Source organism: Kribbella pratensis, assembly GCF_004365355.1.
Lineage (GTDB): Bacteria > Actinomycetota > Actinomycetes > Propionibacteriales > Kribbellaceae > Kribbella.
Genome location: NZ_SODP01000004.1, coordinates 115343 through 169794 on the forward strand (window position 1 = coordinate 115343; position 54452 = coordinate 169794).

Genomic DNA, 54452 nt, shown 5'->3' on the forward strand with positions numbered 1-54452 from the left:
TTCAGCACCGGTCACTTCCGCAGCAATGGTCTGCAGGTGTCGGGGAAAACCTTCAAGCTGTCCTCTGAGGTGAGCGTCCCGTATCACCTGCCGCTTCCGAAGCGATATCGCCGGGCTGACGGCCGTTATGCGTTGACCCCGGAAGGCCGTTTCTACGCGTCGATGGATTTCGGCCACCGTCCTAAGCAGTACCGCACGCTACGCACCGAGATTGCTGTCACCGAGGTTTCGAACGGCTTCGACCTGGTCTTCGATTTCGACGGCGACGAAACGGCGTACGCGATCGAACTGTGCTTCCGTCCTGGTGGGACCCTGGCGGGCGTTGATGCGTTGGATGCCTCGGGCAACTATCAGCTCGTCTCCGGCACGGGCAGCTACACCGTCGGCTCGGACCGGATCGAGTTCGGTCCCGGGAACGGCGCCGCGCGGGTGCCGATGGACCCGGGCGAGCGGTACACGTACCTCGGCGGCAGCCTGACCCCGGACGGTCTGCGCGTCTACCTGACCGGCCGGATTCCCGGGCGTCAGGTACTCCAGTTGCGAGTGTCGTCGTAGTTCGAACAGTTCTTGGACCGGCCGGAGGTGGCGGGCTACTAAAATGTCGGCGTGAGCTTCCACGCCGCTGCCTTCATCGCCACCAGCCTCGACGGCTACATCGCCCGCCCCGACGGCTCCGTCGACTGGCTCACCACCCGAGCCGAACAGGCCGGCGAGACCGGGTACGACGAATTCATGTCCTCGATCGACACCGTCGTACTCGGCCGGAACACCTATCAGCTGGCGCTGACGTACGACGTCTGGCCGTACGACGGCAAGCAGGTGGAGGTCCTCAGCTCGACCCTCGACCCGAACACCGACGACCGCATCCTCGTCCACCGCACCCTGGACGCCCTGGTAGAAACCCTCACCGACCGAGGCGCCCAACGCATCTACACCGACGGCGCCCGAACCATCCAAACCTTCCTGGCCGCCGGCCTCCTCAACGAACTGACCATCACCACAGCCCCCGTCCTCCTAGGCACCGGCATCCCCCTCTTCGGCCCCCTCCCCACCGAAATCCCCCTGACCCACAACGCCACCCGCACCCTCAAGGCCGGCTTCACCCAATCGGACTACACGATCCAGCACTGAAACCGGAGGGACTCAAGCATGGCGGTAACCAACGACACCAAGCATCAGCGGGCGATTGGTGTCGTGCTCGATCAGTTGGGGCAACGAGGGATTTACGTGGCCGTCCGCACAGTCAGAGGTTCATACCGGCTCGACACAGCGGGACAGAGGATCAGGATCCGCGTCTACAGCCGGTTCAGCGGCGAATGGCAGACAGACGACTGGCGGCGAGATGTCAACGACGAGACCTATGACGTCGTCGTGCTCGTCTACTTCACCAACCCGGCGCCGATGTTGTTCATCGTTCCCGGACAGGAATGGCGTGCAGGCCTCGAGGCCCACGCGGTCCGCGACAGCGGACATCAGGCGATCGCCCGGGATCGGGTCGCCCAGTGGCTGTATCGCTGGGATGTCCTCGACTCAGTCTCCAGCTAGAGCACCAAGGCCTTGGCCCATCGGTCGCCCCCATCAGACGGCCCAGGCTCCATCGGCGACTTGTCTGCCTGTGGATAACTGATTGCCTCGGAATCCCTTCAAAATAAGGGATTCTCTGGTTGGAAAACTGTCGGAGGGCATGTCTAGAGTTGTCGGCATGGAGGTCCTCGGCGAACGGCCCGTCTGGTCGATGAGCGACAGCGAGAAGCTGTCCGCTCTCGACGCGGTGGTCGCGGAGAAGGCCCGCCTGGAGACCCTCGAGCTCCACCTCATCGCAGCCATCGACCAGTCCGGCTACGCCACCGAGCTCGGCGCCGGAGACACCGCCCGTCTCCTGACCCAGCGATACCGCACCGACGCGCCTGAGGCCCGTCGCCAGGTCCGCATCGCCACCCACCTGACCAGGTACGCCGCCACCTCTGCCGCCCTCCCCGACCCAGCTGTGCCCTATGCCCACCCAGTGACCGCCCAGCCGGCTCCAACGGCGTGGCACGTCTCGCCGGCGCAGGCAGCCGCGATCGTCTCGGTCCTGAATCAGGTCCCCGCGACGGTGCCGACCGAGAACCTCGAGTTCGCCGAACAGCAACTGATCGACCTGGCCGCAACCCACACACCCGCCGAACTCCGCCAGGCAGGCCGCAGGATCCGCGACATCCTCGACCCCGACGGCCCCGAACCAGACGAGAAAGCGGCGTACGACCGCGAGTCCCTCACCCTGAAGACCGTCGACCGCGGCGTCACCTTCCGCGGCTACCTCGCCAACGAGAACGCCGAACTTCTCCGCACCCTCATCCACGCCCACGCCAAACCCCACAAAACCGTCGACGGCGAGCTCGACCCGCGTCCCCGCGACAAGCGCCAAGCCGACGCCCTCACCGCCGTACTCAACTCGGCTGCAACCGCCCACGCCACTGCGACCGCACACGCCGCCACTACCAGCACCGACGGCGACTTCGTGGCGGGCCACGGACCGAGACCGCACATCAGCATTACCATCGACTACAACGACCTCGCCGCTGCTACGGCGAACGCGACCGGCCACTTGACCTTCGGCGACAACCTGTCCGCGGCGACCGTACGCCGCCTCGCCTGCGACGCGCAGATCCTGCCGATGGTCCTGGGCACCAAGTCACAACCCCTTGACGTCGGCACTACCCAGCGGCTCGTCACCCGCCCGATGCGCCGCGCACTGAACGCTCGCGACAAAGGGTGCGTCGTGTGCGGCGCCCCGCCCATCCAGTGCGAAGCGCACCACATCATCTCCTGGCTCGACGGCGGACCTACCGCCATCACCAACCTCGCCCTGCTCTGCAAGCGCCATCACCTCGACCTCCACTCCGGCCACTGGCACATCCAGATCCTCAACGGCACCGTCCAGGTAACCCGCCCCACCTGGGCAGACCCCACGCCGATCCCACCCAGCAAATACAAACCACCGATCGCGGACATCGTTCACCAACCCCCGGCGCCACCCTTCAACCCGTGGGGCGGGGGAGAACCCGTCACGCCCACAACCCGTCCATCCGACCTCTTAAACCCATTGGGCGATGATGAACCAGCCACGCGACCGACCAGCCCTACCCGGCCCACATCCGCCATCGTCGCAGAACCCATCCCACTCGATCCGTGGAACGACACCGAGCCTGCTGCCTGAACAAGACGTCTGGGTGATCTCACGCGTACGGCGGGCGCCATCGCCAGCATTCGTTGATTCGGTCGAGTTGGGCCTGGAGGCGGCGGGAGTCTCGGCGGGGAAGGTTGTGTACGACGATGTGCAGGATCGCCTGGACCTCGACCATCGGCGGACAGCATTCCCAGATGCCGCACCCCGTGTAGCGCGGGTCGTACAGGCGATGAGCGGGATCACGGACGAACCGCTCCCAGTGCCGGATCGCCTCCAGCACCTGACCAGACTGCAGGCGGGTGTTCTCCAGCCGTGCGATCACCAGCCGACCGTGCGGCGACAGGCCGGGAAGGTCAGCGCACGAAGCTGAGCCGGGCGCCTACGCGGCATCGGCCTTTCTATAGATGTGCACACCTCATAGTGCCACGCTAGTGGTCAGTTGAGAGCGCGGCTTCCTGCTCGCGCGAGGCCTACGACGAGGAGGCTGGAGATTGCCCAGCCGATGAGGGTGGCCGCGTTCACCCAGGCGAGCATCCAGCCTCCGCCCGCGTCTGTGCTTGGGGCCCAGGTGCTGCGTTGTTTCAGGTCGACGATCGGTACGACGGTGTCGACGGCGTACAGCCACGGGTTGAAGCAGCGCACCTTGCCTTTGCCACAAGCGTTCTGCGGCGTCCGACCGGACTCGAGCTGGCTCAGTTCGCCCTGTGGTGTGTAGACGATGCCCGACGGGTCCGCTGCGCGCATCACCCGGTTCGAGTCGGCGGGCAACAACGGGGCAGCAACTGCGACCACCAGCAGAACAAGCGGAATGAGAGCCCGAAGTGGCCGATAGCCGTATCCACGGAACCAGTCATTGACGACTCGATCCCAGCCGCGAACAACACCGAACCTGGCCCATCCGGCCCGCCGCTGCCGCTTGGTCCGCAGATACGCCATGAGCACTTCTTCGGAACCTTCAGAATCGCCGTGGCGCTTGAGGGTTCGTGCAGCTTGTTCCCACGGCCCAGGGTCGCCCGGGTCGCCGCTGTCGGCGGGGTCGCAGTGCCGAAGCCATCGCGTACGGGTCTTCCAACCCCATTCTCCGGAGCCGTGCATGGACGTTTCTGCATACCGCTCGTACGTGAAGCCGGTCAGATAGCTCCGTCGCGAAGGCCAGTCCCGTTCGGGTCGATCCGCCAGGTACGACGTGTGTGCATCGCTGAAGTCGACCGCGCCCTCGATGTTCCAGCCAAGGCCGATGCCGCCGCGGACGGTGCTCGAGATCGCCTCGAAGGCAGACTCTCGTTCGTTGAGTCTGGTCGGTCGCGGATCACCGTCTTCTCGTCGCCGCCACTCGAAGCTACCGTCATCACAGTGCAGCCGGCCTTCGACCTGGGCTCGGTTCAGCATCACAACGCCCACCGATCGAAACCCGCTGCAGAGTCGGATGTTGCCGGCCAGCTGCGCCTGATGAAGATTGATCGAGGCATCGCCAGGACTCAGGATCTGCGCCCGTTCGGCGTCGAACATGCCGCGAATCTCGGCCCCTCGGAAACTCAGTCCGCCGCTTGCACCAGTGGTCGCCGCCGGATAGGAGTCTCCGATCGTGGCGTCGACCAGCCGGACGTCGCCGTGGATCACGGCCGTGACGGCCGTCAGGCAGTAGCGATGCGCCGGTCTGCTCAGTGCTGCCCTTCGCACGTCTAGAGGCCCGGCCACCTCGGCGCCGTCGAGATCGACGCTGCCCTGGATATCAGCCTGGACGGCAGAAACCGTCGTACCTATGTGCGCATGAGTGAGATCCAATGCGACATCGAACCCGTTCTCGATCGAGATGCCATCGATCAGTAGCCCACCGTCGATGGTCGCTCCTGCAAACGTCGCTCCGCCGACCATGGACGTGCCTTCGCTCATGGTGAGCTCCCCACGAATCGTCGCGCCCTGCGCCAGCAAGGCCAGTCGTTGCGCAGGATCCTTGGCGTTGTACAAGTGTCTGCCGACGCCGGGCTCCGGGGCCTCCAGCCTTGCCTTCCGGATGAGAACCCTGCCATTGACCGAGGTGCGGCCCATCTCCAGGCGGCCGCGAATCACGGGCCGATGCCGAGGGCTGTCGGTGATGAACAGGCTGCCTCCGACAGTCGCGTCCGCGAGATCGATGGCTCGTCCGTTGCGAGGTACCAGCTCGCACCCGGCAAGATCCAAGGATCCGCCGAGTTGAGCCCCGATGAGCCTGATCTCGCCCTTGGCGCGGAAGCCCTGGATGAGCCGGATGTCGCCGGTCACCTGACACCTGTCAGCCTGGATCGCACGATCCGCGGTGGTGTCGATCGTGGTGTCGACAGCGATCAAGCGTCCGGCTATTTCGGCCTCCGTCAGCCAGACCGCGGCGGTTCGGCTCAATGACGAGGTGGTCTGGTGCGCCCCGGTGATCAACGTGCGCGACAGTACGAGGTCCCGTTCGACGCGCATCCCGTTGGCGAGGATGCCGGGGACGGACGACCTCAGCGCGTCCCCATCCGGCGACGAAGTACCGACAATCGCCAACGAGTGGACGACACTGCCCTCGAGCAGAACGGGCTCCACGAACTCGCAGTCCTCGAAGTGGATCGGGAAGTCGATCCGGCAAGCACTGAGATCCAGCTGACCGGTAATCCGCGCGTTGCTGATACGAAGCCCGAACCTACTCACCTCGTCGGCTCGGTCAACCACCACTGACCGAATGCCCCTGGCAGCGATGTCCGTCCCATCACAGTCGAGCACTACACCCCGGCGCGCCGCCCCGGACAGCCCCGCCTCTGCAAGCCGACGTCGAGAACTGAGCGGCAAGGCAATCTCCCTCGGACAGACGTTGCTTACAGCTCCGTCCATTCTTCACCAGCGGAGGGTGGAGGGAGCGGGCGTAGCACCCGCTCCAGATCACCTGTGGTTCAGGAGGTGGGCGGCTTCGGCTGCCCAGTAGGTGAGGATGGTGTCGGCGCCGGCTCGGCGGATGGAGGTGAGGGTTTCCAGGATGGCGGCTTCGCGGTTGATCCAGCCGTTGGCGGCGGCGGCTTCGACCATGGCGTATTCGCCGGAGATGTTGTACGCGGCAACGGGGAGGTTCACGTGGTCGCGGACCTGGCGGATGATGTCGAGGTACGCGAGGGCCGGTTTGACCATGACGATGTCGGCGCCTTCGGCGATGTCGAGGTCGACCTCGCGGATGGCGTCGCGGGCGTTGGCGTTGTCCTGCTGGTACGTCTTCCGGTCGCCGGTGAGCGACGAGTCGACCGCCTCGCGGAACGGGCCGAAGAACGCCGACGCGTACTTCACGGCGTACGCGAGGATCACGGTGTCGATGAAGCCGGCCGCATCGAGCGCTTTACGTACGACGCCGACCTGGCCGTCCATCATCCCGGACGGACCGACGACGTGCGCGCCCGCGGAAGCCTGCGCGACGCCCATCTCGGCATAGATCGACAGCGTCGCGTCGTTGTCCACGCGGCCGGAAGAATCGAGTACGCCGCAATGCCCGTGCGACGTGAACTCGTCCAGGCAAAGGTCCGACATCACCAGCAGCGAGTCACCCGCCTCAGCAACAGCATCGGCGATCGCGACATTCAAGATCCCGGCCGGATCCAAGGCGCCAGAGCCAACCTCGTCCTTCACCGAAGGTACGCCGAACAGCATCACCCCGCCGAGACCGAGAGACGCCGCTTCGGCGACCGCCTTCCGGGCCGTGTCCCGGGTGTGCTGTACGACGCCCGGCATCGACCTGATCGGGATCGGCTCCCGGGCGTCCTCCCGGACGAACATCGGCAGGATCAGCTGCCGCGGCTCGATGACGGTCTCCGCGACCAGTCGACGTACCGCCGCCGACGACCGAAGCCGCCGCGGCCTGACCTCCGGGAAACCACCAGGCATGAAACTCAGCTCTTCCGACGAGATCCCGAGCGGCGCTCGGACGGACGGGTGACCGGCTCACCGGCCTCCACCATGGTGTCACGCCGATCCGCACCGAACCGGGCCAGGGCGTCGGCCAGCTCCTCGACCGACGGCGACTCGGCCATCGCGTCGACGCGCAGGCCGTGCTCCTCGGCGGTCTTCAGTGTGGCCGGGCCGATCACCGCGATCACCGTCGACGCGTGCGGCTTGCCGGCGATGCCGACCAGGTTCCGCACGGTCGAGGACGAGGTGAACACGACCGCGTCGAACTTGCCCGACTTGATCGCCTCGCGGGTCGGCGCGGGCGGCGGCGCGGCGCGCACGGTCCGGTACGCCGTGACGTCGTCGACCTCCCAGCCGAGATCGGTGAGCCCGGCAACGAGTGTCTCGGTGGCGATGTCCGCGCGCGGCAGGAAGACCCGGTTGATCGGGTCGAGCACCTCGTCGAACGGCGGCCAGTCCTCGACCAGCCCGGCGGCGCTCTGCTCACCGCTCGGAACCAGGTCGGGACGGATGCCCCAGGCACCGATCGCCTCGGCGGTCTTGTCGCCGACCGCCGCGATCTTCAGCCCGGAGAACGCCCGCGCGTCCAGCCCGTACTCGTCGAACTTCTCCCGGACCGCCTTCACCGCGTTGACCGAGGTGAACGCGACCCACTCGTAGCGTCCCTCGACCAGACCGCGGATCGCCTTGTCCATCTGCTGCGGGTTGCGCGGCGGCTCGACCGAGATGGTCGGGACCTCTTCCGGCATCGCACCGTACCGGCGAAGCCGGTCCATCAGCGGGCCGGCCTGGTCCTTGGTCCGCGGGACCAGGATCCGCCAGCCGAACAGCGGCTTGGTCTCGAACCAGGACAGCGCCTCGCGCTGCTCGACCACGCTGCCGACGACGATGACGGCCTCGCCGGTCACCTTCGCGGCGCGCAGGTCGGTGACGATCGTCTCCAGCGTGCCGACGACGCTCATCTGCGCGGTCGTCGTACCACCGACCGTCGCCGCGACCGGGGTCGAAGCGTCGAAGCCGGCCTCGACGAGCGCGGCAACGGTCTCCTTCAACGTCTCCGTGGCGTTCAGCAGGACCAGCGTCTGCTTCGGCTGCAGCCGGGTCAGGTCGAGCTTGTTCTCGGCCAGGTCGACGACGGTGACCTCGCGGTCGCCCTTCATCGTCAACGGGATCCCGGCGTAGGTCGGGACCGCGCTCACCTCGCTCACACCCGGGACGACGTTGAACCCGATGCCCGCCTTCTTGCAGGCGGCGGCCTCCTCGGCGCCGCTGGAGAAGGTGAACGGGTCGCCGCTCAGCAGGCGTACGACGTTCGCGGCGGTCTTGGCGGTCTTCACCACGAGCCGCGCCCGGGCCGCGATCCGCAGCGCCCGGCTGCCCTCGGCGCCGGAGCCGTCGACGACCTCGACCCCTGCCTTGCAGTAGGTCAGGAACGCGTCGTGTTCGGGGCCCTCGACAACGACCGCGTCGGCGTTGGCGAGCACGTCACGGCCGGCCAGCGTCAGCAGTGCGGGGTCACCGGGGCCGACGCCGACGAATGTCACGTGGCCGAGTGGTCTGGTCTGCTTGACGGTACTGGTCGCAGCCTTCTGAGGTGCCGCGGTGGCCGCTGTCTTCGCGCTCACGTCTGCCTTCGCCCTCGTCGTTTTCCTGCTCGTCTTGTGGGCCGTCTTGTGGGCCGCCGTCGTAGTGCCCTGTGCCGGTGTCATGTTCGCTCCAGCAGTTCGTTCGCCAGCGCCTTGCCGAGAGACACCGGGTCGTCCACCGGCCCGTTCGCGGAGAGCCGGCGTACGCCGTCGTCCTGGCCGAGCGCGCCCCGCAGCCACAGCTCGGGGCCGTCCTCACCCTCGACCACCTCGGCGAGCGCGCCGACCGGAGCCGTGCACCCTGCCTCGAGCGTGGCCAGCAGTTGCCGTTCCGCCGTCACCGCCGCGCGGGTGGCCGGGTCCTCGAGGTGGGCCAGCGCGGCCAGCACCTCGGTGTTGTCCGCCCGGCACTCGATCGCCAGCGCGCCCTGCCCGGGCGCGGGCAGCATCTGGATCGGGTCCAGCGTCTCGGTGACCTCGGACAACCGTCCCAGCCGGGACACCCCGGCGCGCGCGACGATCACCGCGTCGACCTTGCCGTCGGTGACCAGCGAGATCCGGGTGTCCACGTTGCCGCGGACTCCGGTGCACTCGACCCCCAGGCCGAGCGCGTCGATCTGCGCGACGCGACGGGCGGCCCCGGTGCCGATGACCGAGCCGCGCGGCAGCTCGCCGAGCGTCAGACCGTCACGCGCAATGAGTACGTCGCGGGGGTCCTCGCGGAGCGGGATGGCACCGAGCACCAGACCGTCGACCGGCGCGGTCGGCAGGTCCTTCAGCGAGTGCACAGCGATGTCGATCTCGTCAGCCAGCAAGGCGTCGCGCAGTGCGCTGACGAAGATGCCGGTGCCGCCGATCTGCTCGACCGGGGCACGGTTCACGTCGCCGGTGGTCGTGATCAGCACGAGCTCGACCTCGTGGCCGAGCGCCCGCAACTCGTTGGCGACGAGGGTCGACTGCGCGGTCGCGAGCGCGGATCGACGGGTGCCGAGCCGGATCATGCCTGCTCACCTCCAGCGTTGCGGGCGTCCGCGGGCGTCTTGCTGGTGTCCTCGGGAGACTTGACCGCCGTCACCGCGTCCACTGTTGCCTGGTCGAGCGCGAACAGCTCCCGCAGCGCATCGGCGTACGTCGGTCCGCCCGGGTCTCCCCCGAGCTCCTTCACGCGGACCGTCGGGTTGTGCAGCAACTTGTCGACGACGCGGCGGATGGTCCGCGTGACCTCGTGCCGCTGCTGCTCGTCGAGGCCCGGCAGCCGGCGCTCCAGCCGGGCCAGCTCGGAGTCGACCAGCTCGGTCGCCATCGTCCGCAGCGCGACCACGGTCGGCGCGACCGATGCGGCCCGCCGGGTCGCCTCGAACGCACCGGTCTCCTCGCCGACGATCCGCCGTACCTCGTCGATGTCGGCTTCGCTGCCGCCCGCCGTACCGGCGAGGTCGGCGAGAGTCACCAGCGTGACGCCGGGGATCCGCGCCGCCTCGGGCGCGACGTCGCGCGGCAGGGCGACGTCGAGTACGCCGAGCGGCCGCCCGTCCGACGCGTTCCGGATCATCTCCTCGGTCAGTACGACGCCACGCGCGCCGGTGCACGACACGATCAGGTCGGCGTCGCGCAACGCGTCCGGCACGTCGGCCAGGTGGATCGGCGTACCGCCGATGCGATCGGTCAGCGCGACCGCGCGGTCATAGTTGCGGTTGGCAATGGTCACGCTCTTGGCGCCACCGTTGATCAAGGTCTGTGCGGCCAGCGAGGCCATCGAACCGGCGCCGACGATCAGTGCGCGGCGGCCTTCGAAACCACCGACCGCCTCCAGGCCGGCCGAGACGACCGAACGGCCGGCGGAGTCGATGCCAGTCTCGGTCCGGGCCCGCTTGCCGACCCGCAACGCGTGCTGGAACAGGGCATTCAGCTCGGTGCCGATGGTCTCCAGGTCCTGGCCGACGCGCAGCGTCTCCTTCACCTGGCCGAGGATCTGGCTCTCGCCGACGACCATCGAGTCCAGCCCGACCGCGACCTGGAACAGGTGCGCGACCGAGCCCTCCTCGAAGTGCACGTAGAGGTGCTCGGCCAGATCCAGCAGCGGCACGCCGGTGACGTCGGACAGGATCGCGGTGACCTCGTCCATCCCCGCGTGGAACCGGTCGACGGTCGCGTAGACCTCGGTTCGGTTGCACGTGGCAAGGACTGCCGACTCGGCAACGGCCGGGGTGTGCTTGACGGCCAGGGCCAGCTTGGTCGCCGCGTCCGCGTCGAGCGCCACCCGCTCGAGGACGTTGATGTCAGCGGAACGGTGACTGATGCCGACGACCAGGTAACTCATGCGCCGACACCTCCTCCGACACTCGGAAGATCACTGAGACCGTTCATCGCTGGTAGTTCGGGCACCTGGGGGAGCGCCGCCTCTCCGGACTTTCGTTGTTCGTGGTACGCCAGGATCTGCAACTCGATCGAGAGGTCCACCTTGCGGATGTCGACGCCGTCGGGCACGGACAGCACCACGGGCGCGAAGTTCAGGATGCTGGTCACGCCGGCGGCGACCAGCCGGTCGCAGACCTCCTGGGCCGGACCGGCGGGCGTGGTGATCACGCCGATCGAGACCCGGTCGCGCTCGACGATGTCCTCGAGCTCGGCGAAGTCGCGGACCTCCATGTCGCCGATCCGCTCGCCGACCAGCTTCGGGTCGGCGTCCAGCAGGGCCACGATCCGGAAGCCGCGGGTGCCGAAGCCGGAGTAGTTCGCCAGCGCGTGGCCCAGGTTTCCGATCCCGACGATGACCACGGCCCAGTCCTGAGTGACGCCGATCTCGCGGGCGATCTGGTAGCGCAGGTACTCGACGTCGTACCCGACGCCGCGGGTGCCGTAGGAGCCCAGGTAGGACAGGTCCTTGCGGAGCTTGGCGGAGTTCACCCCGGCCGCGGTCGCCAGATCCTCGCTCGACGCGGTCGCGATGCCGTTGTCCGAGAGCGCGGTCAGGGCCCGCAGGTAGACCGGCAAGCGCGCGACAGTCGCCTCGGGGATGCCGCGTTCGGTTCTCGTCGGCGGGCCGGGGCGACGGCTGCTGGCACGCGTCACAATTCTCCTGGGAGCGGTTGGTTCACCGCGGTCTGACGGCCGGCGGCGGTTCTTACTCTAGGAGCTTGTGAACGTGAGAACAAAATCGGCGAGGGTGACCTGCAAGACACCCCCTAGTTTGTCAAGGCCTTCCTGAGCCTCGCGGGGTCCACCCGCCAGAAGTCGTGCTGCTTCCCGTCGACGAAGGTGACCGGGATCTGTTCGCCGTACTGCGTGAACAGCTGGTCATCCTGGGTGATGTCGACCTCGCTCCACTCCACCCCCAGCTCGCCGCAGACCGAGCGGATGATCTCCCGGGCGTCGTCGCACAGGTGACAGCCGGGCTTCCCGTACATCACGACGCGGCTCATCGGCTGCCCTGCCGTAGCCGCCCCTTGGCGACCTTGCCCGTGACCGAGTGCGGGAGTTGATCCACCACCTCGATCTCCACCGGGGACTTGAACCGGGCGAGCCGGCCCTCGGCGTACTCCCGGACCGCCCCGACATCCACCGTGGTGTCTGCCTGCGGTACGACGAATGCCTTGACCGCCTCGCCGGTCTCCTCGGACGGCATCCCGATGACCGCCGCCTCGCTCACGCCGGGAGCAGCGACCAGCACGTCCTCGATCTCACTCGGGAACACGTTGAAGCCGGACACGATGATCAGCTCGCGCAGCCGGTCGACCAGGAACAGGTCGCCGTCCGCGTCCAGGAACCCGACGTCGCCGGTCCGGTACCAGCCCTCCGCATCCGGACCGTCCACACCGTCCGGCCAGTACCCGGAGAACAAGTTGCCGCCGCGGATCAGGATCTCGCCCGGATCGTCGCCCTCGACGTCCTCGCCCTGCTCGTCGGCGATCCGGAGCTCGACGTTCGGCAGCGGGCGGCCGACGGAGCCGGGCTTCGGCTCGGACTCCCCCAGAGTCGTGGTGACACCCGGGGACGCTTCTGTCAGGCCGTACCCCTGGTGCACGAAGTGGCCGCTGACCTGCTCGAAGCGGTCCGCGAGCGTGCGATCGAGCGTGGACGCGCCGGTCAGCACGACCTTGACCGACCTCAGAGCCTCGCGCAGATCGGCTCGCCCCAGGAGGGTGTGCAGCGCCGGCGGTGCGAGCGGCAGCCGCGTCACGCCGTACTTGCCGACCAGGCCGAGGGTCTCCTCGGGGTCCAACCGCTGCTCGACGATCAGCGCCGCACCGGTCGCGACGGCCCAGCCCAGGACGGCGTTCAAGCCGAAGGCGTGGAACATCGGCAGGACCCCGAGAACCACGTCCTCGGGCCCCATCCGGTCCTCCCCGAGCTCGGTGAGGTTCTGCACATTGGCGGAAAGTGCTCGATGGGTGAGCATCGCGGCACGCGGGTCCCCACTGGTTCCGGCCGTGTACAGCAGAACCGCGAGCGCCTCCGGATCGACTGCCAACGGTAACGGAGCGTCACCTTCGAGCTGGCCCGGCACCACTGTCCGGACGCCCTCGATCCGGTCCGCCAGGCCCGGCCCGGCGATCGCCAGCCGAGCTCCTGAGTGCGCCGCGACGGTCGCGATCTCGGGCTTGGTGAGCCCGGTGTTCAGCGGCACTGCGACCAGTCCGGCGCGGAGAATGCCCAGGTAGGACGTGACGAACTCGATGCTGTTGGCAACCAGGAGCAGGACCCGGGCCCCGGGCACGAGGCCGGCCGCGGCAAGTCCCTGAGCGGTCCGGTCGACGGCCTCGTCGACCTGGCTCCAGGTCAGCCGGCGGTCCCCGTCGACCAGCGCGGGACGCTCGCCGTGCCGTTGCGCTGTGTCACGAAGAATGTCCGCGAAATTCACGTTCACCAGGCGAGTCTGTCACGGCCACGGGGGCCACGGACTTTCAACCGGCTTGCCCAGAACGGTTGCAGCAGAGCGTGACCACCGATATACAGGTGACTTCGCGGGCGCGCTTCTGTCGAACCTCACACTGCAGAAACCCGGCCGCGCGGGGAACCTCATGCGCGATGCTCCACCCTCCCCGACAGCAGGCTGCTCCGCGTGCGGACGCAGTCCGCTGGCGCATTCGTGACGACCAGACCGGACGGAAGGCGGCACGCCTCAGGCTGTTGACAGTATGTGTCCGAGCGGCGACGCTCGGTGCGGTTCAGCCACTGTGGCCATTCGCGGATGTGTCAGAAGACGTGTCAGTTGAACGGGGAGAAAACTTGACCACGCCGGAGCCAAGCCCGGACGGGATGAGACGTGCAGAGCTCGTCGATCGCGCCCAGGCCGGGGACGTCGGTGCCTTCGGGGAGCTGTACGACGAGTACTCGCTCACCGTCTATCGCTACATCTACGCGCGGGTGTCCTCGTCGGCACTCGCAGAGGACCTGACCAGCGAGACGTTCGTCCGGGCGCTGCGCGCGCTGGACTCGTTCCGCTGGCAGGGCCGGGACTTCGGCGCCTGGCTGGTGACGATCGCCCGGAACCTGATCACCGACCACTACAAGTCCGGCCGGGTCCGGCTGGAAGTGGTCACCGACGAGATCGAGACCCACGACCGGCAGACCGAGGGTCCGGAGATCGATGTGCTCGCCGCCGCGACCGCCGAGGTACTGCGGGACGCGGTCGCGGGTCTGCCGGACGAGCAGCGCGACTGCCTGACGATGCGGTTCTTCGCCGGCCTGTCGATCGCGGAAACGGCCAAGGCGCTCGAGAAGTCGGAGGGCGCCGTCAAGCAACTGCAACTGAGGGCCGTGAGGCACTTGGCGAAGGTTATCCCCAAGGACTTGAGGTGAGGCGGATGACAACGAATGTCTTTCGTAACCCGTCAGCGAGTTTCCTCGTTCCTCTTCATGAGGACCTGTCGGTGACCCCGACTGGCCATTGAGGAGAACGAACATCATGAGTGACCTACACAGGGCTCGAGCGCGCGCGGAGTCATTCGCGCACGCCGTCGATCACGGGCCCCGTCACTCCGCGCGACTGAGCGAAGACCCCGAGTTGCTGGAAGCTGTGGAGCTGGTCGGACGGCTGAGGACCGCCGGCGCAGTTGCACCGCGACCGGAGTTCAGCGCCGAGTTGCGGCACCGTCTGCTGGAGCAGGCGGCGGCGCGCGCGGCGACCACTGCGACTCCGATGATGGTGCGCAGCGCACCGGACAGCTCGGACGACCCGCCGGGTCGCGAGGACGTTGGCGCGTCCGTGACAGCTATTCGCCGCCGACAGGGCCGGAGGATCCGGCTCGTGGCCAGTACCGCCGCGCTCGTCCTGCTCGGAGGTGGCATCGGTTCTGCCGCCGCCGCCCAGCAGGCCATGCCCGGCGACACCTTGTACGGGATGAAGCGCAGCATCGAGAACGTGTCGACCAATGTGAGCGTCGGGGGACGACTCACGCGGCCGGCGCGACCTCGAGCACGCGATGACCCGACTGTCCGAAGTCCGCCAGCTCGCCGACAACGGCGGCTCGGTGGGCACGATCAACGCGACCCTGGACGACTTCTCGGCGCAGTCCCGCAAGGGCGTGTCCCGATTGGTCGCGTCGTACCAGCAGGACGGCGACGAGAGTTCGATCAGCGCGATCACGGCCTTCATCACCAGCGCCCGCCAGGCTCTTGTGGGGCTCGCGCCCAAACTCCCGCCGGAGTCGCTGAAGTCCGGAGTGGAGGCGCTGGCGACGATCGAGCAGCTGGCGCAGCACACGACGGCGGCCTGCCCGAAGTGCGCGGCGCCGAAGTCGGCCACCACCGGCGGCACCACCACCAGCAAGCCGAACCGGACGACTCCCGGCAACGGTGAGCCGAGTGATCCGGCCAAGCCGGGGACAAGCACCAAGGCGTCCTCGACGATTCCGACACCCGGTGCGTCGACCACGCTCCAGCCGAGCACGTCGCCCACCAAGATCCCGAACACCACGATCGTCGAGGAGTCCACGGAACCGCCTCCGACGGCCCTGAAGACGCCACCGAAGACATCGTCGTCAAACTCGCCGACTGCGACGCCCACCGTGCTGCCTTCGCTGACTCCGACCACGCCGGCCTGGCCGTGGCCGTTCCCGACCGCACCACTGATCGATCTTCCAGGGATCATCAACACTTTGCTCCCGCCCTGGAAGTAGAGCACGACGTAGAGAAGCCCGGCACACCGATGGTGTGCCGGGCTTCTTCGTTGCTCCGGTCGTTGCTCCGGTCAGAAGAAGATGCTGCGGCGTTGCATCAGCAGGGTGTAGAGGGTCTGCTGGATGGTCTCGCGGACCTGGTCGGTGACGTTGAAGACCAGCATCGGGTCGTCGGGGGCGCCGTCGGCGAACTCGTCGGTGCGGATCGGCTCACCGAACTCGATCAGCCACTTGGACGGCAGCGGGATCAGCCCGAGCGGTCCGAGCAGCGGGAAGAACGGCGTGATCGGGATGTACGGGACGCCGAGCAGGCGGGCCAGCGAGGCGATGTTGCCGACCAGCGGATAGATCTCCTCGGCGCCGACGATCGAGCACGGGACGATCGGTACGCCGGTCCGCATCGCGGCGCTGACGAACCCGCCGCGCCCGAAGCGCTGCAGCTTGTACCGCTCGGCGAACGGCTTGCCGAGACCCTTGAATCCTTCCGGCCAGACGCCGACCAGGTTGCCCTGGCGGAGCAGGCGTTCGGCGTCGTCGTTGTTCGCCAGGGTCGCGCCGCCCTTGCGGGACAGCTCGCCGACGAACGGCGTCTGGAACACCAGGTCCGCCGCCAGCGTGCGCAGCGGCCGGCCGGTGTGGTCTGCGACGACGACCTGGGTCACCAGTCCGTCGATCGGCATCGTGCCGGAGTGGTTCGCGACGATCAGCGCGCTACCGTCGGTGGGAATGTTCTCGATGCCGCGCACCTCGACACGGAACCACTTCTCCACCATCGGGCGCAGCATCGGCAGCAGCACCTGGTCGGTCAGGTCGGAGTCGTACCCGAACTCGTCGAGCTCGTAGTCACCGCTCAGCCGCCGGCGCAGGAACGCCAGCCACTCGGCGACCCGGCGCTCGCCGTCCTCGCCGAACAGCTCCCGCACCACCCGCTCCAGCCGGCCGAAGTCCAGCCCGCCGAGATCCAACCCGGACAGGTCAGGCCCGTCGACGTCAGGCAAGGCCCCTGCCGTCTCGCCCACCCGGGGCTCTTGCGCAGCTACCCCCTGTCCGCTCACCGGACCGCCGGCCGCGGTGTCCGAGTCGGTGCGCTTGCCGTCAGGTCCGGATCGGGCGCGGCTGTTCTTCTTCTGACCGCCTCGTCCGGCGAGTGCGCGCGCGGCGGCGGACGGCGTCGTACGGCGTCCGCTCCCGCGGCCGGGCCGGCCGCCGGAGCCGATCGGGATCACATCCGCGTCAGCCACGCAACGCTCCCAGCCCCGCGCCGAGCAGCCCGGCGACCCGCGTCATCGCGCCGACCCCGAGCGAGGACCTGAAGTCGTCGAACGCCTCCGCGGTCGTGTACTTCGGCTCGAACCCGAACTCGGTCCGCATCCGGGTCGTGTCCACGCCGCGTCCGAACGTGAGAAAGGTGATCTGGTCCGGCGAGAAGTCCGCGAGCCGGGCCCGCCGGACGGCAGCGGCCGTGCTGGACGCGGTGAACGACGGCAGCCGCACCGTCGGGCGGCCGAGCCGGCGGATCGCCTGGGACAGCGAGATGATGCCGTCGCCGGCCAGGTTGAAAGTCCCGGGAAGGTCGTTGACGGTCGCGCGCTGGATCGCCTCGACGCCGTCGTCCTCGTGCAGGAACTGCAGGCGGGCGTCGTACCCGAAGACGGTCGGGACCACCGGGAGAGCGAAGTACCGCGTCATCGGGGAATCGGTCTTCGGGCCGATCCAGTTCGCCATCCGGAGCGTGGTGACGCAGACGTCGGGGCGGCGCCGGGCGAACCCGCGCACGTAGCCCTCGACCTCGACCGCGTCCTTGCTCAGCCCGTGGTGATGGATCGCCCGCGGCGCCATCTCCTCGGTGAACATGGCCGGATCGCGCGGACCGGCGCCGTACACGGTCGTCGAGGACTTGACCACCAGCTTGGCCACGCCGGACGCCTTCTGGCAGGCGGCGAGCAGCTGCATGGTGCCGATGACGTTGATCTCCTTCATCGACGAACGGCCGCCGGCACTGCCGGGGGTCGCCACGACGCCCGTGTGGACGACCGTATCCACGCCTTCGGCCGCGATCACCTTGGCGATCACGGGGTTGCGGATATCGGCCCGGACGAACCGGACCCGGCCGAGCTCGGCCCGCGGCGGGACCACGTCGACCCCGAGCACGGTACCGATCGCCGGGTCGTCGGCCAGCCTTCGGGCACAGCGAGCACCGGCGTCCCGCGAGACGCCGGTCACCATCACTACCTGTGCCACGAGCTACCCCCAGCCGGACCGGGCGCGGCGAACAGTACCTGCCGGCTACTTGCCGAGCTTGCGGCGCTGAACCCGCGTCTTCTTCAGCAGCTTGCGGTGCTTCTTCTTCGCCATACGCTTGCGGCGCTTCTTGATTACGGAACCCACGTCTGACCATCCAAACTCAAAGAGAACGTCGGCAAAGCTTACCTGTAGGTCACTCCCGCAACCTAAAGCAGCCTCCTCCACTAAACTTGACGTGACCTGGGGAGGTTGTTGTGAGGGCTCGGTACGACGGTCTGGCGGAGTGGTACGACGAGCGGTTCGTGGTCGACGCGGAGACACATCAGCCGGGGATCCTGGACCTGCTCGGGACCGGTTCAGGCCCCTGTCTGGACATCGGCTGCGGCACCGGGCGGAACTTCGAGACCATCCGGGCCAGCGGCCGCATACCGGTCGGCATCGACTACTCCACGGATCAGTTGCAGCGCGCCCGGACCCGCACCGACGGTCCTCTCGTGCATGGAGACGCCGCCGCGCTTCCGTTCGCCGACACGTCGTTCGACACCGCGATCTCAATGTGGATCTCGACGGACGTGGACGACTTCAACGCGGTCCTGCTCGAGGCGGCGCGAGTGCTGCGCCCGGGCGGGGTGCTGGTCGCGTACGGCGTACACCCCTGCTTCAACGGACCGCATGTCCTCTACGAGGAGGACGGCCGACGGACCGCCTACCCCACGTACCGGCAGTCCGGCTGGCACCACGAGTCCCCATGGTGGAGCGCGGAAGGCATCCGTCGCCGGATCGGAATGCGCCACGTCCCACTGGCCGAGTACCTGAACGCGATCATCACATCCGGCCTGACCGTCGAGCGCTTCGAGGAACCGGCCGGCCCCGACATCCCACACGCCCTGGCCTTCCGCGCCCGCCGCCCGGAGTGATGATGTCGGTGGGGCTTGATGTACTGCACGCATGGTGACTCTGGATCCTTGGACTGAGCTGGATTTCTCCCTGCTCGAGCGGTGCAATACGGCCGAAATGACGGCATACCTGGGCGGCCCGGAGACGTCGGAGAAGCTGCGGGACCGGCACCAGAAGTACGTCGCGAACGACTTTGTCGGCCAGATGTTCGTGATCGTCACCGCGGAGGGTGAGCGGGCCGGGTCGGTCGGGTACTGGGAGCACAGTGAGGGCAGCGAGACCGTCTGGGAAACGGGGTGGGCGATCCTGCCCGAGTTCCAGGGGCGGGGACTCGCGACGGCGGCGGTGAACGAGGTAGCGAAGGTTGCTGCTGCGGCCGGCACGCATCGGACGCTGCACGCCTACCCGGGGGTGGCGAACGGGGCGTCCAATGCGTTGTGCCGGAAGGCTGGATTCACCTTGCTCGGTGAGCGCGACTTCGAGTACCCGAAAGGACACTGGATGCGCTGCAACGACTGGAGTCTCGACCTCTAGGCAGCCTTGCGGACTGCCACTGGGGCGACCTGGGAGCCCGCTGGCAATGCGCAGTACGGTGGTCGCATGGCGTACGTCGTCTTTATCGCCGGGCTCGTGGTGGTGCTCGCGGGGCTGGCCTGGTTCGCTTCCTGGGCGAAGCGGCGCGGGCACGGGTCCGGGGTGGCCGGCGCGCTCGCGGCGTACGACGAGGCCTATCGGACGACCGCGCATCAGTCGCACCACGAGTTGCGGCAGCAGGCCGACCGGAAGTCCGAGAGCGGATCGCCGGACGATCTTTAGCGCAGGAAGTCCGCTATCGGGCCTAGCGTGAGCAGACCGCTGCCGGCCGCGTGCTCGTCTGCGGCTGGTGCCAGCGCTGCCTGCGCTTTCTCGAGCAGCTGACCGTCGCCTGAGTGCCGGGCCGCATGTGCGGTCAGCGCCCAGTAGGTCTCCAGTAGGAGCCCAGGCGGTGGAGTCAGCGAGCCCTTCACCCACGGGGTGTGTGGCCCGTAGTCCGCCTCGGGGATCGGCTGGTCGTGACGGATGGCGTGCGCGGCCAACGCCAGCGGGAGCAGACCGTCACTCAGACCGGGCATGCCGGCCCCGTTCAACAGGGCAGCGGCGGCGCGGTAGGACTCGGGAGTGTCGTCGCGAAGGGCGGCGTACCAGCGGGTGAAGACGCCCACGAGCGGGAGTTCGTGACGAGCGGCCAGCGCGTCTGCGGCTGTGGCATGTTCGTCGGCCGCCGCGTGGTCGGCCCGCGCACAGGCGGACTGGAGCCGGATCAGATGGCCGAGAACCTCATAGGTAAAGAGATCGTGGCGTTGCGAGAGGCTGACGAGCTCGGCGCCGATGGCGTCGCGTTCGGGAGCGAGCCCGGCTCGATGGAAGGTCTGCATGAAGACGCCGTTCAGCGTGAACGCCAGCAGCGCTGGATCGTCCAGCCCGCGCGCGAGCTCCTCGGCCTCGAGCGCTGCCTCGCGAGGACGCGATGATCGCGACCCGCGCGATTCGAGTGCGATCGTGGCGAGGAGCCGAGCGCGGATGCTCGGGTGCTCCTGCGCCGGCAGGACCCGTTCGGCCGCAGCGACGATCGCCGCGGCCTGCGTCTCGTCGTCGGAGCGCGTCCAGATCGCCGGTACGTCGTACGCGCCGATGACACGCGCTGTCAGATCAGGGTCGGCCAGCTCCTCGGCGGCTGTGATGGCAGCCAAGCGGTGTCGACGAGCCGTCTCCAGCCCACCGCCGCCGGTGACCGCGAGATTGCGCAGCAGCCCGACCGTCGACTCGATCCGGGCACGTGTCCCGCCGACCACGCGGTCGTACGCCGCGGCCGTCTCCGCCCACACGCTCCCGGCAGGCGTGAGATGCGCGGCCCGGTTGAGTATGTCGGTCTCCAGCTGGCTGAGCGCCGGACCAGGATCGACGCCAAGCTGACCGACCAGAGTCTCGCGAGCGCGACGCAGTACGGCGAGAGCGTCGCCTTGCCGCTCGCTGCGATACAAGGCCAACGCCAGCAACCGCCACGCGTCCTCACGCCACGGGTGCTCGGTCACGTGCGCATCAAGGTCCGGCACAGCCTCCCCCGCCAGCCCCAACGCCAGCCGTGCCTCACCTACCCGCTCCATCGCCCGCAGCCGCAACTCGGTCAGCCGCGAACGCTCGGCCAGCGCCCACCCTTCATCCGCATACTCCGTGTACGCCGGACCGCGCCACAAGTCCAGCCCCGCAAGCAGTTTCAGCAACAACTCCCCCGGCGGCAACGACGCCTGCACAGCCGCTTCGAACCGCCAGGCATCCACCGCCTCGGTCCGCAACGCATAGCCAGGCCCTTCGGTCACCAGCAACCTGGCTGGTGTCCGCGGTTGCCGATCCGGCTCGATCGCCCGCCGAAGCGCAGCCACGAACGTCCGCAACGCACTCAACGACCCCGGCGGCGGATCCACCCACAAGTCATCCACGAGCACACTCGCCGGCACGACCCGCCCTCGCGCCACGATCAACCGAGCGAGCACCGCCCGGTGCCGCGGCCCCTTCAGATCAACCGGCTCCCCGTCCCAGGCCACCACCGGCCCGAGCACCCCGAACTCCACCCAGCCACCGTAGCGTGCTCATCGAACGCTCATCTGCATCCGCCAGGCTGATCGGCGTGAACGAATTCGACTATCACCAGGTCCACGCGAACGGCCTGACCTTCAACGTTGCGGTCGCCGGTACCGGCACGCCGGTGGTACTGCTTCATGGGTTTCCGCAGACGCATCTGATGTGGCGGCATGTCGGGCGGGAGTTGGCGGCGGAGTACACCGTGATCTGTCCGGACCTTCGGGGGTACGGCGGGAGTGACAAGCCGGACGGGGACTACTCGAAGCGGGCGATGGCGGCGGATGTCGTCGCGGTGGCCCGGGAGCTCGGGCATTCACGGTTTGCACTGGTAGGGCATGACCGGGGTGCGTTGGTGGCGTCCCGGGCCGGGCTCGATCATCCGGAGGTGGTCTCGCACCTGATGTGCTTGGACGTGTTGCCGACGCTCGACATGTGGGAGGTGATGCAAGGGACGAGCGCGGCGGTGGGGTTCCATCTCTACCTGATGGCGCAGCCGGCCGGGTTGCCGGAACGGATGATCGCCGCGAGCTCCGACGAGTTCTTCGGGTACTTCCTGGACCTATGGGCAAACGATCCGGCCGCGATCCCGGCCGACGTACGTGCCGCTTACCTGGCAGCCTGCAGGCGCGCGGTGCCGTCGATCGTCGCGGACTACCGGGCCTCGGCGACGATCGACGTGACACACGACGAGGAAGACCTTGCTCAGGGCAACAAGCTGCGGATGCCGGTCACGGTGATCCAGCAGGACTGGGGCGCCGCCCTCGGCTTCGACGCGGCCGCCCGCTGGAAGGCCTGGGCGACCGACCTCCACCACCAGACCACCACCGCCGGTCATTTCATGGCAGAGGAAGCGCCGGACGAGATCAGTGCCGCGATCCGCGCACTCCTCCAGCGCTGACGTATGTGTTCTTCCGGTCGCGGGCATGACGAAGGGGCCGGTCCAGAGGTGGATCCGGCCCCTTCGTCTCTCGTTGTTATCCGGCTTGGAAGAAGGCGCCTTTGAGGTAGTCGTGCACGGCGTCCTCCGACACCCGGAACGAACGACCTACCCGCACCGCGGGGAGCTCTCCGGAGTGCACCAACCGGTACACCGTCATCTTGGACACGCGCATGGCCGTGGCGACTTCCGCCACGGTCAGGAACTTCACCTCGGCGAGCGGCTGCTCACCACCGGACTTCTTTGATGCCATTGCGCACCGCACTTCCAGCACGGATCGTGCGCCGGCTTCCCCTCCGGCACCTCCGTCCGTGCATGCAACGAGCGTAGTGGCTGTTGGTACGAATGGGAAAGAGGGGGACTCCTGTGACTCAGTATGTTGAATCAAGACCTAACAAAGGGAAGCTCGCGTCGCGTGTCGCCTTGATCGCGCGGTCGAGCCAGGTGTTCGGGTTGTAGCCGGACGACCAGTCGACGTACTTCGCGTCCTGCCCGTCGGTCATCCGCATCGGGGCGACCCGGCCGAAGCGGATCTGGATCTCCTCGCGCCACCCCTCCGGCACCGCCGTCAGCGGGTCGATCGGGTTGCCCGCGACGATCGCCAGCAGATGCGTCCAGGCCCGCGGTACGACGTCGATGATCGCGTAGCCACCGCCACCGGTAGCGACCCACTTACCGTCCGCCACCTCATGTGCAAGGTCGTGCAGGGCCGCGTACGCCGCCCGCTGCCCGTCGATCGTCTTCGTCAGGTGCGCCAGCGGATCCTCCACATGCGAGTCACACCCGTGCTGCGTGACGAGCACCTGCGGCCGGAACGCCTTCACCACATCCGGCACGACAGCGTGGAACGCCCGCAACCAGCCCGCATCCCCAGTGCCGGGCGGCAGCGCAACATTGACCGCCGACCCCTCGGCGCCCGGCCCACCCGTCTCACCCGCACTCCCAGTACCCGGGAAGAGCGTGGTCGGCGACTCGTGCAAGCTCACGGTCAGCACTCGCGGATCGTTGTAGAACACGGCCTGTACGCCGTCCCCGTGGTGCACGTCGACGTCGACGTACGCCACCCGCTCGGCGCCGTGGTCGAGCAGCCACTGGATCGCGATCGCCGGGTCGTTGTACACGCAGAAGCCGCTGGCCTGGTTGGGCATCGCGTGGTGCAGACCGCCGGCGATGTTCGCGGCATGCAGTACGTCGCCCTCCCAGACCGCGCGCGCCGCCTCGACCGAAGCGCCGACGATCTGCGCCGAGACCTCGTGCATCCCCGGGAAGCAGTACGTGTCGGAGGTGCCGAGGCCGTGCACTGGATCGGCCTCGTCGGGGTGCTCCCCCGCGCTCTTCACCGCGGCGACGTACTCCGGGGTGTGCACGGTCTCGAGCAGCGCATCGTCGGCCGTCGGCGCGGGCACGACCTTCAAGTCGTCGAGTACGCCGAGCGCCCGCGCGAGCTTGATCGTCAGCTCCACGCGGATCGGACTCATCGGGTGCCCACGGCCGAAGTCGTACGCCGTCAATCCGTCGTCGAAGACCAGCAACGCCTCACCGCTCATGCACCTGACCTTAACCTTCACGCGCCAGGAAGCGCCTTCCCGAACCTGGCGCTCATCCAGTAAGCGCCTCGCCGGGCATGGAAGACGGTCATCACCACAGCACCGACAGCTCCGGCAATCAGCGACACCCACACATGGTCAGCCACATCAGCCAACGCGAGCAGTGACCCTGCGATCGCAAAGGCCGCCAGGCCGCCGATCGCGTTGTTGGTGGCCGAGTTCCCGGTCAGGTTCGGGAACTCGCGGCCGGTGATGCCCTGCACGAAATGGGGTATGCCGTTGAAGCCCATCAGTCCGGCCAGGAAGGCCAGCACGATCGCCTGGATCATCGGAACAGCCTCGATTCAGTCTACAAGTGTTGACTGAACGGTAGACCGCAGAACGCCATTGAGTCAACGTGCGTAGACTGAAGCTCATGGCCACCAGGGTGGAACAGCGGCAGCGGACCGAGGCGCGGATCCTGACCGCCGCACGCCGGCTGTTCGGCGAGCACGGCTTCGACCGGACGACGATCCGCGCGATCGCCACCGAAGCCGGCAGCGATCCCGGCCTGGTGATGCGGTACTTCGGATCGAAGGAGAAGCTGTTCGCGCAGGCGGCCGCGATCCCCGCGGACGGGCCGATCGAGGGTTCGCCGAAGCAGATCGCCCAGCAGCTCACCGCGGCACTGACCGACAAGCTGGCCGACGAGCCCGCGGCTGCCCTCGCCGCTCTACGGGCGATGTTCAGCTATCCCGAGGCCGCCGAGGAGGTGCGCGCGGCGATGACCTCGCAGCAGCGGCAGGTCGCGGCGCACTTGCCGGGGGACGACGCCGTACTGCGGTCCGGGGTGATCGGAGCGTTGACGCTCGGGCTGGTGATCAGTCGCCACCTGGTCCGGCTGGACGGATTGGACGCGTCACCGGAGGAATTGATCGCGGTCGTCGGCCCGCTCATCGAGGAGCTGACGACGGGCGCCTGAGACAAGGAAAAGACGGGTCGGCGCAACACCCCTCCCAGTCGCGCCGGCCCGTCTGTGGTCCAACAGTCGATTCATCGGCGGCGGACTGCAAAGCGTTACAGAATTTGCAGGTTCCTGCAGACCTACGCCTGAACAGGCGCCGGACCGGGCCGTTTCCGCCCCGTTTCCGGGGTGATCCGACTGCGGACAGTGAGATTCGGACTTGCGGGTGCCACGGAGCAGGCCGCACAGTACCTCCCGTGAGGCAAATGAAACCCAATCGGCGGCAGATCTTCGCAGTCGGAGCGGCAGCCGCCGTCACCGTGGCCGTCTCGACCGAAACCGCATCCGCCACCACGGCGTCAACCTCTGCAACCGCTGCCACGTCAACAGGCCCGTACGGCTCGGGCGTGCTCGGCTCCTGGGCGAACGGCACCCGGGCCATCTCGACCACCACGCAGATCCACCGCGTCCTCGAGACCGACGGCGTGTACATGTTCGGCGACAGCATCTCCGTCCAGGACGGCAAGTCGCTCGCGACCCGGCTGCTCGGTCGCGACGGCAGCCAGATGGCCGTGAACAACTGGTCCAGCCGGCCCACCTCCGGCGCCGTCGACGCGCTGCAGCAGTGGGCGTCGGCGTACGGTCTGCCGCGCCGGATCCTGATGGCGAGCGGGTCGAACGACATCTTCGACCCGCCGAAGTTCGCTGCCCAGCTCGATCGTGCGATGGGCATCGCCGGCCGCAACCGGATCGTGTACTGGGTCAACATCCAGGCCGTCCGCAAGAGCGTCGACGCGACCATGCAGCTCGCGGACCAGCGCAACAGCTCGTGGCTGAACATGCAGATGTACGACGCGCAGGAGAAGTACCCGAACCTGCGGATCATCCGCTGGGCCGAATGGCTCTGGGTCAAGCCGTACCGGCTGCTGAACTACCTGCGCGACGGCGTCCACCCGTCGGTGCCGTTGGGTCAGGACGCCCGCAACGAGTTGATCGTCCAGTCGCTGACGGCTCGATGAGGTACGCTCGTTACGTGAACACGAACTTGCAGCTGTGGTGGGCCGCCTAGGGCGGTCCACCCGGCGTGTTCGCACGCAGCCACCAAGGCCGCCTCTCCGAGGCGGCCTTTTTCTCTGCCCTTCTCGGTGAGGCCCACACACCGAAAGGGCACGATCATGACCTCACTTTCCGGCATCACCCCGTCCGGCCGGCTGACGCTTGGCAACCACCTCGGCGCGCTGCGCCGGTTCACCGACCCGGACGGCTTCTACTTCGTCGCGAACCTGCACGCGATGACGACCAAGCACGATCCGCGAAGACTCGCCGCCCTCACCCGCGAGTTCGCGACGCTGATGCTCGCGGCCGGCGTACCCGAGGGCACGGTCTTCGTGCAGTCCGACGTACCCACACATGCCCAGCTCGCCTACCTGCTCGAGTGCACGTCGTACGTCGGGGAGCTGTCGCGGATGATCCAGTACAAGGAAAAGGGCAACCGCCCGATGACGCGGGCGTCGCTGTTCACGTATCCGTGCCTGATGGCCGCGGACATCCTGCTGTACGGCGCGGAGCGGGTCCCGGTCGGCGGTGACCAGGACCAGCACGTCGAGCTCGCGCGGGATATCGCGATCCGCTTCAACCGCGAGTACGGCGAGACGTTCGTCGTACCGCAGCTGAACAAGGCGGCGCTGGCGACGCGGGTGAAGGACCTGGCCAATCCGACCGCGAAGATGAGCAAGTCGGCCGCGGACGACGCGATCGGCACGATCCGGCTGCTCGACCCGCCGGACGTGATCCGCCGGCAGATCATGCGCGCGGTGACGGACTCCGAGAACGAGGTCCGGCACGACGAGGCGAACAAGCCGGGTGTCACCAACCTGCTGGACATCCTGGCCGCGTGCACCGACAGCGATCCGGTCGAGCTCGCCAAGTCCTACGCGTCGTACGGCGCTCTCAAGCAGGATGTCGCCGACGCCGTCCTCGCGGTGATCGACCCGTTGCAGAAGGAGTACGCGCGCCTCGCGACCGACCCCGGCGCGGTCGAGCACCTGCTCGTCCAGGGCCGGGACCGGGCACTCGACGCGAGCACTCCCCGACTCCAGGCAGCGACACGGGCCATGGGTTTGGCAGGATCGGCTCCATGAAGCTTCGTGCCGCCACGTTCAACATCCGCAACTCCTCCGCACCCGACGGCGACAACGCCTGGCCGGTACGGCGGAAGGCGGCGGTGGCGGCGATCGAGCAGCTGGACGCGGACGTGGTCGGGCTGCAGGAAGTGCTGCCCGACCAGCTCGAGTACCTGGCCTGGCGGTTCCCGAAGTACGAGATCGTCGGCGCCGGCCGGGACGACGGGATGAGTGCGGGTGAGCATTCCGTCGTCCTGGTCCGGCCCGGTGACTGGCGGATCGAGAAGCACGAGACCCGCTGGCTGTCCGACGACCCGGGTACGCCGGGATCCGTCGGCTGGGACGCCGACCTGACCCGGATCGCCACGCTGGTGTGGCTGCGGCATCGCAACGGTACGACGGTCGGCGTCGTGAACACGCACTACGACCACGCCGGAGAGGTCGCGCAGCTGCAGTCGTCGCGGCTGATCGCCCGCTGGATCAGTGGATCGCTGCCGTGGATCGTGATGGGCGACCTCAACGCCACCCCCGATTCACCGCCGGTCAAGTCCCTCGTCGACGCCGGCCTGTCCCTCGCCGTGCCGCTGTCGGCAGGCGGCAGCTGGCACAACTTCACCGGCGCCGTGGACGACGACCGCATCGACCACATCCTCGTCACCTCGACGTGGACGGTGACCGACGCGGCCGTCTCGCACTACCGCCCCGACGGGCGTCTGCCCAGCGACCACTGGCCCGTGGTCGCGACGCTAGATCTTGGCTAGCACCTCTTCGCGCAGGCGCTCGAGCGCCTCGAAACGCCGGTTGCCGTCGCCGAGGAACGCATCCGGCACCAGCAGCTCGTCGATCCCGGCCGCCGGGTACTGCGCGACCACGTCGAGCACCTCCTGCGCCGACCCCATGATCACGTGCGCGCCGTTGCCCTCCAGCCGCGCCTTCCGCTCTGCCGCCTCGGTGTCGCCGGGCTGGATCACCTCGAGGAACGTCTGCGCCGACCGCCGTACCGTCTTCGGATCGCGGCCGATTCGCTCGCAGTGCTCGGCGAAAACCTCACCCTTGTGGGTCGCAAGGTCCGGCCGGCCCCAGTGGTTCCACTCGTCCGCGTACTTCGCAACGATGCCCAGGGCAACCTTCTCGCCGGAGGCGCCGATCAGGATCGGAAGGTGCGCGGGCTTCGGTTCGCACGGTGCATCCTGCAGTTGGTAGTAGATGCCGTCGAACGTCGTCCGCTCCTGCGTCAGCAGGCCCTTGATCACCTGGCAAGCTTCCTCGAACCGCTTCAGCCGCGGGCCGATCGGCGGCAGCTCGATCCCGTACACCTCGTGCTCGTTGACCTGCCACCCCGCGCCGATCCCGAGCACGAACCGCCCGTTCGCCATCTGGTCGATCGTCGCGGCCGCATTCGCAACCACTGCCGGGTGCCGGTAGGTATTACCGAGCACCATCGACCCGACCCGCACACGGGAGGTCCGGGCAACGATGCCGGCGAGCAGCGCGAGACACTCGTTGACCGGCACGGTCAGGTCGTCGCTGTTCTGCATGAAGTGATCAGCTATCCAAACGCCGTGCCAGCCGGTGCGTTCGGCGTACTCCGCTCCTTCGAGTACGTCGTTCCAGGTCCGGGAGGCCGCGGGCCACAAAGAGAAGTCCATGCGGTCATCCTGCCTCTTGAGCCGCGAGGACTGCCTCTCCGTTCTGTTCTGCCCATTCTGTGAGCATGCGGATCGGGCCCATCAGCGTACGGCCGAGGTCGGTCAGGTCGTACTCGACGCGTGGCGGTACGCCGCCGTAATCGGTCCGGGTGACCAGACCGTTGGTCTGCAGGCGGCGCAGGGTCTGGGTCAGCACCTTCTTCGAGATGCCGCCGATCAGGTCGACCAGCTCGGAATGCCGTCGCGGGTGGTCGTTGAGTCCCCACAGGACGACCACCGCCCACTTGTCCGCGATCACTTCGACGGCCAACCGCGCCGGGCAGTCGGCCAGGAAGATGTCGCCGGGTTCCACACCGTACACAGCTGTCAGGGTACCCAGCGGTTCCCACGGCGCTGTCTAGCGTTCCGTGCCATGAACGCTCTTCCCGAAAGCACCCACCGGCTCTTCACCGAGCCGAAGGACGTCACGATCATCACCATCGACCCGGACGGGTCGCCGCAGGCCTCGCTGGTCTGGGTCGAACGCGACGGTGACGAGCTGCTGATCGGTCTCCAGGCACCCCACCGCAAGACCCGCAACCTGTTCCGCGATCCGCGCGTGACCCTGCTGATCCAGGACGACCAGGTGAGCTCCCGAGGCATCACCCAGTACCTGGTCGTCCGGGGCACCGTAAAGCTCCACGGTCCCGGCGTCGCGGAGGACTACAAGGCGCTGATGGATCGGGAGACCCAGCGGTACCTCGGCCTGCCGGAGTTCCCGTTCGGCGAGGGCATCTGGGACACCGGCGTGGTGACGCGGGTGACCGTCGAGCGGATCAGCGGCGAAGGACCGTGGACGGTCAGATGACGATGTGCCAGCGGAGCAGGAAGGCGCCGATCGACAGCACGAGGTACAGCAGGACGAGCGCGGCGCCGATGCCGGGGCGCGGGCGATGGCGGCGTACGGGCGTGTCCGCGGCCTGAGCCCGGATCGCCTCCATCACGGCGCCGACCTCCGCGGTGCGGTCCTTGGGGATGCCGTTGATCTCGTTCTCGTCCGGGCCGCGAGTGAGGACGACGTAGTCGTCGCCGATCTCGATCGAGTCCACGTCCTGCCAGGCCAGGCTGCGGATCAGCATGCTGGTGCGTGCCTTCAGCGCGGTCTCGGTCAGCTCGACCCGGTACAGCACGACGCCGCCGGCGACGCGGACGACCGAGGCGCCGATGATCGTCAGCAGGCCGACCGCGAGCATGTCGCGGGCACCCATCCAGAGCCACGAATTCAGCCCCGGCACGACGATGAACGGCAGGATGAACAGCGCCCAGGCCCACCACGGCGCCGGATCCAGCGGGACGCGCCACGGCAACTGCGGCACGTCGGCTCGCTGCGCGACCTCGTGGTGCTGCTGCGCAGGCGCGGTGTCCGGCTCGACCGAACCATTACCCATGGGCGGGACCATAGCGACTCAACCCTTGCACAAGGAAGGAACTGCGGCGCCCAACCATAACGCCAGCAGTGCGAGAGGTGTTATTCGGCGGCTATTCTGCCGCCAGGTCGCGGGAACGGTTGCGTGCGGCCTCGATCGCCGAGAGGAACGCGGCGCGGACCTTGTGGTCCTCCAGCTCGCGGACGGCGGCGGCCGTCGTACCGCCCGGGGACGTCACGCGCTCCCGCAGCACCGTCGGGTGTTCGCCGGTCTCCCGCAGCAGCTTCGCCGAGCCGACGACGGTCTGGACGACGAGGTCGGTCGCAGTAGCGCGCGGGAGGCCCATGTGTACGCCGGCCTCGATCATCGACTCGACCACGAAGAAGATGTACGCCGGGCCCGAGCCGGAGATCGCGGTCACCGCGTCCTGCTGCTTCTCCGGCACCCGGACGACGCGACCGGTCGCGGCCAGCAGGCTCTCGGCCAGCTCGAGGTGGCTCTCGTCGCAGTGCGCGCCCCGGGAGATCGCCGCCATGCCCTCGTCGACCAGCGCCGGCGTGTTCGGCATCACGCGGACGACGGCGACGCCCTCGGGCAGGCGGGACTCGACGAACTTGGTGCTGATGCCCGCGGCCAGGGAGATGACGGTCTGGCTCGGCTGGATCGCGGGGGCGATCTCGGCCAGCAGATCCGGCATGTCCTGCGGTTTCACCACCAGCACGAGCGTCTCCGCCTGCTTCGCGGCGTCCAGGTTGGAGACGACGTCAACGCCGTACCGCTCACGCAGCTCGGTGGCGCGCTCCTCCCGGCGCTCGGTGATCAGGAGCTCCTCCGGTCGCCGCCCGGCCCGAATCAGCCCGGACAGCAACGTCTCCCCCATCACCCCGGCCCCGAGAACGGCCACCTTTGCACTCATGGTGCACAGGTTACTGCTGAGCGCTCCGGCTACTTCTTGCTGATCAAGGAGCGGGCGAAGAACTGCAGGTTGGCGGGGCGCTCGGCGAGGCGGCGGACCAGGTAGCCGTACCAGTCCTCGCCGTACGGGATGTAGATGCGCACGGTGTGGCCGAGGCCGGCCAGGCGGAGCTGCTCCTCGGGACGGATGCCGTAGAGCATCTGGTACTCGTAGCTTCCCGGCCGGCGGTTCGCGCGGTCGGCGAGCGCGCCCGCGATCGAGATCAGCCGGGGGTCGTGCGACGCGATCATCGGGTAGCCGGCGCCGTTCATCAGGACCTTCATCGCCCGGACGTACGCCTTGTCGACCTGACGCTTCTCCTGGAACGCGACCGACTCGGGCTCCTTGTACGCACCCTTGCAGAGACGGACGCGGGAGCCGGCGTGTGCCAGGTCGCGGCAGTCGGCCTCGGTCCGCCTGAGGTACGCCTGCAGGACCGCTCCGGTCTCGGGGAAGTCCTGGCGCAGCTCGCGCAGGATGCCCAGCGTGGAGTCGGTCGTAGTGTGGTCCTCCATGTCGAGGGTCACCGTCGTACCGGCGTTGCGGGCGGCGAGGCAGATGGTCTGGGCGTTCTCCAGCGCGATCTTCTCGCCGTCGCCGGGCAGCGCCTGGCCGACCGCGGACAGTTTGACCGAGACCTCGGCGTTCTTGGTCAGGCCGGCGGCGGCGAGCTGCTTCAGCAGGTCGAGGTACGCGTCGGCGGTGGCCTGCGCGGCGGCCAGGTCGGTGACGTCTTCGCCGAGGTGGTCGAGGGTGACGTTCAGCCCGTTGCTGACCAGCTTCTCGGTGGCCAGCACGGCCTCCGGAGCGGTCTCGCCGGCGACGAACCGCGCCACGATGCCACTGGACACCGGGAGCGACGACACCGCTTTCTTGATCTGGGGGCTGCGGGACATGCCCAGCAGGACTCGCCGAAGCACTACGTGTTCCTCCTCATCAACCCACCCATTTGCCAGTGGTGTCAGCAGGTTACGCGCCTGAACCTGGCTTTGCGGAATCCTGTGGCCCGGGCCACACGCACCCCACGTTGTTAGAAGATGCGCTCATGCCCATCTTCAAGCGTCGCCGCCGCAACGCCGTGGACGCCGATCCGATCGGCGCGTTCTGGTCCTGGTGGTCGGGGTCCGGCGCTGCTGCTGTCGCCGGCGCGATCGCCCGCCAGGAGCCGGCCGACGTGAACGTGGAGCTGAACGAACGGATCGCCCGGATCAGCCCCGACCTGGAGTGGGAGCTGGGGCCCGGACTGCATGCCACCCATGTCCTCATCGTCACCGCCGCCGGCAACCCGGCCCAGCGCGCGGTCGCCCGCCGCTGGCTGCGCGCCGCCCCGCCCTCCGACCAGACCTGGGAGTACGCCGACCTGCGCCGGCCCGGGCCCGCCGTGACGATCCAGTTCGACGGGCTGCCCCCGGTCGCGACCGACGAGTCCGTGGTGTCGATCGAACCGGACACTGCGTCGGTGCACGTCGGCGTACATCATCCTGTGTTCGCGTCGCTGTCGGTGGATGCGCAGCGGCGGGTGACGTTCCTGATCCTGGACCTGGTGCTCGGCGAGGAGATGGTGGAGACGTGGGTCGGCGCCATCGACACACTGCCCGCGCCGCCGGATGACGCCGTACCGATCGATTCGCTATTACCCGCGGTGGCTGGGTTTGCGGCCGAGCACACGCTGGAGGACGGCAGCCCGGCATGGAAGATGCTGGAGGGCACACGCGACGGACAGCGGGTCATCGCGACCGCGGAGTACCCACTGCGCTCGATCCGGCGGCCGCACCTGGACACGCATGTTGCCGTCGCGATCCACTATCCGGTGGTCCGGGAGGACGGTCTGCCGGAGTCGGAGATGCTTGACGAACTACGGGCGTTCGAGGACCACCTCACCGACCGTTTGGGTGGCTCCGGCAACCTCTTGGCCCACGAGACGTCGGCCGGCGTCCGCATCCTGCATTACTACACCGACGGCACCACGCCCGCCGACGCCCAACTCCAAGCCGCCACCACCGGCTGGCCCCACGGCAAAGTAACCCTGACCGCAGAACCCGACCCCGCCTGGCACAACGTCGCCCACCTGTCCGGCTAGCCGTACTTACCTGGGCTCGACGCGGAGGGTGGTGGGTCGGGCGGTGGAGTTGACGATCGCACGGGTCGCCGAGCCGTTGCCGTACTTCGTGTAATAGGCCGCGTCGAGCTGATCGTCGACGGTCGCGTCGGGGATGTAGGTGACGTCGCGGGTCTTGCCGTCCCAGGAGATTGCGCCTTCGTGGTGACGGATGACCCCCTTGTACCAACTGCCGTCGGCACCGCGCACCGACCGGACATAAAGGCTTCCGTCTACGACGACATGCCAAACGATGGTGAGCGTACGCAGCGATCCGTCCCGACGCCGCCCGGCGACCCGGATCTCACTGATCCGCTCGAGCTCCCGCAACTCCTCAGCAGTCCAACTACTCATCGGCTCCTGCCCTTCAACTAGGAACGTCAGGCTTCGGGAATCGGTGTTCCGAATTTTGCCAGGGTCATGCTTTCGGGTTCCGGTCCGCCGCGCTTGCCGGTGTCGAGCGCGTCGATGGCTGCGAGCTCGTCGACGGAGAGTTCGAAGTCGAACACGTCCAGGTTCTCGGCGATCCGCTCGGGCTTGGTCGACTTGGGGATGACGGAGCGGCCCTGCTGCAGGCCCCAGCGGAGCATCACTTGAGCCGGCGACTTGCCGTGCGCGCGGGCGATCTCGCCGATGACGGAATCTTCCAGAGCGTTGGTGTGACCGCTGTCGCGGTAGAAGGTGATTCCGCCGATCGGCGACCAGGCTTGGTTGAGAATGCCGTGTTCGCTGTCGAAGGCCTGGACCTCGCGCTGCTGGAAGTACGGATGGATCTCGAGTTGGTTGACTGCCGGAACCACGGTCGCGGCGTCGAGGAGCGCGCGGAGGTGGTCGACCATGAAGTTGCTGACGCCGATGGCACGGACCTTGCCGTCGGCCAGGAGGGTTTCGAGCGCGCGATAGGCATCGAGGGTCTTGCCGAAGTCGCTCGGCAGCGCCTGGTGCAGGATGAGCAGATCGAGGTGGTCCACGCCGAGCTTGCCCGCGCTCTTGTCGAAGGCATGCAGCGTCTCGTCGTACCCGTAGTCGGTGATCCAGACCTTGGTCTCGATGAACAGCTCGTCTCGCGGGACACCGGAGTCGTGGATGGCCTGGCCGACTTCACGCTCGTTGCCGTAGGCGGCAGCGGTGTCCACGTGGCGGTATCCGGCATCCAGAGCCGCCGCGACCGCGGCGCGCGTCTCAGCCGGCGGGGTCTGGAAGACACCGAGGCCGAGGGCGGGCATCTGGACACCGTTGTTCAGCGTCAGGGTTTGCATCATCAATCCTTGTCATGTGCGGTGGCTGTCGGCACGCCTGGCGCGGGTTCGCGGGCTGTCCAGCTGGCGAGGAGGTTCAGAGCTTCCTCGGACGCCGAGTCGGGTGGTGCGGTGTAGACGTTGATCCGCTGGCCAGGGTCGCCGGCGAGTTCGAAGGCTTCGTAGTCGAGCTCGAGGTCGCCGACCAAGGGGTGGTGGATCCGCTTGCGGCCGGTGCGGTGGTAACGCACATCGTGGGCGGCCCAGCGCCGGCGGAAGTCGTCACTACGGGTGGAGAGCTCGCCCACAAGGTCGGATAGGTCCTTGTCGTACGGATCACGACCAGCCTCGGCGCGCAGGTACGCGACACAGTCGTTCGCGACCTTGTCGTAGTCGACGAAGAAATCGGTCGCCACGGGATCGAGGAAGCAGAAACGGGCGCTGTTGGGCGGCTGGCCCGGCGTATGGGTGGCGGCCTGGTCGTACATCGGGCTGTACAGGGCACGGCCGAGGTCGTTCGCGGCGAGCAGGTCGAAGCGGCTGTTGCGCAGGTACGCCGGCATCGGCATCTGGTCGACGATGCGCTGGACAGTCGGCCGCACACGCTTCTTCACGGGGGTACGTCGTGTCGCCCGGCCTGCCGGCGTACCGGCGGCGCGGACCAGGCGGTACAGGTGGTCGCGCTCGGCCTCGTCGAGTTGGAGGGCGTGGACGAGCCCGTCCAGGACGCTGTCGGAGACGCTGCCGATGCTGCCGCGTTCCAGGCGGGTGTAGTACTCGACGCTGATACCGGCAAGCAGGGCGACCTCCTCGCGGCGCATGCCGGTGACGCGGCGGTTGGCGCCGTACACCGGCAGCCCGGCCTGGTCGGGGGTGATCCTCGCCCGGCGGGTGGTGAGGAACTCTCGCAGGTCGTTGCTGCTGGGGTCGTGCTTGGCGGCCATGACTTCACGCTACGTCGTCATTCCGGGCGTAACAGACCCTGTCAGTACCCCTCTCGACAGGGCCTGTTATGTCCGCGGGGGTCGGGGTTGTGTGGTCTGTGTGGTGACAACGCCACGTCGAGCAAGGAGACCGCATGACGAACGCCGAGCAACAAACCCCGGCGCAACGCCTGATCGGAGACTTCGCCCCGAAACTCGTCGAACTGACCGACGACGTGCTGTTCGGGGACGTCTGGGCACGGCCCGAGCTGAGCTCCCGCGACCGGAGCCTGATCACCTGCGCCGCGTTGGTGGCCGGCGGCAACACCGAACAGCTACGCAGCCACCTGGCCCGTGCCCTGGACAACGGCCTGACCGAAACCGAACTGAAAGAAGCCATCACCCACCTGGCGTTCTACGCCGGCTGGCCCCGCGCGATGTCCGCAATCACCGTCGCCAAGGAGGTCTTCGGTCCCGACGGGAACTGAACAGAGCCGCGCCGGGATTGCCTTTCTTTCTCAGGTGCACCTGGTGGGGGTGCAACCTGGGGGTTCTGGGCTTCCGTCTTGAGGGGGAGATGGAGAGTGGAGAACCGGATGGCGGAGCGGGACCGGGAGTTCGTGGAGTTCGTGGAGGGGGCGGGCGCTTCCTTGCGGCGGACGGCGTTTCTGGTGGTGGGAGATCGGCATCGGGCTGATGATGTGGTCCAGGACGCGCTCTACAAGCTGTACCTCGCCTGGCCGAAAGTGCGGCGGGCAGGGAATCCGCTCGCTTATGCCCGCCGGATGGTGGTGAATGCCGCGCATGACGGCAGACGGCGGCCGTGGCGGCGGGAGGTCGCGATCGGCGACGTACCGGATCGGGTCGATCACGAGGATTTCGCGGCCGGGCACGCCGAGCGGGACGAAGTACTCGAGGCCCTGCGATCGCTCGCGCCTCGGCAGCGGGCGTGCGTCGTACTGCGGTACTACGAGGACCTGTCCGTCGAGCAGACCGCGGAGATCCTCGGCTGCACGACGGGCACGGTGAAAAGCCAGGCGGCACGTGGTCTCGAGACTCTCCGACGAGCCATCGACCGGCGGCGGACGAGCCAGGCGCTGTGAAGGAGAACGAGATGGAAGACGTACGTGAGGTCAGCGCCGAGCTCCACCGGCTCGCTGATTCCGAACCGCTGGACCCCTTCGACACCGACGCGCTGCTGACCCGCGGTCACCGCGGACGACGCCGGCGCAAGCTCCTCCACGTGGGCGGGGCGGTCGCCGGTGTGGCCGCGATCGCGGTCGCGGCGAGCCTGCTGCCCGGCCTGACCTCGGCGAACGACAAGCCGGGCGTCGCGAACGATCACTCGCAGCACGCGGGGTTCAGCCCGGTGCCCGGAGTGCCGAGCGGCGAGGCCGGAGCCGACCAGCGGATCACGAAGGCCGAAGCCACCCGCCGCTGCAGCCTGCAGAACCCGGGCGAGAAGCGACCGCTGGAAGGCGCCACGGACGGGAACGCCCGGTCCGGTCACCTGATGCTGTACCAGATCAAGATCGGCGAGAAGAGCGGGCATTGCACAGTGCCCGGCGGGGACAGGCCCTCGGCGGCTCTTGTCGCGGCCGCGGCGAAGGATCCGGTGCCGGCCGACATGGCTGACAAGCTACGCAACTGCTCCGTGATCGCCTGGATCGACGTGACCGACTGGCGCGTAGTGGCATCCGACCAGTCGAAGGCCCTCGGGAAGGCGGCCATCGTGGCGATCTCCCCGTCCGGGCACAAGGTGGTCGACTGCGAACTCTCCTCGGCAAAGCAACCCGGGTCGGAGCTGAGCCGGAGCGCGACCTTCCTCACCCTGACCAATCTCAACAGGAGCGACCCGGTGCTGGACCCGTCCGACAAGTCCGTCCGAGCGGACATGTACGCCGGCGCCGGTGGCGGCGGGGGCTGCGTCAACCGGACCTGCTCGATCTACGGAATGAGCGGCTGGGGCCGGGTCAAGTCGACGACGGCGACCACGGTCCGGCTCCGGATCGGATCCGCTCCGGCGTACGAGGTCCCGGTCGGGCCCGGCGGCTGGTTCGCCTACACCTGGTTCACGAAGTCGAAGTACAAGATCACCGACCAGCCCAAGGTCGCGGCGTACGACAAGACCGGAAAGGTCGTCAAAGTCTTCCAACCGTGATCACCCAAAAGGGATCCGGCCGCGCGGTGCGGATGGACGCGTCGTTCGTGAACGAACTGACGGCGGCCGGCAGCTCGCGGTACGGGCGGGTCGTGTTCGGTGACGCGATGTACCAGCACTGGATCGAGCTCGACAAGAGCGGCAAGGTGACGTCGTCGCCGCTGGCCCGGATCGGCGGCGGGTGGAGCAAGTTCGTCGACCACGAGACGTCGACCTTCAACGACGATGCCACCCCACCCGCGGGGGTACGAGTACGCGCTGCGGTCGGTCGGCGTGCGGCCACGCCGACGGGGTGAAGACGTCCATCACCGGTCACGGCAAGGTGCCCGGGACCTTCGGCGACCCGAACCTACTTCCGCTTCGCACCGCCGGTGAAGTCGGACTGGCTCATCGGCGAGCAAGCGAAAAGAAGAGGCTAAAGCAGTCTCCGGGTAGACGAGATCATCGAGTTGCTCGATCGGGTCTTCCGGGGAGCTCAGGGCGCGCTGTCGGGTGTGGGGCTGGCCGGCGGTGCGTCCCGGTCGGGCCGACCTCGAACATGAAGCCGTGGGGTGTGGTCCATTCCAGGGTCTTGTGGTCGAGGCGGTGGACTTTCCAGCCGGAGGCGTGGGTTTTTACCCGGTGGCCGAAGCGGCTGAGCGGGGCGAGGTTGCGGGTGCTGGTCTGCCCGGCGGGCCCGTACGGATCGTAGGGCTCGATGTGATCCAGGTCGATGCTGCGATGCGTTTCGCGGGTACCGTACGGGAACAACTCGACGGGGTAGGTGAGGCGGACGCGTTCGCGGATGCGGGTGGGGATTTCGTAGGCGTCGACGCTGACCGCGTCGTTGAGGTCGATCACGGGCTTGACGGTGTACGGCGCGTGGCCGATGAGTTCGGTGAGCTGATCGGCCAGCAGCGGCCCGATCCCCTCGGCACGCAGCACGCCGTTGCCGGTGGCAAGCGTGAGGTCGGTCAGGTGCACGTAGACCTCGGTCTGCCCCGGACGCAGCTCTCCGCCGCTACTCGTGGGGTGGGTGTGGGCGTCGTGCTTGATCTGCGCGAGCCGGGCGTCGAGTGCCCGTTGCGCGGCACCGTCCATCGGCGCGCCGTCGTCGGGTTCGGTCCGCGGCCCGGGAACGTAGCCCGTCGGCCGAGTGTCGAACGGATCACTCGGCGGATCGGGATCGTAGGGCCCGACATCGTCGTCCGGCGGAGCTTCCCGCAGTTCGACGGGATCAGCGAGGTTGGCATCACCGGCATGCCGGCGTTCGGACGCCGGGCTTGCCGGGTCGGCCGTGGTGTCACTGTGGGTCGGGTTTGCTGACGTGCACGGTGTGTCGTTCGAGGGGTCGCGCCAGCCGCCGTACGGCGAGCTTGCCGGGTGCGCCGTCGAACCAGCGCGCGCCGGGTCTGCCGACGTGCGCGGCGTGTCGTTCGAGCGGTCCCGCGAGCCGAGCGCGCTGTGGTCCGGCGCCGTATCGCGTGGGCCGGACGCAGTGGAGCCCGTCGCCGCGTTGCGTGGGCTGGACGTGCTGGGGCCTGTCGCGGTAGCGCGTGGGCTGGACGCGCTGTGGCCTGTCGCCGTATCGCGTGGGCTGGACGCATTGCGGCCTGTCGCCGTCTCGCGTGGGCTGGATGCGCTGGGGCCTGTCGTCGTGTCGCGTGGGCTGGGCGCGCTGGGGCCTGTCGCGGGCGAGCGGGTGCCGGGCGCTGATTGCGAGGCTGCATCCACTGGACGCGAGTCGGGGGCTGCTTCAGAGGTCGTCGCGTTCGCCGGCTGTCGGCCAGGGCTTGAAGCCGAGCTCGCGGTGTGGGCGGGGGACGCGGCGGTGTTTGTGGACCTGTTTGTGGACCTGTTTGTGGACCTGTTTGTGGAGGTGTTTGCGGAGTTGGGTGGGGTGGGGCGGTTGCGGGCTTGGTTGAGGAGTTCTTGGGTGAAGCGGGGGTCGGCGATGATGCCGATGGCGTCGGCGCGGCGGTGCTGTACTTGGCGGGTGTCGCCGAAGGTCTTGAGGGCCTCGGCGATCGCGGCGATGGTCGCGTCGTGGCGGATCACCGCGCCGGCCGGGGCCTTGGCGTAGATGGTTTTGTTGCCGTGGTGGTCGCTGCGGCCGACGAAGACGCCGCGCTCTTGGGCGGCCTCGGCGGCCTCGTCGCGGGCCAGGTCGGGGTCGGCGTGGAGTTTGGCGGCGCGGATGATCTTGTCCAGGCGGTACGGGTTGATGGCGTCGATCAATGGCGCGACCCGCTTGTCGACTGACCGGGCGGCATCTTCGGACAGTTTCAGGCACTGCGTGGCGAGTTGGCGGGCTTTCCAGGGGGTGGCGTCACCGGCTTGGACCCGGGCCCAGGTGAAGGGGAACCGGTGGCGCAGTGCCAGGGCCTCGCCGAGGAACTGGCGTGCCACCATCGGCGAGATCGCGAGCGTGACACCGAACTCGGCGATCGCGAACTCGGCGATCTCCGGGCAGCCCTCGCCGCCCAGCACCACGGCGCGCTCGCGTCCGTCGGCAGAGCGGCGGCCGGGCCGGATGCCGCACACGGATGGGTGGAAGCGGTCGGCGTAGATCTGGGCGTGCTCGAGCAGGCGGGCGTCGGCCTGGTTGGCGATCGCGCGGTGCTCGGCGGCCGACTCCAGCAGGTCGGCCGTGGAGAGCTCACTCAGATCAGTCTCGAACATGTGTTCGATTCTAGCTGTCTAACGCTCCGAGGCCAAATCGAACCAGCCTCGAAACCCCTTATTTACAAGCCGAAAACGCGTGTCCCGGAGATCGCGGGCAGGTTCTGCGGGCGGGGTCAGCAGCCTCTGCGAGGACCGGTTGGTCGCGGCGGGGATCCCGTGCTCAACGTGGACAGAGGACATCGTCGTGCAGGGCACCCGCGCGGCGTCCCCGCAAACTGCGCCCCTTCATGAACTGACGACCGACCAGTTCGCTGTGCTGATTCGATCGTTCGTGCTCTGCCGGCACATCCCGCGGGCCGGGCACGTTGCGTCGCGACTCCGATTCCCCGGCCGCGATGGGTCGCCGTCTGCCGTGACACGCTGTGCAGCCCAGCAAACTCGCGGGCGTTCACCGAAACCGGCCACCCCTCTGAACTCTCTTGTATTTCTTCGTTTTCTCAAGCAGTACGGCGTTTGAGGGTGGCGGCGCCCAGGCCGAGGGCTGCGAGGACGAACGCGAGCACGACCAGGGCGTCGCCGCCGGCACCGCTGGCGAGACCGTTGCCGTTGGCAACTCCGATGACGGCGTCGACCGCGTAGGACAACGGCAGTACGTCGCTGACCGCGTGCAGCACCGAGGGCAACTGGTCGCGCGGGACGAGCAGCCCGCACAGCAGGATCTGCGGGATCATCACGGCCGGCATCATCTGGACAGCCTGGAACTCGGTCGCCGCGAACGCGCTGGCAAACAACCCCAGCGCGGCACCGAGTACGCCGTCCAGGACCGCGACGACCCCCAACTGCCACGCATCACCCTGGATGTTCAGATCCAAGAGATACAAGGCGATCGAGACCACGACGAGCGCCTGTACGACGGCGATCAGCGCGAACGCGAGCGCGTACCCGAGCAGGAAGTCGAGCTTCGCCATCGGCATCGTGAACAGCCGGGACAGCGTGCCGCTCGACCGCTCGCGCAGCGTTGCGACCGACGTGACGACGAACATGATGATCGCCGGGAACACCGCGAGCAGCGGCCCGCCGATCCGGTCGAACGTCCCCGGCGAGTCATGGAAGATCCACCACATCAGACTGACCAGCAAGGCCGGCAGCACGATCAGCATCGCCACGGTCCGGTGGTCCCGCCGCAACTGGGCGAGCACCCGAGCCGCAACCGCGAACGTCACCCGTGGAGTCATCGCGCACCAGCCTTCCGGTCGATCAGGGTGAGGAACGCCTGCTCGATGTCGTCGGTGCCGACCGAGTCGAGCAGCCCCTGAGGCGTGTCGTCGGCCAGCAGGTCACCGTCCCGCATCAGCAGCAGGCGATCGCAGCGAGAAGCCTCGTCCATCACGTGGCTCGAGACCAGCAGCGTCGCGCCGTCGTCGGCCAGCTTGTGGAACAGCTCCCAGAGATCACGGCGCAGCACCGGGTCGAGACCGACCGTTGGTTCGTCCAACACCAGGAGTTCGGGGCTGCCGAGGAGCGCGGCAGCGAGGGAGGCGCGAGAGCGCTGCCCGCCGGAGAGCCGGTCGACGCGGGAGCCGGCATGACTCGTCAGGTCGACGGCCTCGATCACCCGCTCCACGTCGGACGACGCGACGCCGAGGACCGCGGCGAAGAAGCGGAGGTTCTCCGTGACGGTCAGATCGCCGTACACACTGGGCTCCTGGGTCACGTACCCGATCCGGCCGCGCAGCTTCGACGCGCCCGCGGGCAGCCCGAGCACGGACACATCGCCGGTCACCTTCGCCTGCAGGCCCCCGATGGCGCGGATCAGCGTCGTCTTGCCGCAGCCGGACGGCCCGAGCAGCCCGGTCACCGACCCGGTCCGGAGGTCGAACCCGACCCCGTGCAGCACCTCGCGGTCGCCGCGTACGACGACGACCTCACGGCAACTCACCGCGTTTTTCATCATATGATGAATTTAGCGCGGACGACGACCCCTGGCAACAGCTTGTGCCCGGTCAGATAACGGCGTACCCGGTGGCGGCGCTCAACGCACTCAAGTCGGGCTCGCCGTACTTCGAGCGCAGCTCGGCGAACCTCCGCACCTTGTCCGGCCCGAACCGCGCGACCTCCGCCGCGTACGTGGCAGCGGTCATGAACACCGGCGGCGTCCGCTTGCTGTGGAACTTGTCCGCGTAGAGGACCAGCTCCTCCTCGGGCGTCCGCGGCAGGTAGTCGTCGACCGGGATCGGCAGCGCCTGGCGCACCACGTCGTCCCGTGTGATCCCGACTCCGGTGTGGCACGAAGCGAACCGGCAGATCTCGACCGGAAAACCCAACGATGCAAGGAGTTCGTGCCCGAGGACGCCGTGCCGGACATAAGGCGACGACTCGAGCCGATAGACCCCGACGTCATGCAGCAGCGCACCGGCCCGCACCAGATCGGTGTCCACGTCACGCCCGGCGAAGAACTGCTCGGTGAGCGAACACACCAGCCGGCAGTGCTCGAAGACGATCTCGAACGCGTCCCGGGCCGGCGCGTACGCCCGGTGCAACGCGCGGATCTCGGCGTCGGTGGGGATCTGCATCAGCCGGTCAGCTGCTGCTGGAGGACGGGCGCCAGCCGATCGATCAGCGTCTCCACGTCGACGGACGCGACCGGCTCGAGCCCGACCAGATAGCGGACGATCGCGACCCCGACCAGCTGGGTGGCGACCATGCCGACCCGCAGCTGGGCGTCCGGCGCGTCGAGCGTCTGGGAGACCGGCTGGATGATCATCTGGCTGATCCCCTCCCGCATCATCCGGGCCACCTCGTCGCTGCTGACCACGCTGCGGAACAGCGCCTTCATCCGCTGTTGGCCTTCCGGTGACTCCCAGACCCCGAGGAACGCCGTCGCGATCCGCCGGCCGATCTCCGTGCGCGGTCCATTGACGATGGTCGCGGCGATCTGGCGAGGGTCGACCGGGATCGCCATCGCCTCGATGAACAGCTCTTCCTTGCTGTCGAAGTAGTGGTGCACCAACGCTGCGTCGACCCCGGCCTGCCGCGCGACCGCACGGATCGAGGTGGCCGAGAATCCCTTGTCCGCAAAGGATTCCCGGGCCGCTTGCAGGATCTCTCCCCGCGTGTCCGGTCCGCCCGGGCGGCGTCCCGGCGTACGTCGGGAAGCGGTCACGGCGTCAGCTCCGAGATCTCACCTTCCGGCGTGACCGCGAACGACGTACGGCGGGAGGTGCCGCGGACGAAGTGCTTGCGGGTGAACTCGAGCGACTCGACCAGGTCGACCTCGCGCTCGGAGCGACTGGTCGCGCGACGGGTGTTGATCTCGATGATGATGTGCCCGCGGAAGTCCTGGTTGGCCAGCGTGCCGAGCAGGTCCGCGGCGCGCTGTGTGCCGCGGCCCGGCACCAGGTGCTCGTCCTTCGCCGACCCCGTCCCGTCGGTCAGGTGGACATGGGTGAGGCTCTTGCCCATCGTCGCGGCGAGCTCGACGCAGTCCTGCTCGGCCGTCGACGCGTGCGACAGGTCGAGGGTGGTGTGCGCGTACGTCTGCTCGGTCGGGTCCCAGCTCGGCGCGTACGCCTGCAGGTCACGCCCCGGCGCACGCCACGGGTACATGTTCTCGACCGCGAGCGTCACGCCGGTTTCGGCCTCCAGCCGGGCGATCCCCTCGACGAACCCGCGCGCGTAGTCCCGCTGCCAGCGGAACGGCGGATGGACGACGACGACGTCCGCGCCGAGCTCCTTCGCGGCCTCGGCGCTGCGCTCGACCTTGCTCCACGGGTCGGTCCCCCAGACCCGCTGCATGATCAGCAGCGTCGGCGCGTGCAGCGCGAGCACGGGGAGCTGGTGATAGTCGACGAGTCGCTTGATCGCGTCGATCTGGGTGCTCAGCGGATCGATCCCGATCATCACCTCGACACCGTCGTACCCGAGCCGGGCGGCGAGCTCGAACCCGCTCGCGGTCGACTCGGGGTAGACGGAGGCGGTGGACAGACCGATCTTCGCGGTTGTGCGGGGGTTCATCGGTTCACCGGGGCTGCAGCTGGTCGAGCCGGGACAAGATGACGCCCTCGCGGAGCGCCCACGGGCAGACCTCGAGGGCCTGCAGGTCGAACAGATCCATCACGGCGTCCGCGACCAGCGCGCCGGCGACCAGCTGCGACGAGCGACCGGCCGACACCCCGGGCAGCGCGGCCCGCTCGGCGGCCGACATCTTGGTCAGCTTCGGGATCCACTCGCTCAGGTCGTCGCGGTTGAGCGTGCGCGGCACGTACGGTCCGTCGGCCGACGGGGCGGCTCCGGCGATCCGGGCCAGCGAGCGGAACGTCTTGCTGGTGGCGACCGAACGCTGCGGCTTGCCGGCCCTCAGCACCGGACCTGCGACCGCCGCCATCTCCAGCCGGATCCGCCTGCGCAGCGCGCGCACCTGCTCCTTGTCCGGCGGGTCCACGGTCAGGTCCTCACGGGTCAACCGGCCGGCGCCGAGCTGGACCGAGACCGCCACGGTCGGCTGCTCGTCCGATCCGGCCGCGATCTCCAGTGACCCGCCGCCGATGTCGAACACCGCCAGCCGGCCGGAGGACCAGCCGAACCAACGCCGTACGGCGAGGAACGTCAGCCGGGCCTCGTCGTCGCCGCTCAGCACCTCGAGGTCCACGCCGGTCTCCGACCGGACCCGGTCCAGCACCTTCTCGCCGTTCGGCGCCTCACGCAGCGCGGAGGTGGCGAACGCGAGCAGCGACTCGCAGCCCTTGTCCTCGGCCAGCTCCACCGCTTCCTTGGTGAAGGCGATCAGCCCGTCGGCCCCGGACTGGTCGATCTTCCCGTCCTTGTCGAGGTGCTCGGCCAGCCGCAGCTCGGTCTTGTGCGAGTACGCCGGAAGCGGCGCGGCACCGCGATGTGCGTCCACCACGAGCAGGTGGACGGTGTTTGATCCCACGTCTAGTACGCCGAGCCGCATTCCCCCACGCTACTGGACGTGGGTGCAGCGGCGGGTCGGGAGTCGGGGTTCACAGTTGGGGGGTGAAGGCGCGTACGCTTTCTGAGTGCCTGAGGTTTCTCTCGATTTCCCCCGCGCCTGGGTCGAGTTCATCGACCCCGACGACTCCGACCAGGTGTTCCGCTGCGACCTGACCTGGCTGACGTCCAACTGGACCTGCATCTTCGGCGGTGGCTGCCAGGGGATCTACAAGGGCCGGCCGAACGACGGCTGTTGCACGCTGGGCGCGCACTTCTCCGACTCCGACGACGAGAAGCGGGTGAAGAAGTGGGCCAAGGAGCTCAGCAAGGAGGACTGGCAGTTCCGTAAGGAAGGCCGGGCCAACGGCTGGGTCGAGACCGACGACGAGGGTGAGCGCAAGACCCGGGTCTGGGAGGGTGCCTGCATCTTCCTGAACCGTCCGGGTTTCGAAGGCGGCGCGGGCTGTGCCCTGCACGGGCTGGCGCTCAAGCGCGACATCCACTTCGTCGAGACCAAGCCCGACGTGTGCTGGCAGTTGCCGATCCGCCGGACCTTCCGGGAGGTCGAGCGACCCGACGGCACGACGTACACCGAGGTCGGCATCGCTGAGTACGACCGGCGCGGCTGGGGCCCGGGCGGGCACGACCTCGACTGGTACTGCACCGGAAACACCGAGGCCCACATCAACGTCGAGGCGGTCTTCGAGTCGAGCAAGGTCGAGCTTCAGACCCTGATGGGCCCCAAGGCGTACGACGTACTCGCCGAGCTGTGCCGTCAGCACCTGGAGGCAGCACGACCGTTGCTGCCCCACCCGGCGTCTAAGCAGTGATCTTGCCGTTGTCGACGAGCCACCCGATCGCGTCCAGGGCGGCCTCGACCGCGGAGTAGCGCGGCCGGAAGCCGAGCAGGCGGGCCGCCTTGTCCATCGAGCAGTTCGGGCTGTGCTGGATGTGGTCCCGCGTAGCCCCCGCGTCCTGGTCGGAAACGGTCTGGCGCCACTCGTCCCAGGACGCGAAGGTCAGCCCGGCTTCCTGACCGAACCAGCCGGCCACGCTCTCGGCGTACCCGCGCAGGGTCACCGCATCACTGGCGACCGCGTGGAAGCTTTCACCGAGGGCCGTCGAACGGTTCGCGATCGCGGCCAGGAAGACGCCCGCCACGTCGGCCGCGTGGACCGGGTTGAGCGTCTCGAGGCCGAAGTTCGGCAGCAGCACACCGTCGCCTTGGGCAAGCTTGTCGAAGACGCCGAGATCGAAGTTGCCGGCCGGGTTGACCGGCGTCCATCCGGGTCCGCAGATGTGACCGGGGTGGACGATCGTCACCGGCAGTCCGTCGCGGCGCGCCTTGCCGAGCAGGTACGCCTCGATCGCCGCCTTCTGGACGCCGTATTCGCCGAACGGCCTGCGCGGCGTGTCCTCGCGGGTCGGGACGATCCCGCTCGGACCATGCACCCAGATCGTGCCGCAGTGCAGGAGGTGCTGGATCCTTCCTTGCACCGCCTCGGCGAGTTGCCGCGCGCTGTCCTCGGTGAAGCAGATCAGGTCGATCACGACGTCCGGACTCAGCTCGGCGACCCGCTGCCCGAACGTCCCGGCCGCATCCTCGGCCTCCCGGTCGACCTGGATCAGCTCGACCCGCTGCCACGCTCCGTCCGACTGGTACGGCGTCCGTTCGCCGCGACTGAGCACCGTGACCTGATGACCGAGGCGGACCAGCGCCGGGACCAGATAGGTGCCGATATGACCAGTGCCTCCGATGACGACCGTACGCATGTCGTAGAGCCTAGGGCCTAACGACACACCCGGTACGACGAATGTCGGTGGGGGACGCAACAATGACTGGCATGCGTCTGGATCATCTGTCGTACGCGTGCGGGCCCGAGGGGTGCCGTGCGACCGTCGAGCGGTTGTCCACGCTGCTCGGAGCGGAGTTCGTCGACGGTGGGGTGCACCCGCGCTTCGGCACGGTGAACCACATCCTCCCGTTGGAGAACGACCGCTACATCGAGGTGGTCGACGTCCTGGACCACCCGGCCTCCGACAAGGCCCCGTTCGGTCAGGCGGTGCGCGCCCGCAAGGAGCTCGGCGGCGGCTGGCTGGGCTGGGTGGTTGCCGTCCGCGACATGGAGCGGATGGAGCAGCGCCTCGGCCGGCAGGCGGTTCCCGGCAACCGGCACCGGCCCGACGGGGTCAACCTGACCTGGCGGCAGATCGGCGTGAAGGGTCTGATCGCCGACCCGCAGTTGCCGTTCTTCATCCACTGGGACGACCTCGGTGAGCACCCGTCGGTCGGCGGCAAGGGCATCAAGCTGACCGCCCTCGAGATCGCCGGCGACCCGGTCCGGGTCACCGACTGGATCGGCCACCCGGCCGACCACCTGCTGAACGACCTCGACGTCGCCTGGGTCGGGCCCAACGGCCAGCCCGGACTGAACGCGGCTGTCTTCGACACCCCGAACGGCATTGTCCGGCTGTAGTACTTCGCCCCCGGTCGCTCTTGACCGGGGGTTTTCTTCGGCCTAACGTACAACCAAATGGTTGTAGATGAGGTTCTCACAGATCGGTTGCTGCACGCGCTGGCGGATTCGACGCGGCGCGACATCGTGCGGCGGTGCCTGGGCGAGGCGGCGTCGGTGTCCCGGTTGGCCGACGTGTACCCGATGAGTTTCGCCGCGGTGCAGAAGCACGTCGCCGTCCTGGAACGGGCCGGCCTGGTGAGCAAGGAACGACGCGGGAGGGAGCAACTGGTGCGCAGCGAGATCGACGCCGTACGGCAGGCCCGGCAGGCGCTGGACCAGCTCGAGGCGACCTGGCGCGGACGGATCGAGCGGATGTCCGACATCTTGGCCGAAGACGAAGGAGATGGAACACATGAGCGTGACCAGCATTAACAAGGATTTCGAGGCGTTGACGCTGACGCTGGTGGCGGACTTCGAGGCGTCCACCGACAAGGTCTGGGACCTGTGGGCCGACCCGCGCAAGCTCGAGCGGTGGTGGGGGCCGCCGACGCATCCGGCGACGATGGTCGACCACGACCTGACGCCGGGCGGCCGGGTGTTCTACTACATGACCAGCCCGGAAGGCGAGAAGTTCCACGGGCTGTGGCAGTTCATCGCAGTGGACCCGCCGAAGTCGCTCGAGTTCGTCGACGCGTTCGCGAACGCCGACGGGGAGATCGACGGCGCGCTCCCGCCGTACGTCGCGCATCTGGAGCTGACGGCGCACGACGGCGGCACCCGGATGGAGCTGCGTGCCTCGTTCGACACCCGCGAGCAGATGGATCAACTGCTCGGCATCCAGATGGACATCGGCATGGAGCAGGCGATGTCGCAGATCGACGCTCTGCTCGCCGCCTAGTGGATCTTCTCGAGGTCCGCCAGTGAGGTCTCCAGGTGGCCGAGCATGCGTTGCAGGTGCGGGACGGTGCGGCGGTCGCCGATCAGGCCGAAGTGCAATTGGTGGTCGTAGCTGGTGACGCTGATGTTCAGCGCCTGGCCGTTGAGCACGATGCTCGCCGGGTACATGCCGAGCAGCCGCGAGCGGTTCCAGTAGAGCGGGCTCTCGGTGGGTCCCGGGACGTTCGAGATCACCACGTTGTACGGCGGCGTCGTACGGCCCGCGACGCCCGGGAGTACTGCGGCCGGGCCGGCCACGCCGAAGCCGAGCGCGCCGACGATCAGGTTCTGCAGCGGGCTGAGCCCGGACAGCACGCCCTTGCCCTGGGCGGTCGATGCCATGATGCGGCGGATGCGGCGTTCGGGATCTTGCTGGTCCGTGGCGAGGTCGGCGATCAGCGTGGTGAGCGAGTTGCCGCCGCCGGGTGCCCCGTCGCGATCCCGCAACGAGACCGGGACCATGGCTGTCAACGTCTTGTCCGGAAGGGCGTTCAGCTCGAGCAAATAGTTGCGCAAGGCCCCTGAACACATCGCGAGCACGACGTCGTTCAGCGTCGCGCCGGTGATCGCCCGAACCTTCTCCAACCGCTCGAGAGGCCAAGACTGCGCCGCAAACCGCCGAGCCCCGGTCACCGCCTGATTCAAGATCGTCTTCGGCGCCTGAAACGGCATGGTCGACTGCAGCAGGCCCTTGACCCCAGCCAACGGAAGACCTGCCAGACCGGCGAACGTCTTGACCGCGTCGACCGGCAGGCGTGCGACCGACGGCAGCCGTCCCGCACCGGCCCCAACCGGCTCGTGTGACTGCGGCAGCGCGTAGGTGGCGGGCATGTTTGTTCTGGTGGGGTCGGTCGTGAGTGTGTCCTGCATCCAGCGGAGTGCTGTGACGCCGTCGATCAGCGCGTGGTGGATCTTGCTGTAGAGGGCGAAGCGGCGGCCCTCGACGCCTTCGATGAGGTGCATCTCCCACAGCGGGCGGTGACGGTCCAGGAGCGTGCCGTGCAGTCGGCTGGTGAGTTCGAACAACTCCCGGTAGCGCCCCGGGCGAGGCAGCGCGGACAGCCGGACGTGGTACTCGAGGTCGATGTGCGGATCCTGCTCCCAGGACCAGTAGCCGAGGTCCTGCGGCCGGTTCCGCACCCGCCGTTCGAACAAGGGATTGACCGACGGCGCGGCGAGCATCTCGTGGTACAGCCGTGACACGAAATCCCGCGAGCTCTCGGGAAAAACATGATCCCGTCCGGCCCCCTCCGGGAGCTCGAACAACATCAGCCCACCGACGTGCATCGGCTGCTCCCGGGTCTCGCCACCCAGGAACATCGCGTCCAGCGGCCCCACCGCGGTCATGGTCCCTCCGCTCCCGACCCGACCCCTCTGACGCTTCATCGTTCGCCAGAGGTGGCCGGGTCGTCTACCCCTGCTAACAGGGATAACGGAGATTTAGTTATCCCCTCAGCTATCGAGTGGGCGGTAGTTCACGCCGATCTTCTCGATCCGGGCCAGGTGCGGGCGCAGCCGGCTGAGGAACTCGTCGTACGAGACCTTCTCCGAGCCCCAGGCGCGCTCGGCGAACGCGGACAGCCGCGGTAGCAGCATGTAACCGACCTGCTCCGGACCCTCCATGTACTCGGTCCAGATCTGGCACTGGGTGCCGACGATCAGCGCCTTCTCCTCGTCGGTCAGCGACTCCGGGATCACCTCGAAGTCGTACACCTTCTCCAGCGGGATGAAGTTGCCGATGGCAAGCGGTTCGGTGGCCGGGTCGCCCTGGTAGTAGTCGAAGTACACCGACTCGCACGGCGCCATCACGACCTCGTGGCCGGCCTTCGCCGCGACCACGCCACGTTCCGCGCTCCGCCACGCCATGATGACTGCGTCCTTCGGGCAGTCGGTCTCGACCATCTCGTCCCAGCCGACCAGCCGGCGACCCTCCTCGGCCAGCACCTCCGCGACCTGCGCGGTGAACCAGCCCTGCAGCTGGCCCGGCTCGTCCAGCCCCAGCTCGGCCTGCCGTTTCTGCGCCGCCTCCGACTCGGCCCACTGCACCGACGGGCACTCGTCGCCACCGAGGTGGATGTACGGCGACGGGAAGATGTCGAGCACCTCACGCAGCACGGTCTTCACGAACTCGACCGTCGCGTCGTTGACGTTCAGCACGTCCTCGCTGATGCCCCAGTACTGGCGGACCGTCAACTGCTGGTCCGGGTGGTTCCCCAGCTCCGGGTACGCCGTGATCGCGGCCTGCATGTGCCCCGGCAGATCGATCTCCGGTACGACGGTGATCCCGCGCTCGGCGGCGTACGCGACGATCTCGCGGAGGTCCGCCTTGGTGTAGAACCCGCCGTGCCGCCGGCCGTCGTACTCGAACTCGGTCTGGCCGCGGGTCATCTTGCCGACCATCGTCTCGGCCCGCCACGCGCCGATCTCGGTGAGCTTCGGGTACGCCTCGATCTCGACCCGCCAGCCCTGGTCGTCGGTGAGGTGGAAGTGCAGCACGTTCAGCCGGTGCAGCGCGAGGACGTCGATGATCTTGAGGACGAACTCCTTCGGCATGAAGTGCCGGGCGACGTCGAGCATCATCCCGCGCCAGGCGAACCGCGGCGCATCGGCGATCCGGGCCAGCGGCACGGCGACCTTGCCGTCCTCGGCCGGCTCGGCGGCCTCGACCAGCTGGCCGTACGTCGTCTCGGCGTGCCGGAGCGCGTCCTCGGAACCGGCTGTCAGCCGCGCGCCGTCGGCGCTGATGTCGATGCGGTACTCGTTCGCGTCGAGGTTGTCGACCACGTCCCGGACGGCGTCGCCGACCGGATCGGCGGTGATCCACCGGCCCTCGTCGACGGTGAGTTGTCGCGGGGCAGGGACGATCGCGATGTCGGACATCCGGACTCCAAGCAGCCTGGGTCGATTTATGTCAGGACGATCCTATAAGCAGCTCCCTGTCAGGTTTCATGAGAGGGTTTGCCCGTGACCAGCGAGCAGCAGCGGACGACCCTACGCGTGCTGGTCGCCAGCAACGCACTCGGCGGAGTCGCCACCGCCAGCGGCTTCGCGGTAGCCGCACTTCTGGCCGAAAACGTCTCGGGCTCGACGTCCCTGGCCGGCCTGGTAGCCACCTCGACCACGCTGGGCGCCGCCGCCCTCGCCGTACCGCTGGCAGGGCTGGCCCGCTCCCACGGCCGACGGGTTTCGCTGAGCCTCGGCTACTTGATCGCGTTCGTCGGCGCTGCGCTGACGATCCTGGCGGCACAGATCGGTTCGTTGGCGCTGCTGCTCGCGGCCGGCTGCCTCTTCGGCAGCGGCTCCGCCTCCAACCTGCAGTCGCGGTACGCCGCCACGGACGCCGCCGAACCCAGCCGCGTGGCCCGCTCGCTCGGGCTGGTCGTCTGGGCCACCACGATCGGCGTGATCGTCGGACCGAACCTGACCGGCGTGGGCGGATCGATCGGATCGTCGCTCGGCATCCTGGCGTTGGCCGGGCCGTACGTCTTCTCGGTGGTCGCCTTCGGACTCAGTGCAGCCACCGTCTGGGTGGGTATGCGGAGCCAGGCAAGGCCGATGAGGGTGGAGCGCCAGCCGCTGGCCGTGACCTTCCGGCAGGTGATCGCGATTCCGCATGCACGCCTGGGACTGCTGGCCATCGCGACTGCACATGCGGTGATGGTCGGGGTCATGTCGATGACGTCGGTGCACCTGCGACACCACGGTGCGTCCCTGACCATCGTCGGGTTCGTCATCAGCGGTCACGTCGCCGGCATGTACGCGCTGTCCCCGGTGACAGGCTGGCTGGCCGACCGGCTCGGCCGCATCCCCACGATCGGCATCGGCCTCGGCGTACTCGCGATCGCGATGACTCTGGCCGCTGTTGCGCCGGATGACGCGCATGCGCTCACCGGGCTCGCGCTGTTCACTCTGGGGCTGGGCTGGTCCGCCTGTCTGGTCGCGGGGTCGACCCTGCTGTCCCGGTCTGTCCCGGACGGCATCCGCACCTCGGCTCAGGGCCTGTCCGACCTGACCATGGGCATCCTGGCTTCCCTTTCGGGCACAGCTGCCGGCCCGGTCCTCGCCTACCTCGGCTTCCATTGGCTGGCGGTGTTCTGCGGGCTGCTCCTGATCCCGGCCGCCCTGACTGCCGCCCTAACCAAGCAGCAGATGCAGCGTGCGTGACCCCGGCCGAAAACCGATGCTCTGGTACAGCGCCCGCGCCTGCGGGTAGCCGTCATCACCCCGCGGACAGACGACCGCTTTGGTCCCACCTGCTTCGCGCAGCGCGTGCAGTGCGGCCAGGTTGACTGCCGCGCCGAGTCCACGCCTCCGGTACGCCGGAGAGCACCCGACGGGCTCGACCAAACCCACCTGGTGCTGCTCGTCGAGCCAGATCAACGCCGACGCGACGAACTCCCCCGCCTCGTTCTCCACCACCCAGTCCAGCTCGGGTCGGTAGGGCCAGGTCGACATCACCTGGGCCATGTCGTTGTCGGTCACCTTCGACGGTCCCAAGTCGGACCAGGCGGCGCGGTGCACGGCACCCCGCTTCGCCACCTCGTCCTGCCGCACGTGGCGCAGGGTCAGCCCATCGGGCACCACTGGCTCGGCCAGTCCGTCCAGCGAAATCCAGTGGTGCGTGAAGTACGGGGCGCTATCGTCACGCCCGAAGCCGGCCGACTCCAGTGCAGCCAGCAAGTGCTTCTCGGTCTCCAGTACGCCGGCAGCCAATCGCGGGCCGTTCGCTGACGCCCGGAACCACTCGACGACTGTGGTGGCGAGCTCCGCTCGGTCCGGGTCGACTGTCATCAGCAGATGGCCCGGCTGCTCCAGCCATCCCCAGGCCACGACGTCCTCGCCGTCGCGCCAAACCGCCGTACGCCAATCCGCAGACGAGCGGCGTGCGTTCACGCTGCGCTCCCAGGCGACGTCGCCGAGGTGCAGCCGGGACGCCGGACTCCAGGTCCGCCGGACCAGCTCCTGCATGTCATTGAGCCCGTCAGGGCCGGCGTACTCGGTCATCTGCACGGAGCGCAGCATCGCAGTGCCGGGAGGGCGACTCAACTGCATTAGGGTCGAACGTCGTGAGCATCGCGGAGGGCGGGATCCCGAGTCCCAACATCTGGCACCACCCGAAGGTGTACGAGATCGAGAACCGGGCCGTGGACCCGGACGGCGTGATCGAGTCGGCGATGCGGGCGATCCGGGACTGGGCCGGCGCGACAGTCCTCGATATCGGCTGCGGTACCGGGTTCCACCTGCCGAAGTTCGCCGCGACCGCCGGGCGAGTGATCGGCGTGGAGCCGCACGGCGCGCTGGCCGACGCCGCCCGTCGACGGACGCAGGCGTTGCCGAACGTCGAAGTACGGCAGGGTACGGCGCAGCGGCTGCCGGTGGCGGATTCGTCGGTCGACGTGATGCATGCGCGCTGGGCGTACTTCTTCGGACCGGGCTGTGAGCCGGGGCTGGCCGAGCTGGACCGGGTGATGCGCCACGGCGGGACGGCTTTCGTGATCGACAACGACGGCAGCCGGTCGACGTTCGGCGGCTGGTTCAGCGCGTCGTACCCGATGATCAAACCGGCCGAGGTGGAGCGGTTCTGGACCGACCGCGGCTGGCACCGGACGCCGCTGGACATGGGCTGGCGGTTCGAGAGCCGGGCCGACTTCGAGGCGGTGGTGCGGATCGAGTTCACGCCGAAGGACGCGGAGCGGATCATCGCCTCGCACGTCGGCGCCGAGGTCGACTACGCCGTCAACCTGTGGAGCAAGAGCTTCTGACGACACTCTCTGTGGGCTGCAGATCGACCTTCAGTACTCATAGGGTTGCCGAGATGGACGGTCTGCTGCTCGAACGCGTTCCGGGGCTGCCGGAGCGGCTCCGGATCGATGTCGGTGAGCAGCGCGCGGTCGTCGTACCGCAGGCCGCCGATCGTCGCCGGCTGGCCGACGTACTGACCGGGCTGGAGGACCCTCCGCCCGGTGCGGTCGTGCTCAAGG

62 protein-coding genes (2 of these 62 running past the window's edge) are annotated in these 54452 nt (G+C 68.3%); 27 read left to right on the forward strand and 35 right to left on the reverse strand.

The window, feature by feature from the left end:
- The 4 genes from EV653_RS34880 to EV653_RS34895 all read left to right on the forward strand — a co-directional run.
- On the forward strand, positions 1 to 555 hold the final stretch of the coding sequence (locus tag EV653_RS34880) for a hypothetical protein (protein ID WP_202871977.1). The gene continues 1191 nt to the left of window position 1, outside the view; 555 of the gene's 1746 nt are visible here — the last part of the coding sequence; the start codon falls outside the window, past its left edge; its stop codon occupies positions 553 to 555.
- 51 nt (positions 556 to 606) lie between these two features.
- Positions 607 to 1131, forward strand: a complete 525-nt coding sequence (locus EV653_RS34885; protein WP_134109670.1) for a dihydrofolate reductase family protein — start codon at positions 607 to 609, stop codon at positions 1129 to 1131.
- Positions 1132 to 1149: 18 nt separating this feature from the next.
- The gene (locus EV653_RS34890; protein ID WP_134109673.1) at positions 1150 to 1545 is read left to right on the forward strand and encodes a hypothetical protein; all 396 of its coding nucleotides are present in this window, start codon (positions 1150 to 1152) and stop codon (positions 1543 to 1545) included.
- A 139-nt stretch (positions 1546 to 1684) separates the two neighbouring features.
- Positions 1685 to 3199, forward strand: coding sequence for an HNH endonuclease signature motif containing protein (locus EV653_RS34895; RefSeq protein WP_134109675.1), 1515 nt, complete (start codon positions 1685 to 1687; stop codon positions 3197 to 3199).
- A 19-nt stretch (positions 3200 to 3218) separates the two neighbouring features.
- Here the strand turns inward: EV653_RS34895 and EV653_RS34900 are convergent, their stop codons facing one another.
- The 9 genes from EV653_RS34900 to EV653_RS34940 all read right to left on the reverse strand — a co-directional run bounded on the left by EV653_RS34900 (position 3219) and on the right by EV653_RS34940 (position 13528).
- Complete coding sequence (locus tag EV653_RS34900; protein ID WP_134109677.1) at positions 3219 to 3491, reverse strand: hypothetical protein; 273 nt, start codon at positions 3489 to 3491, stop codon at positions 3219 to 3221.
- Positions 3492 to 3604: 113 nt separating this feature from the next.
- A complete protein-coding gene (locus EV653_RS34905; RefSeq protein WP_134109680.1) occupies positions 3605 to 5836 on the reverse strand; it encodes a hypothetical protein in 2232 nt (743 codons plus the stop codon).
- A 228-nt stretch (positions 5837 to 6064) separates the two neighbouring features.
- Positions 6065 to 7051, reverse strand: a complete 987-nt coding sequence (gene hemB, locus EV653_RS34910) for a porphobilinogen synthase (protein ID WP_134109682.1) — start codon at positions 7049 to 7051, stop codon at positions 6065 to 6067.
- 5 nt (positions 7052 to 7056) lie between these two features.
- On the reverse strand, positions 7057 to 8784 hold the full coding sequence (locus tag EV653_RS34915; RefSeq protein ID WP_134109684.1) for a uroporphyrinogen-III synthase: 1728 nt from the start codon (positions 8782 to 8784) through the stop codon (positions 7057 to 7059).
- Entirely contained in the window at positions 8781 to 9662 is an 882-nt protein-coding gene (gene hemC / locus EV653_RS34920; protein ID WP_134109686.1) for a hydroxymethylbilane synthase, read from the reverse strand. Before hemC ends, EV653_RS34915 begins: the two co-directional genes overlap by 4 nt.
- Positions 9659 to 10981: a glutamyl-tRNA reductase gene (locus EV653_RS34925; protein ID WP_134109688.1), complete on the reverse strand. Its 1323-nt coding sequence runs from the start codon at positions 10979 to 10981 to the stop codon at positions 9659 to 9661. The genes hemC and EV653_RS34925 overlap by 4 nt, the downstream gene beginning before the upstream one ends.
- Positions 10978 to 11733 carry a redox-sensing transcriptional repressor Rex gene (locus tag EV653_RS34930; RefSeq protein WP_130441960.1) on the reverse strand — a complete coding sequence of 252 codons (756 nt, stop codon included), beginning with the start codon at positions 11731 to 11733 and terminating at the stop codon, positions 10978 to 10980. The genes EV653_RS34925 and EV653_RS34930 overlap by 4 nt, the downstream gene beginning before the upstream one ends.
- A gap of 113 nt (positions 11734 to 11846) precedes the next feature.
- Positions 11847 to 12083: a glutaredoxin family protein gene (locus EV653_RS34935; RefSeq protein ID WP_134109690.1), complete on the reverse strand. Its 237-nt coding sequence runs from the start codon at positions 12081 to 12083 to the stop codon at positions 11847 to 11849.
- Positions 12080 to 13528, reverse strand: a complete 1449-nt coding sequence (locus EV653_RS34940; protein ID WP_134109693.1) for a class I adenylate-forming enzyme family protein — start codon at positions 13526 to 13528, stop codon at positions 12080 to 12082. Before EV653_RS34940 ends, EV653_RS34935 begins: the two co-directional genes overlap by 4 nt.
- A gap of 392 nt (positions 13529 to 13920) precedes the next feature.
- Between EV653_RS34940 and EV653_RS34945 the strand changes: the two genes are divergently transcribed.
- Both EV653_RS34945 and EV653_RS42385 read left to right on the forward strand, forming a co-directional pair.
- A complete protein-coding gene (locus EV653_RS34945) occupies positions 13921 to 14463 on the forward strand; it encodes a sigma-70 family RNA polymerase sigma factor (RefSeq protein WP_130384882.1) in 543 nt (180 codons plus the stop codon).
- A gap of 623 nt (positions 14464 to 15086) precedes the next feature.
- Complete coding sequence (locus tag EV653_RS42385) at positions 15087 to 15782, forward strand: hypothetical protein (protein ID WP_238160659.1); 696 nt, start codon at positions 15087 to 15089, stop codon at positions 15780 to 15782.
- Between the two features lie 71 nt (positions 15783 to 15853).
- Here the strand turns inward: EV653_RS42385 and EV653_RS34955 are convergent, their stop codons facing one another.
- Genes EV653_RS34955 through EV653_RS34965 form a run of 3 tightly spaced genes read right to left on the reverse strand, consistent with a single transcriptional unit; the run spans position 15854 to position 18170 of the window.
- Entirely contained in the window at positions 15854 to 17023 is a 1170-nt protein-coding gene (locus tag EV653_RS34955) for a lysophospholipid acyltransferase family protein (RefSeq protein WP_134109695.1), read from the reverse strand.
- A complete protein-coding gene (locus EV653_RS34960) occupies positions 17016 to 18023 on the reverse strand; it encodes an NAD-dependent epimerase/dehydratase family protein (RefSeq protein WP_238160660.1) in 1008 nt (335 codons plus the stop codon). Before EV653_RS34960 ends, EV653_RS34955 begins: the two co-directional genes overlap by 8 nt.
- 45 nt (positions 18024 to 18068) lie before the next feature.
- Positions 18069 to 18170 carry a 30S ribosomal protein bS22 gene (locus EV653_RS34965; RefSeq protein ID WP_008356322.1) on the reverse strand — a complete coding sequence of 34 codons (102 nt, stop codon included), beginning with the start codon at positions 18168 to 18170 and terminating at the stop codon, positions 18069 to 18071.
- Between the two features lie 110 nt (positions 18171 to 18280).
- On the opposite strand from EV653_RS34965, the gene EV653_RS34970 reads away from it, so the two are divergent.
- The 3 genes from EV653_RS34970 to EV653_RS34980 all read left to right on the forward strand — a co-directional run bounded on the left by EV653_RS34970 (position 18281) and on the right by EV653_RS34980 (position 19739).
- A complete protein-coding gene (locus EV653_RS34970) occupies positions 18281 to 18943 on the forward strand; it encodes a class I SAM-dependent methyltransferase (protein WP_134109697.1) in 663 nt (220 codons plus the stop codon).
- 31 nt (positions 18944 to 18974) lie between these two features.
- Positions 18975 to 19457, forward strand: coding sequence for a GNAT family N-acetyltransferase (locus EV653_RS34975; RefSeq protein WP_134109699.1), 483 nt, complete (start codon positions 18975 to 18977; stop codon positions 19455 to 19457).
- Between the two features lie 66 nt (positions 19458 to 19523).
- Positions 19524 to 19739 (forward strand): hypothetical protein, encoded by a 216-nt coding sequence (locus tag EV653_RS34980; RefSeq protein WP_134109701.1) that lies wholly within the window; start codon positions 19524 to 19526, stop codon positions 19737 to 19739.
- Here the strand turns inward: EV653_RS34980 and EV653_RS34985 are convergent.
- Positions 19736 to 21532, reverse strand: a complete 1797-nt coding sequence (locus EV653_RS34985) for an AfsR/SARP family transcriptional regulator (RefSeq protein WP_134109703.1) — start codon at positions 21530 to 21532, stop codon at positions 19736 to 19738. The two genes, EV653_RS34980 and EV653_RS34985, sit on opposite strands and share 4 nt — an antisense overlap.
- Before the next feature lie 56 nt (positions 21533 to 21588).
- Between EV653_RS34985 and EV653_RS34990 the strand changes: the two genes are divergently transcribed.
- On the forward strand, positions 21589 to 22440 hold the full coding sequence (locus EV653_RS34990) for an alpha/beta fold hydrolase (RefSeq protein ID WP_238160661.1): 852 nt from the start codon (positions 21589 to 21591) through the stop codon (positions 22438 to 22440).
- Between the two features lie 76 nt (positions 22441 to 22516).
- Here the strand turns inward: EV653_RS34990 and EV653_RS34995 are convergent, their stop codons facing one another.
- From EV653_RS34995 to EV653_RS35005, 3 genes are all read right to left on the reverse strand, one after another.
- Entirely contained in the window at positions 22517 to 22732 is a 216-nt protein-coding gene (locus tag EV653_RS34995; RefSeq protein WP_012923942.1) for a helix-turn-helix domain-containing protein, read from the reverse strand.
- Between the two features lie 118 nt (positions 22733 to 22850).
- Positions 22851 to 24026: an acetoin utilization protein AcuC gene (locus EV653_RS35000; RefSeq protein WP_134109705.1), complete on the reverse strand. Its 1176-nt coding sequence runs from the start codon at positions 24024 to 24026 to the stop codon at positions 22851 to 22853.
- A 17-nt stretch (positions 24027 to 24043) separates the two neighbouring features.
- Positions 24044 to 24355, reverse strand: a complete 312-nt coding sequence (locus EV653_RS35005) for a hypothetical protein (RefSeq protein ID WP_134109707.1) — start codon at positions 24353 to 24355, stop codon at positions 24044 to 24046.
- A gap of 86 nt (positions 24356 to 24441) precedes the next feature.
- Here EV653_RS35005 and EV653_RS35010 point away from each other — a divergent pair, with 86 nt between their 5' ends.
- The 4 genes from EV653_RS35010 (at position 24442) to EV653_RS35025 (ending at position 27853) form a co-directional block, all read left to right on the forward strand.
- The gene (locus EV653_RS35010; protein ID WP_134109709.1) at positions 24442 to 24987 is read left to right on the forward strand and encodes a TetR/AcrR family transcriptional regulator; all 546 of its coding nucleotides are present in this window, start codon (positions 24442 to 24444) and stop codon (positions 24985 to 24987) included.
- A gap of 248 nt (positions 24988 to 25235) precedes the next feature.
- Positions 25236 to 25988, forward strand: a complete 753-nt coding sequence (locus EV653_RS35015; protein WP_134109711.1) for a hypothetical protein — start codon at positions 25236 to 25238, stop codon at positions 25986 to 25988.
- Between the two features lie 156 nt (positions 25989 to 26144).
- Positions 26145 to 27110 carry a tryptophan--tRNA ligase gene (gene trpS / locus EV653_RS35020; RefSeq protein WP_134109713.1) on the forward strand — a complete coding sequence of 322 codons (966 nt, stop codon included), beginning with the start codon at positions 26145 to 26147 and terminating at the stop codon, positions 27108 to 27110.
- Positions 27107 to 27853 carry an endonuclease/exonuclease/phosphatase family protein gene (locus tag EV653_RS35025; RefSeq protein WP_134109715.1) on the forward strand — a complete coding sequence of 249 codons (747 nt, stop codon included), beginning with the start codon at positions 27107 to 27109 and terminating at the stop codon, positions 27851 to 27853. Before trpS ends, EV653_RS35025 begins: the two co-directional genes overlap by 4 nt.
- Here EV653_RS35025 and EV653_RS35030 read toward each other — a convergent pair.
- Together EV653_RS35030 and EV653_RS35035 are read right to left on the reverse strand one after the other, a co-directional pair.
- Entirely contained in the window at positions 27839 to 28741 is a 903-nt protein-coding gene (locus EV653_RS35030) for a TIGR03560 family F420-dependent LLM class oxidoreductase (protein WP_134109717.1), read from the reverse strand. The genes EV653_RS35025 and EV653_RS35030 overlap by 15 nt on opposite strands.
- A 4-nt stretch (positions 28742 to 28745) precedes the next feature.
- Positions 28746 to 29102: a winged helix-turn-helix transcriptional regulator gene (locus EV653_RS35035; protein WP_134109719.1), complete on the reverse strand. Its 357-nt coding sequence runs from the start codon at positions 29100 to 29102 to the stop codon at positions 28746 to 28748.
- Between the two features lie 51 nt (positions 29103 to 29153).
- Between EV653_RS35035 and EV653_RS35040 the strand changes: the two genes are divergently transcribed.
- Positions 29154 to 29588, forward strand: a complete 435-nt coding sequence (locus EV653_RS35040; protein WP_134109721.1) for a TIGR03618 family F420-dependent PPOX class oxidoreductase — start codon at positions 29154 to 29156, stop codon at positions 29586 to 29588.
- Here EV653_RS35040 and EV653_RS35045 read toward each other — a convergent pair.
- From EV653_RS35045 to EV653_RS35055, 3 genes are all read right to left on the reverse strand, one after another.
- Entirely contained in the window at positions 29581 to 30168 is a 588-nt protein-coding gene (locus EV653_RS35045; protein WP_238160662.1) for a hypothetical protein, read from the reverse strand. The genes EV653_RS35040 and EV653_RS35045 overlap by 8 nt on opposite strands.
- Positions 30169 to 30259: 91 nt before the next feature.
- The gene (proC, locus tag EV653_RS35050; protein ID WP_134109725.1) at positions 30260 to 31063 is read right to left on the reverse strand and encodes a pyrroline-5-carboxylate reductase; all 804 of its coding nucleotides are present in this window, start codon (positions 31061 to 31063) and stop codon (positions 30260 to 30262) included.
- A gap of 29 nt (positions 31064 to 31092) precedes the next feature.
- Entirely contained in the window at positions 31093 to 32022 is a 930-nt protein-coding gene (locus EV653_RS35055) for a proline dehydrogenase family protein (RefSeq protein ID WP_134109727.1), read from the reverse strand.
- 125 nt (positions 32023 to 32147) lie between these two features.
- On the opposite strand from EV653_RS35055, the gene EV653_RS35060 reads away from it, so the two are divergent.
- Positions 32148 to 33182, forward strand: coding sequence for a DUF695 domain-containing protein (locus EV653_RS35060; RefSeq protein WP_134109729.1), 1035 nt, complete (start codon positions 32148 to 32150; stop codon positions 33180 to 33182).
- Positions 33183 to 33188: 6 nt separating this feature from the next.
- On the opposite strand, the gene EV653_RS35065 is transcribed toward EV653_RS35060, so the two are convergent.
- The 3 genes from EV653_RS35065 to EV653_RS35075 are packed head-to-tail and all read right to left on the reverse strand — an operon-like array spanning position 33189 to position 35382.
- The gene (locus tag EV653_RS35065) at positions 33189 to 33554 is read right to left on the reverse strand and encodes a DUF2255 family protein (RefSeq protein ID WP_134109731.1); all 366 of its coding nucleotides are present in this window, start codon (positions 33552 to 33554) and stop codon (positions 33189 to 33191) included.
- A 26-nt stretch (positions 33555 to 33580) separates the two neighbouring features.
- A complete protein-coding gene (locus EV653_RS35070; RefSeq protein ID WP_134110949.1) occupies positions 33581 to 34459 on the reverse strand; it encodes an aldo/keto reductase in 879 nt (292 codons plus the stop codon).
- Between the two features lie 2 nt (positions 34460 to 34461).
- Positions 34462 to 35382, reverse strand: a complete 921-nt coding sequence (locus EV653_RS35075) for a helix-turn-helix transcriptional regulator (protein WP_134109733.1) — start codon at positions 35380 to 35382, stop codon at positions 34462 to 34464.
- Between the two features lie 134 nt (positions 35383 to 35516).
- On the opposite strand from EV653_RS35075, the gene EV653_RS35080 reads away from it, so the two are divergent.
- The 4 genes from EV653_RS35080 to EV653_RS35095 all read left to right on the forward strand — a co-directional run bounded on the left by EV653_RS35080 (position 35517) and on the right by EV653_RS35095 (position 37818).
- Positions 35517 to 35849: a carboxymuconolactone decarboxylase family protein gene (locus tag EV653_RS35080; protein ID WP_134109735.1), complete on the forward strand. Its 333-nt coding sequence runs from the start codon at positions 35517 to 35519 to the stop codon at positions 35847 to 35849.
- A gap of 108 nt (positions 35850 to 35957) precedes the next feature.
- Complete coding sequence (locus EV653_RS35085; RefSeq protein WP_134109737.1) at positions 35958 to 36464, forward strand: SigE family RNA polymerase sigma factor; 507 nt, start codon at positions 35958 to 35960, stop codon at positions 36462 to 36464.
- An 11-nt stretch (positions 36465 to 36475) separates the two neighbouring features.
- Complete coding sequence (locus EV653_RS35090; protein WP_134109739.1) at positions 36476 to 37522, forward strand: hypothetical protein; 1047 nt, start codon at positions 36476 to 36478, stop codon at positions 37520 to 37522.
- Positions 37519 to 37818 carry a hypothetical protein gene (locus tag EV653_RS35095; protein WP_134109741.1) on the forward strand — a complete coding sequence of 100 codons (300 nt, stop codon included), beginning with the start codon at positions 37519 to 37521 and terminating at the stop codon, positions 37816 to 37818. Before EV653_RS35090 ends, EV653_RS35095 begins: the two co-directional genes overlap by 4 nt.
- 145 nt (positions 37819 to 37963) lie before the next feature.
- On the opposite strand, the gene EV653_RS35100 is transcribed toward EV653_RS35095, so the two are convergent.
- The 7 genes from EV653_RS35100 to EV653_RS35130 all read right to left on the reverse strand — a co-directional run bounded on the left by EV653_RS35100 (position 37964) and on the right by EV653_RS35130 (position 45056).
- Positions 37964 to 40183, reverse strand: a complete 2220-nt coding sequence (locus EV653_RS35100; protein WP_134109743.1) for a hypothetical protein — start codon at positions 40181 to 40183, stop codon at positions 37964 to 37966.
- Between the two features lie 440 nt (positions 40184 to 40623).
- Entirely contained in the window at positions 40624 to 41361 is a 738-nt protein-coding gene (locus EV653_RS35105; protein WP_134109745.1) for an ABC transporter permease, read from the reverse strand.
- Positions 41358 to 42080 (reverse strand): ABC transporter ATP-binding protein, encoded by a 723-nt coding sequence (locus EV653_RS35110; protein ID WP_134109747.1) that lies wholly within the window; start codon positions 42078 to 42080, stop codon positions 41358 to 41360. The genes EV653_RS35105 and EV653_RS35110 overlap by 4 nt, the downstream gene beginning before the upstream one ends.
- 49 nt (positions 42081 to 42129) lie before the next feature.
- Complete coding sequence (locus EV653_RS35115) at positions 42130 to 42699, reverse strand: HD domain-containing protein (RefSeq protein WP_134109749.1); 570 nt, start codon at positions 42697 to 42699, stop codon at positions 42130 to 42132.
- Positions 42699 to 43289 carry a TetR/AcrR family transcriptional regulator gene (locus tag EV653_RS35120; protein WP_134109751.1) on the reverse strand — a complete coding sequence of 197 codons (591 nt, stop codon included), beginning with the start codon at positions 43287 to 43289 and terminating at the stop codon, positions 42699 to 42701. Before EV653_RS35120 ends, EV653_RS35115 begins: the two co-directional genes overlap by 1 nt.
- Entirely contained in the window at positions 43286 to 44140 is an 855-nt protein-coding gene (locus tag EV653_RS35125) for a sugar phosphate isomerase/epimerase family protein (RefSeq protein WP_134109753.1), read from the reverse strand. The genes EV653_RS35120 and EV653_RS35125 overlap by 4 nt, the downstream gene beginning before the upstream one ends.
- A gap of 4 nt (positions 44141 to 44144) precedes the next feature.
- The gene (locus tag EV653_RS35130; protein ID WP_441294986.1) at positions 44145 to 45056 is read right to left on the reverse strand and encodes a Ppx/GppA phosphatase family protein; all 912 of its coding nucleotides are present in this window, start codon (positions 45054 to 45056) and stop codon (positions 44145 to 44147) included.
- 106 nt (positions 45057 to 45162) lie between these two features.
- Between EV653_RS35130 and EV653_RS35135 the strand changes: the two genes are divergently transcribed.
- Positions 45163 to 45906, forward strand: a complete 744-nt coding sequence (locus EV653_RS35135) for a hypothetical protein (protein WP_134109757.1) — start codon at positions 45163 to 45165, stop codon at positions 45904 to 45906.
- Here EV653_RS35135 and EV653_RS35140 read toward each other — a convergent pair.
- Positions 45896 to 46849 carry an NAD-dependent epimerase/dehydratase family protein gene (locus EV653_RS35140; RefSeq protein ID WP_134109759.1) on the reverse strand — a complete coding sequence of 318 codons (954 nt, stop codon included), beginning with the start codon at positions 46847 to 46849 and terminating at the stop codon, positions 45896 to 45898. The genes EV653_RS35135 and EV653_RS35140 overlap by 11 nt on opposite strands.
- A gap of 71 nt (positions 46850 to 46920) precedes the next feature.
- Here EV653_RS35140 and EV653_RS35145 point away from each other — a divergent pair, with 71 nt between their 5' ends.
- From EV653_RS35145 to EV653_RS35155, 3 genes are read left to right on the forward strand one after another with little or no spacing between them, the layout of a single operon-like run.
- Positions 46921 to 47553 (forward strand): VOC family protein, encoded by a 633-nt coding sequence (locus EV653_RS35145; protein WP_134109761.1) that lies wholly within the window; start codon positions 46921 to 46923, stop codon positions 47551 to 47553.
- Positions 47554 to 47610: 57 nt separating this feature from the next.
- Positions 47611 to 47967 carry an ArsR/SmtB family transcription factor gene (locus tag EV653_RS35150; protein ID WP_134109763.1) on the forward strand — a complete coding sequence of 119 codons (357 nt, stop codon included), beginning with the start codon at positions 47611 to 47613 and terminating at the stop codon, positions 47965 to 47967.
- Positions 47948 to 48433: an SRPBCC family protein gene (locus EV653_RS35155; protein WP_134109765.1), complete on the forward strand. Its 486-nt coding sequence runs from the start codon at positions 47948 to 47950 to the stop codon at positions 48431 to 48433. The genes EV653_RS35150 and EV653_RS35155 overlap by 20 nt, the downstream gene beginning before the upstream one ends.
- On the opposite strand, the gene EV653_RS35160 is transcribed toward EV653_RS35155, so the two are convergent.
- Together EV653_RS35160 and EV653_RS35165 are read right to left on the reverse strand one after the other, a co-directional pair.
- Entirely contained in the window at positions 48430 to 49818 is a 1389-nt protein-coding gene (locus tag EV653_RS35160; protein ID WP_134109767.1) for a WS/DGAT/MGAT family O-acyltransferase, read from the reverse strand. The genes EV653_RS35155 and EV653_RS35160 overlap by 4 nt on opposite strands.
- A gap of 105 nt (positions 49819 to 49923) precedes the next feature.
- Positions 49924 to 51351 carry a beta-N-acetylhexosaminidase gene (locus tag EV653_RS35165; RefSeq protein ID WP_134109769.1) on the reverse strand — a complete coding sequence of 476 codons (1428 nt, stop codon included), beginning with the start codon at positions 51349 to 51351 and terminating at the stop codon, positions 49924 to 49926.
- Between the two features lie 84 nt (positions 51352 to 51435).
- Between EV653_RS35165 and EV653_RS35170 the strand changes: the two genes are divergently transcribed.
- On the forward strand, positions 51436 to 52635 hold the full coding sequence (locus EV653_RS35170; RefSeq protein WP_238160663.1) for an MFS transporter: 1200 nt from the start codon (positions 51436 to 51438) through the stop codon (positions 52633 to 52635).
- Here the strand turns inward: EV653_RS35170 and EV653_RS35175 are convergent.
- Positions 52606 to 53475 carry a GNAT family N-acetyltransferase gene (locus EV653_RS35175; protein ID WP_238160724.1) on the reverse strand — a complete coding sequence of 290 codons (870 nt, stop codon included), beginning with the start codon at positions 53473 to 53475 and terminating at the stop codon, positions 52606 to 52608. The genes EV653_RS35170 and EV653_RS35175 overlap by 30 nt on opposite strands.
- A 62-nt stretch (positions 53476 to 53537) precedes the next feature.
- Between EV653_RS35175 and EV653_RS35180 the strand changes: the two genes are divergently transcribed.
- Both EV653_RS35180 and EV653_RS35185 read left to right on the forward strand, forming a co-directional pair.
- Positions 53538 to 54233, forward strand: coding sequence for a class I SAM-dependent methyltransferase (locus EV653_RS35180; RefSeq protein ID WP_134109773.1), 696 nt, complete (start codon positions 53538 to 53540; stop codon positions 54231 to 54233).
- A 53-nt stretch (positions 54234 to 54286) separates the two neighbouring features.
- Positions 54287 to 54452 carry the beginning of a hypothetical protein gene (locus EV653_RS35185; protein WP_134109775.1) on the forward strand. Its footprint extends 386 nt past the window's final position, so the window shows 166 of its 552 coding nt (coding positions 1-166); its start codon is at positions 54287 to 54289; its stop codon lies off the right edge, out of view.

Coding starts and splice junctions, on each gene's coding strand:
- EV653_RS35075 (WP_134109733.1), bottom strand. CDS start 35,382: ATGGCCGCCAAGCACGACCCCAGCAGCAACGACCTGCGAGAGTTCCTC.
- EV653_RS34895 (WP_134109675.1), top strand. CDS start 1,685: ATGTCTAGAGTTGTCGGCATGGAGGTCCTCGGCGAACGGCCCGTCTGG.
- EV653_RS35060 (WP_134109729.1), top strand. CDS start 32,148: ATGCCCATCTTCAAGCGTCGCCGCCGCAACGCCGTGGACGCCGATCCG.
- EV653_RS35155 (WP_134109765.1), top strand. CDS start 47,948: ATGAGCGTGACCAGCATTAACAAGGATTTCGAGGCGTTGACGCTGACG.
- trpS (WP_134109713.1), top strand. CDS start 26,145: ATGACCTCACTTTCCGGCATCACCCCGTCCGGCCGGCTGACGCTTGGC.
- EV653_RS35025 (WP_134109715.1), top strand. CDS start 27,107: ATGAAGCTTCGTGCCGCCACGTTCAACATCCGCAACTCCTCCGCACCC.
- EV653_RS42385 (WP_238160659.1), top strand. CDS start 15,087: ATGACCCGACTGTCCGAAGTCCGCCAGCTCGCCGACAACGGCGGCTCG.
- EV653_RS34935 (WP_134109690.1), bottom strand. CDS start 12,083: ATGAGCCGCGTCGTGATGTACGGGAAGCCCGGCTGTCACCTGTGCGAC.
- EV653_RS34980 (WP_134109701.1), top strand. CDS start 19,524: ATGGCGTACGTCGTCTTTATCGCCGGGCTCGTGGTGGTGCTCGCGGGG.
- EV653_RS34915 (WP_134109684.1), bottom strand. CDS start 8,784: ATGACACCGGCACAGGGCACTACGACGGCGGCCCACAAGACGGCCCAC.
- hemB (WP_134109682.1), bottom strand. CDS start 7,051: ATGCCTGGTGGTTTCCCGGAGGTCAGGCCGCGGCGGCTTCGGTCGTCG.
- EV653_RS34975 (WP_134109699.1), top strand. CDS start 18,975: ATGGTGACTCTGGATCCTTGGACTGAGCTGGATTTCTCCCTGCTCGAG.
- hemC (WP_134109686.1), bottom strand. CDS start 9,662: ATGATCCGGCTCGGCACCCGTCGATCCGCGCTCGCGACCGCGCAGTCG.
- EV653_RS35100 (WP_134109743.1), bottom strand. CDS start 40,183: ATGTTCGAGACTGATCTGAGTGAGCTCTCCACGGCCGACCTGCTGGAG.
- EV653_RS35140 (WP_134109759.1), bottom strand. CDS start 46,849: ATGCGTACGGTCGTCATCGGAGGCACTGGTCATATCGGCACCTATCTG.
- EV653_RS35110 (WP_134109747.1), bottom strand. CDS start 42,080: ATGATGAAAAACGCGGTGAGTTGCCGTGAGGTCGTCGTCGTACGCGGC.
- EV653_RS35040 (WP_134109721.1), top strand. CDS start 29,154: ATGAACGCTCTTCCCGAAAGCACCCACCGGCTCTTCACCGAGCCGAAG.
- EV653_RS35150 (WP_134109763.1), top strand. CDS start 47,611: ATGGTTGTAGATGAGGTTCTCACAGATCGGTTGCTGCACGCGCTGGCG.
- EV653_RS35005 (WP_134109707.1), bottom strand. CDS start 24,355: ATGATCCAGGCGATCGTGCTGGCCTTCCTGGCCGGACTGATGGGCTTC.
- EV653_RS35165 (WP_134109769.1), bottom strand. CDS start 51,351: ATGTCCGACATCGCGATCGTCCCTGCCCCGCGACAACTCACCGTCGAC.
- EV653_RS35145 (WP_134109761.1), top strand. CDS start 46,921: ATGCGTCTGGATCATCTGTCGTACGCGTGCGGGCCCGAGGGGTGCCGT.
- EV653_RS35105 (WP_134109745.1), bottom strand. CDS start 41,361: ATGACTCCACGGGTGACGTTCGCGGTTGCGGCTCGGGTGCTCGCCCAG.
- EV653_RS35030 (WP_134109717.1), bottom strand. CDS start 28,741: ATGGACTTCTCTTTGTGGCCCGCGGCCTCCCGGACCTGGAACGACGTA.
- EV653_RS35090 (WP_134109739.1), top strand. CDS start 36,476: ATGGAAGACGTACGTGAGGTCAGCGCCGAGCTCCACCGGCTCGCTGAT.
- EV653_RS35085 (WP_134109737.1), top strand. CDS start 35,958: ATGGCGGAGCGGGACCGGGAGTTCGTGGAGTTCGTGGAGGGGGCGGGC.
- EV653_RS35000 (WP_134109705.1), bottom strand. CDS start 24,026: ATGAGCGGTGAGGCGTTGCTGGTCTTCGACGACGGATTGACGGCGTAC.
- EV653_RS35065 (WP_134109731.1), bottom strand. CDS start 33,554: ATGAGTAGTTGGACTGCTGAGGAGTTGCGGGAGCTCGAGCGGATCAGT.
- EV653_RS35175 (WP_238160724.1), bottom strand. CDS start 53,475: ATGACCGAGTACGCCGGCCCTGACGGGCTCAATGACATGCAGGAGCTG.
- EV653_RS35070 (WP_134110949.1), bottom strand. CDS start 34,459: ATGCAAACCCTGACGCTGAACAACGGTGTCCAGATGCCCGCCCTCGGC.
- EV653_RS35010 (WP_134109709.1), top strand. CDS start 24,442: ATGGCCACCAGGGTGGAACAGCGGCAGCGGACCGAGGCGCGGATCCTG.
- EV653_RS35115 (WP_134109749.1), bottom strand. CDS start 42,699: ATGCAGATCCCCACCGACGCCGAGATCCGCGCGTTGCACCGGGCGTAC.
- EV653_RS35080 (WP_134109735.1), top strand. CDS start 35,517: ATGACGAACGCCGAGCAACAAACCCCGGCGCAACGCCTGATCGGAGAC.
- EV653_RS34925 (WP_134109688.1), bottom strand. CDS start 10,981: ATGAGTTACCTGGTCGTCGGCATCAGTCACCGTTCCGCTGACATCAAC.
- EV653_RS35125 (WP_134109753.1), bottom strand. CDS start 44,140: ATGAACCCCCGCACAACCGCGAAGATCGGTCTGTCCACCGCCTCCGTC.
- proC (WP_134109725.1), bottom strand. CDS start 31,063: ATGAGTGCAAAGGTGGCCGTTCTCGGGGCCGGGGTGATGGGGGAGACG.
- EV653_RS34945 (WP_130384882.1), top strand. CDS start 13,921: ATGAGACGTGCAGAGCTCGTCGATCGCGCCCAGGCCGGGGACGTCGGT.
- EV653_RS35045 (WP_238160662.1), bottom strand. CDS start 30,168: ATGGGTAATGGTTCGGTCGAGCCGGACACCGCGCCTGCGCAGCAGCAC.
- EV653_RS35160 (WP_134109767.1), bottom strand. CDS start 49,818: ATGACCGCGGTGGGGCCGCTGGACGCGATGTTCCTGGGTGGCGAGACC.
- EV653_RS34890 (WP_134109673.1), top strand. CDS start 1,150: ATGGCGGTAACCAACGACACCAAGCATCAGCGGGCGATTGGTGTCGTG.
- EV653_RS34995 (WP_012923942.1), bottom strand. CDS start 22,732: ATGGCATCAAAGAAGTCCGGTGGTGAGCAGCCGCTCGCCGAGGTGAAG.
- EV653_RS35015 (WP_134109711.1), top strand. CDS start 25,236: ATGAAACCCAATCGGCGGCAGATCTTCGCAGTCGGAGCGGCAGCCGCC.